Annotated in this window: 52 protein-coding genes, 3 tRNA genes and 3 rRNA genes (1 of these 58 only partly in view); 31 read left to right on the top strand and 27 right to left on the bottom strand. The window is 53.5% G+C overall.

Annotation, left to right across the window (positions count from 1 at the left end; translation table 11 throughout):
* The 13 genes from gabD to ACMYSO_RS18770 form a co-directional block, all read left to right on the top strand.
* On the top strand, positions 1 to 228 hold the end of the coding sequence (gabD, locus tag ACMYSO_RS18830) for an NADP-dependent succinate-semialdehyde dehydrogenase (protein WP_434666722.1). The gene continues 1,221 nt to the left of window position 1, outside the view; only the last 228 of its 1,449 coding nucleotides appear in the window; the start codon falls outside the window, past its left edge; it ends in the stop codon at positions 226 to 228.
* Positions 229 to 757: 529 nt separating this feature from the next.
* Positions 758 to 2,161 carry an undecaprenyl-phosphate glucose phosphotransferase gene (locus tag ACMYSO_RS18825; protein WP_434666720.1) on the top strand — a complete coding sequence of 468 codons (1,404 nt, stop codon included), beginning with the start codon at positions 758 to 760 and terminating at the stop codon, positions 2,159 to 2,161.
* Positions 2,151 to 3,437, top strand: coding sequence for an outer membrane beta-barrel protein (locus ACMYSO_RS18820; RefSeq protein ID WP_434666718.1), 1,287 nt, complete (start codon positions 2,151 to 2,153; stop codon positions 3,435 to 3,437). The genes ACMYSO_RS18825 and ACMYSO_RS18820 overlap by 11 nt, the downstream gene beginning before the upstream one ends.
* Positions 3,434 to 3,988: a polysaccharide biosynthesis/export family protein gene (locus tag ACMYSO_RS18815; protein ID WP_434666716.1), complete on the top strand. Its 555-nt coding sequence runs from the start codon at positions 3,434 to 3,436 to the stop codon at positions 3,986 to 3,988. The genes ACMYSO_RS18820 and ACMYSO_RS18815 overlap by 4 nt, the downstream gene beginning before the upstream one ends.
* A 1-nt stretch (position 3,989) precedes the next feature.
* The gene (locus ACMYSO_RS18810) at positions 3,990 to 6,077 is read left to right on the top strand and encodes a GumC family protein (protein ID WP_434666714.1); all 2,088 of its coding nucleotides are present in this window, start codon (positions 3,990 to 3,992) and stop codon (positions 6,075 to 6,077) included.
* Positions 6,078 to 6,082: 5 nt separating this feature from the next.
* The gene (locus tag ACMYSO_RS18805) at positions 6,083 to 7,300 is read left to right on the top strand and encodes a lipopolysaccharide biosynthesis protein (protein ID WP_434666712.1); all 1,218 of its coding nucleotides are present in this window, start codon (positions 6,083 to 6,085) and stop codon (positions 7,298 to 7,300) included.
* Positions 7,291 to 8,664, top strand: coding sequence for a capsular biosynthesis protein (locus tag ACMYSO_RS18800; RefSeq protein WP_434666709.1), 1,374 nt, complete (start codon positions 7,291 to 7,293; stop codon positions 8,662 to 8,664). The genes ACMYSO_RS18805 and ACMYSO_RS18800 overlap by 10 nt, the downstream gene beginning before the upstream one ends.
* A 1-nt stretch (position 8,665) precedes the next feature.
* Complete coding sequence (locus tag ACMYSO_RS18795) at positions 8,666 to 9,691, top strand: glycosyltransferase (RefSeq protein ID WP_434666706.1); 1,026 nt, start codon at positions 8,666 to 8,668, stop codon at positions 9,689 to 9,691.
* Positions 9,672 to 10,886, top strand: a complete 1,215-nt coding sequence (locus tag ACMYSO_RS18790) for a glycosyltransferase family 4 protein (protein WP_434666703.1) — start codon at positions 9,672 to 9,674, stop codon at positions 10,884 to 10,886. Before ACMYSO_RS18795 ends, ACMYSO_RS18790 begins: the two co-directional genes overlap by 20 nt.
* Positions 10,883 to 11,992: a glycosyltransferase family 4 protein gene (locus ACMYSO_RS18785; protein WP_434666700.1), complete on the top strand. Its 1,110-nt coding sequence runs from the start codon at positions 10,883 to 10,885 to the stop codon at positions 11,990 to 11,992. The genes ACMYSO_RS18790 and ACMYSO_RS18785 overlap by 4 nt, the downstream gene beginning before the upstream one ends.
* A gap of 2 nt (positions 11,993 to 11,994) precedes the next feature.
* A complete protein-coding gene (locus ACMYSO_RS18780; RefSeq protein WP_434666697.1) occupies positions 11,995 to 12,402 on the top strand; it encodes a hypothetical protein in 408 nt (135 codons plus the stop codon).
* A 26-nt stretch (positions 12,403 to 12,428) separates the two neighbouring features.
* Entirely contained in the window at positions 12,429 to 13,823 is a 1,395-nt protein-coding gene (locus ACMYSO_RS18775) for a DUF4832 domain-containing protein (RefSeq protein WP_434670840.1), read from the top strand.
* 2 nt (positions 13,824 to 13,825) lie between these two features.
* Positions 13,826 to 14,332: a serine acetyltransferase gene (locus ACMYSO_RS18770; protein WP_434666694.1), complete on the top strand. Its 507-nt coding sequence runs from the start codon at positions 13,826 to 13,828 to the stop codon at positions 14,330 to 14,332.
* A gap of 80 nt (positions 14,333 to 14,412) precedes the next feature.
* Here the strand turns inward: ACMYSO_RS18770 and crl are convergent, their stop codons facing one another.
* From crl to gpt, 3 genes are all read right to left on the bottom strand, one after another.
* Positions 14,413 to 14,811 carry a sigma factor-binding protein Crl gene (gene crl, locus ACMYSO_RS18765; RefSeq protein ID WP_123755572.1) on the bottom strand — a complete coding sequence of 133 codons (399 nt, stop codon included), beginning with the start codon at positions 14,809 to 14,811 and terminating at the stop codon, positions 14,413 to 14,415.
* 57 nt (positions 14,812 to 14,868) lie between these two features.
* Positions 14,869 to 16,113, bottom strand: coding sequence for an esterase FrsA (gene frsA / locus ACMYSO_RS18760; RefSeq protein ID WP_434666691.1), 1,245 nt, complete (start codon positions 16,111 to 16,113; stop codon positions 14,869 to 14,871).
* 106 nt (positions 16,114 to 16,219) lie between these two features.
* Positions 16,220 to 16,678, bottom strand: a complete 459-nt coding sequence (gpt, locus tag ACMYSO_RS18755) for a xanthine phosphoribosyltransferase (RefSeq protein ID WP_004858267.1) — start codon at positions 16,676 to 16,678, stop codon at positions 16,220 to 16,222.
* Positions 16,679 to 16,935: 257 nt separating this feature from the next.
* Here gpt and pepD point away from each other — a divergent pair, with 257 nt between their 5' ends.
* Positions 16,936 to 18,393, top strand: coding sequence for a cytosol nonspecific dipeptidase (gene pepD, locus ACMYSO_RS18750; protein WP_123755570.1), 1,458 nt, complete (start codon positions 16,936 to 16,938; stop codon positions 18,391 to 18,393).
* A gap of 34 nt (positions 18,394 to 18,427) precedes the next feature.
* On the opposite strand, the gene ACMYSO_RS18745 is transcribed toward pepD, so the two are convergent.
* The 9 genes from ACMYSO_RS18745 to ACMYSO_RS18705 all read right to left on the bottom strand — a co-directional run bounded on the left by ACMYSO_RS18745 (position 18,428) and on the right by ACMYSO_RS18705 (position 26,135).
* Positions 18,428 to 18,883, bottom strand: a complete 456-nt coding sequence (locus ACMYSO_RS18745) for a GNAT family N-acetyltransferase (protein ID WP_434666688.1) — start codon at positions 18,881 to 18,883, stop codon at positions 18,428 to 18,430.
* A 2-nt stretch (positions 18,884 to 18,885) separates the two neighbouring features.
* Positions 18,886 to 19,941, bottom strand: a complete 1,056-nt coding sequence (dinB, locus tag ACMYSO_RS18740; RefSeq protein ID WP_434666685.1) for a DNA polymerase IV — start codon at positions 19,939 to 19,941, stop codon at positions 18,886 to 18,888.
* 134 nt (positions 19,942 to 20,075) lie between these two features.
* Positions 20,076 to 20,291: a (Na+)-NQR maturation NqrM gene (nqrM, locus tag ACMYSO_RS18735; protein WP_434670839.1), complete on the bottom strand. Its 216-nt coding sequence runs from the start codon at positions 20,289 to 20,291 to the stop codon at positions 20,076 to 20,078.
* Between the two features lie 2 nt (positions 20,292 to 20,293).
* Complete coding sequence (gene nqrF / locus ACMYSO_RS18730; RefSeq protein WP_123755566.1) at positions 20,294 to 21,517, bottom strand: NADH:ubiquinone reductase (Na(+)-transporting) subunit F; 1,224 nt, start codon at positions 21,515 to 21,517, stop codon at positions 20,294 to 20,296.
* A gap of 11 nt (positions 21,518 to 21,528) precedes the next feature.
* Positions 21,529 to 22,125, bottom strand: a complete 597-nt coding sequence (gene nqrE / locus ACMYSO_RS18725) for an NADH:ubiquinone reductase (Na(+)-transporting) subunit E (protein ID WP_123755565.1) — start codon at positions 22,123 to 22,125, stop codon at positions 21,529 to 21,531.
* A gap of 6 nt (positions 22,126 to 22,131) precedes the next feature.
* Positions 22,132 to 22,770 (bottom strand): NADH:ubiquinone reductase (Na(+)-transporting) subunit D, encoded by a 639-nt coding sequence (locus ACMYSO_RS18720; RefSeq protein ID WP_123755564.1) that lies wholly within the window; start codon positions 22,768 to 22,770, stop codon positions 22,132 to 22,134.
* Positions 22,763 to 23,557 carry a Na(+)-translocating NADH-quinone reductase subunit C gene (locus ACMYSO_RS18715; protein ID WP_434666682.1) on the bottom strand — a complete coding sequence of 265 codons (795 nt, stop codon included), beginning with the start codon at positions 23,555 to 23,557 and terminating at the stop codon, positions 22,763 to 22,765. The genes ACMYSO_RS18720 and ACMYSO_RS18715 overlap by 8 nt, the downstream gene beginning before the upstream one ends.
* On the bottom strand, positions 23,550 to 24,788 hold the full coding sequence (locus ACMYSO_RS18710; protein ID WP_434670838.1) for an NADH:ubiquinone reductase (Na(+)-transporting) subunit B: 1,239 nt from the start codon (positions 24,786 to 24,788) through the stop codon (positions 23,550 to 23,552). Before ACMYSO_RS18710 ends, ACMYSO_RS18715 begins: the two co-directional genes overlap by 8 nt.
* A gap of 3 nt (positions 24,789 to 24,791) precedes the next feature.
* Complete coding sequence (locus ACMYSO_RS18705) at positions 24,792 to 26,135, bottom strand: Na(+)-translocating NADH-quinone reductase subunit A (protein WP_434666678.1); 1,344 nt, start codon at positions 26,133 to 26,135, stop codon at positions 24,792 to 24,794.
* Between the two features lie 412 nt (positions 26,136 to 26,547).
* Here ACMYSO_RS18705 and dpaA point away from each other — a divergent pair, with 412 nt between their 5' ends.
* Positions 26,548 to 27,288 carry a peptidoglycan meso-diaminopimelic acid protein amidase gene (gene dpaA, locus ACMYSO_RS18700; protein WP_434666676.1) on the top strand — a complete coding sequence of 247 codons (741 nt, stop codon included), beginning with the start codon at positions 26,548 to 26,550 and terminating at the stop codon, positions 27,286 to 27,288.
* Here dpaA and ACMYSO_RS18695 read toward each other — a convergent pair.
* Entirely contained in the window at positions 27,259 to 28,026 is a 768-nt protein-coding gene (locus tag ACMYSO_RS18695; RefSeq protein WP_123755558.1) for a class II glutamine amidotransferase, read from the bottom strand. The genes dpaA and ACMYSO_RS18695 overlap by 30 nt on opposite strands.
* Before the next feature lie 127 nt (positions 28,027 to 28,153).
* Complete coding sequence (gene lpcA / locus ACMYSO_RS18690; protein ID WP_395037547.1) at positions 28,154 to 28,735, bottom strand: D-sedoheptulose 7-phosphate isomerase; 582 nt, start codon at positions 28,733 to 28,735, stop codon at positions 28,154 to 28,156.
* 237 nt (positions 28,736 to 28,972) lie between these two features.
* Between lpcA and fadE the strand changes: the two genes are divergently transcribed.
* The 7 genes from fadE to ACMYSO_RS18655 all read left to right on the top strand — a co-directional run bounded on the left by fadE (position 28,973) and on the right by ACMYSO_RS18655 (position 37,943).
* Entirely contained in the window at positions 28,973 to 31,417 is a 2,445-nt protein-coding gene (gene fadE, locus ACMYSO_RS18685; RefSeq protein ID WP_434666672.1) for an acyl-CoA dehydrogenase FadE, read from the top strand.
* A gap of 152 nt (positions 31,418 to 31,569) precedes the next feature.
* Positions 31,570 to 32,340 (top strand): amidohydrolase, encoded by a 771-nt coding sequence (locus ACMYSO_RS18680; protein WP_434670837.1) that lies wholly within the window; start codon positions 31,570 to 31,572, stop codon positions 32,338 to 32,340.
* Between the two features lie 407 nt (positions 32,341 to 32,747).
* Entirely contained in the window at positions 32,748 to 33,875 is a 1,128-nt protein-coding gene (locus ACMYSO_RS18675; RefSeq protein WP_434666670.1) for an AI-2E family transporter, read from the top strand.
* Positions 33,865 to 35,388, top strand: a complete 1,524-nt coding sequence (locus ACMYSO_RS18670; protein WP_434666667.1) for an efflux transporter outer membrane subunit — start codon at positions 33,865 to 33,867, stop codon at positions 35,386 to 35,388. The genes ACMYSO_RS18675 and ACMYSO_RS18670 overlap by 11 nt, the downstream gene beginning before the upstream one ends.
* Positions 35,385 to 36,479: an HlyD family secretion protein gene (locus ACMYSO_RS18665; protein WP_434666664.1), complete on the top strand. Its 1,095-nt coding sequence runs from the start codon at positions 35,385 to 35,387 to the stop codon at positions 36,477 to 36,479. The genes ACMYSO_RS18670 and ACMYSO_RS18665 overlap by 4 nt, the downstream gene beginning before the upstream one ends.
* A 5-nt stretch (positions 36,480 to 36,484) precedes the next feature.
* Complete coding sequence (locus ACMYSO_RS18660; RefSeq protein WP_434666661.1) at positions 36,485 to 37,516, top strand: DUF2955 domain-containing protein; 1,032 nt, start codon at positions 36,485 to 36,487, stop codon at positions 37,514 to 37,516.
* Position 37,517: 1 nt separating this feature from the next.
* Positions 37,518 to 37,943: an ion channel gene (locus ACMYSO_RS18655; RefSeq protein WP_123755551.1), complete on the top strand. Its 426-nt coding sequence runs from the start codon at positions 37,518 to 37,520 to the stop codon at positions 37,941 to 37,943.
* Positions 37,944 to 38,017: 74 nt separating this feature from the next.
* Here the strand turns inward: ACMYSO_RS18655 and ACMYSO_RS18650 are convergent.
* Positions 38,018 to 38,094, bottom strand: a tRNA-Asp gene (locus tag ACMYSO_RS18650).
* Positions 38,095 to 38,226: 132 nt separating this feature from the next.
* Entirely contained in the window at positions 38,227 to 38,958 is a 732-nt protein-coding gene (gene dnaQ / locus ACMYSO_RS18645; protein ID WP_434586273.1) for a DNA polymerase III subunit epsilon, read from the bottom strand.
* A gap of 64 nt (positions 38,959 to 39,022) precedes the next feature.
* Between dnaQ and rnhA the strand changes: the two genes are divergently transcribed.
* A complete protein-coding gene (gene rnhA, locus ACMYSO_RS18640; protein ID WP_123755549.1) occupies positions 39,023 to 39,490 on the top strand; it encodes a ribonuclease HI in 468 nt (155 codons plus the stop codon).
* On the opposite strand, the gene ACMYSO_RS18635 is transcribed toward rnhA, so the two are convergent.
* The gene (locus tag ACMYSO_RS18635) at positions 39,487 to 40,209 is read right to left on the bottom strand and encodes a class I SAM-dependent methyltransferase (protein ID WP_434666658.1); all 723 of its coding nucleotides are present in this window, start codon (positions 40,207 to 40,209) and stop codon (positions 39,487 to 39,489) included. The genes rnhA and ACMYSO_RS18635 overlap by 4 nt on opposite strands.
* Positions 40,210 to 40,242: 33 nt before the next feature.
* Here ACMYSO_RS18635 and gloB point away from each other — a divergent pair, with 33 nt between their 5' ends.
* Together gloB and mltD are read left to right on the top strand one after the other, a co-directional pair.
* The gene (gloB, locus tag ACMYSO_RS18630) at positions 40,243 to 40,998 is read left to right on the top strand and encodes a hydroxyacylglutathione hydrolase (RefSeq protein WP_434666655.1); all 756 of its coding nucleotides are present in this window, start codon (positions 40,243 to 40,245) and stop codon (positions 40,996 to 40,998) included.
* Between the two features lie 72 nt (positions 40,999 to 41,070).
* Positions 41,071 to 42,435, top strand: coding sequence for a murein transglycosylase D (gene mltD, locus ACMYSO_RS18625; protein ID WP_434666652.1), 1,365 nt, complete (start codon positions 41,071 to 41,073; stop codon positions 42,433 to 42,435).
* A gap of 45 nt (positions 42,436 to 42,480) precedes the next feature.
* Here the strand turns inward: mltD and ACMYSO_RS18620 are convergent, their stop codons facing one another.
* From ACMYSO_RS18620 to ACMYSO_RS18610, 3 genes are all read right to left on the bottom strand, one after another.
* Positions 42,481 to 43,251 (bottom strand): class I SAM-dependent methyltransferase, encoded by a 771-nt coding sequence (locus ACMYSO_RS18620; protein WP_434666650.1) that lies wholly within the window; start codon positions 43,249 to 43,251, stop codon positions 42,481 to 42,483.
* A gap of 86 nt (positions 43,252 to 43,337) precedes the next feature.
* Entirely contained in the window at positions 43,338 to 44,135 is a 798-nt protein-coding gene (locus tag ACMYSO_RS18615; protein ID WP_434670836.1) for an endonuclease/exonuclease/phosphatase family protein, read from the bottom strand.
* A 103-nt stretch (positions 44,136 to 44,238) separates the two neighbouring features.
* Positions 44,239 to 45,426 (bottom strand): MFS transporter, encoded by a 1,188-nt coding sequence (locus ACMYSO_RS18610; RefSeq protein WP_434666648.1) that lies wholly within the window; start codon positions 45,424 to 45,426, stop codon positions 44,239 to 44,241.
* Between the two features lie 104 nt (positions 45,427 to 45,530).
* On the opposite strand from ACMYSO_RS18610, the gene yafC reads away from it, so the two are divergent.
* Positions 45,531 to 46,433 carry a DNA-binding transcriptional regulator YafC gene (yafC, locus tag ACMYSO_RS18605; RefSeq protein WP_434666646.1) on the top strand — a complete coding sequence of 301 codons (903 nt, stop codon included), beginning with the start codon at positions 45,531 to 45,533 and terminating at the stop codon, positions 46,431 to 46,433.
* A gap of 38 nt (positions 46,434 to 46,471) precedes the next feature.
* On the opposite strand, the gene dkgB is transcribed toward yafC, so the two are convergent.
* From dkgB to gmhB, 7 genes are all read right to left on the bottom strand, one after another.
* Positions 46,472 to 47,275: a 2,5-didehydrogluconate reductase DkgB gene (dkgB, locus tag ACMYSO_RS18600; protein ID WP_434666644.1), complete on the bottom strand. Its 804-nt coding sequence runs from the start codon at positions 47,273 to 47,275 to the stop codon at positions 46,472 to 46,474.
* A 227-nt stretch (positions 47,276 to 47,502) separates the two neighbouring features.
* Positions 47,503 to 47,579: transfer RNA gene (locus tag ACMYSO_RS18595), tRNA-Asp, on the bottom strand.
* A 55-nt stretch (positions 47,580 to 47,634) separates the two neighbouring features.
* Positions 47,635 to 47,750, bottom strand: a 5S ribosomal RNA gene (gene rrf, locus ACMYSO_RS18590).
* Positions 47,751 to 47,845: 95 nt separating this feature from the next.
* Positions 47,846 to 50,750: ribosomal RNA gene (locus tag ACMYSO_RS18585) — 23S ribosomal RNA — on the bottom strand.
* 218 nt (positions 50,751 to 50,968) lie between these two features.
* A tRNA-Glu gene (locus ACMYSO_RS18580) sits at positions 50,969 to 51,044 on the bottom strand.
* 85 nt (positions 51,045 to 51,129) lie between these two features.
* Positions 51,130 to 52,670 (bottom strand): 16S ribosomal RNA (locus tag ACMYSO_RS18575).
* The 16S, 23S and 5S rRNA genes sit together here with 2 tRNA genes alongside, the layout of an rRNA operon.
* A 354-nt stretch (positions 52,671 to 53,024) precedes the next feature.
* The gene (gene gmhB / locus ACMYSO_RS18570; protein ID WP_434586281.1) at positions 53,025 to 53,591 is read right to left on the bottom strand and encodes a D-glycero-beta-D-manno-heptose 1,7-bisphosphate 7-phosphatase; all 567 of its coding nucleotides are present in this window, start codon (positions 53,589 to 53,591) and stop codon (positions 53,025 to 53,027) included.
* Positions 53,592 to 53,780: 189 nt separating this feature from the next.
* Here gmhB and metN point away from each other — a divergent pair, with 189 nt between their 5' ends.
* The 5 genes from metN to tsaA all read left to right on the top strand — a co-directional run bounded on the left by metN (position 53,781) and on the right by tsaA (position 57,576).
* Positions 53,781 to 54,812, top strand: coding sequence for a methionine ABC transporter ATP-binding protein MetN (metN, locus tag ACMYSO_RS18565; protein WP_123757390.1), 1,032 nt, complete (start codon positions 53,781 to 53,783; stop codon positions 54,810 to 54,812).
* Positions 54,805 to 55,458, top strand: a complete 654-nt coding sequence (locus tag ACMYSO_RS18560) for a methionine ABC transporter permease MetI (protein WP_041144154.1) — start codon at positions 54,805 to 54,807, stop codon at positions 55,456 to 55,458. The genes metN and ACMYSO_RS18560 overlap by 8 nt, the downstream gene beginning before the upstream one ends.
* An 82-nt stretch (positions 55,459 to 55,540) precedes the next feature.
* Positions 55,541 to 56,356 carry a methionine ABC transporter substrate-binding lipoprotein MetQ gene (gene metQ / locus ACMYSO_RS18555; protein ID WP_123757391.1) on the top strand — a complete coding sequence of 272 codons (816 nt, stop codon included), beginning with the start codon at positions 55,541 to 55,543 and terminating at the stop codon, positions 56,354 to 56,356.
* 108 nt (positions 56,357 to 56,464) lie between these two features.
* On the top strand, positions 56,465 to 56,872 hold the full coding sequence (gene rcsF / locus ACMYSO_RS18550; RefSeq protein WP_434586282.1) for an Rcs stress response system protein RcsF: 408 nt from the start codon (positions 56,465 to 56,467) through the stop codon (positions 56,870 to 56,872).
* Entirely contained in the window at positions 56,869 to 57,576 is a 708-nt protein-coding gene (tsaA, locus tag ACMYSO_RS18545; protein WP_434666641.1) for a tRNA (N6-threonylcarbamoyladenosine(37)-N6)-methyltransferase TrmO, read from the top strand. Before rcsF ends, tsaA begins: the two co-directional genes overlap by 4 nt.
* Positions 57,577 to 57,671: the final 95 nt, after the last annotated feature.

The raw sequence follows: 57,671 nt of genomic DNA, 5'->3' as shown, positions 1-57,671 counted from the left end.
AACGATACCGAATTTGGCCTGGCCGCCTATTTCTATGCCCGTGACCTGAGCCGCGTCTTCCGCGTCGGCGAAGCGCTGGAGTACGGGATCGTCGGCATCAATACCGGCCTTATCTCCAACGAAGTGGCCCCCTTTGGCGGAGTCAAAGCCTCCGGCCTGGGGCGTGAAGGCTCGAAATACGGCATTGAGGATTATTTAGAAATCAAATACATGTGTATTAGCCTGTAAAGCAGGCCTTGTTTAACACTATATCTATGGCCCAAAACGTGTTATTTGCCATCACGCTTTGGGCCTTTTTATGCCGTTGAATCGACGCCACCAGGGAACGTTGCAGCTAATTCGGTTGTAAATAATATTCATTAACCATTAACCATTAACCATTAACCATGCAAACAGAGAGGTTATTTTTTAGCAGAACCATATATGACTGCTTCAGCGGGCTCCATGAAATATTGACGTAATAACCTAAATAATAACCCGTGATTATTAGCAGACGATAACTTTCACCACAAAATGACAGGAGAATATTAGCGCTTATAATTTACAGTCATAGCAACGTTCATTCACATTAAATTTACAGCATTTTATTATTACATCATATTAAATTTAAACCACCATCTATTCGACATGATAAAAACTATACGCTATAATGATAGATGCTCATTGTTCATTAAAAATGCAAATGATTATCGGGCATCATGCACAATTTTAGAGCATACATTATTTTGTTTAATTAACTCTATTAAACGAGAGAAAAATGGCAGATAGTAAGATTAAAATTTATAATGCTCGATATAGCAAGTTGATGAAGCTACTGGATTTTTTTACTGTAAACATTTTGGTGTTCATCTACTTAAAGTATTTTCATGTTGAACAATCAACGGCATCAGTCCTGCTTGGAATTATCTATTCGCTAATATTTATTCGTGGCAATGAATATTTTCATCTTTACACCAATCAGTTTAGAGAGCATTTATTCACCAAGTCACTCTGCCTGTTTTTTAGCTTGTGCATAAGCAGCATCCTGTCTTTTTCTTTTTTCACGCTTGCCGAGAACCTGTTCAATAAACACTCGATACCAAATCTACTTTTGTTGGTTGAAGGCGTGATTCAATGTTCACTCATTATCTTTGTATTCGTTCTGGTTATCAGGTTAATTATCCGGCGTTTTCTTAACAGAAAAAAAATCAAAGTCGCGATCCTCGGCATCACCCCTGCTGGGTTAGCCATCGAGCATGCGCTGTTAAATGAGTTCACCAAAGACGGGATTGAAATCAGCTATTTTGAAGACCGAAATAATCAGCGCGATAGCCGGTTCATCAACATTGAACAGAAAGGCAATTCACGCGATTTACTCGCGCTTGCCAAAGCTGACGAGATTGACGAAATCTACATTGCGCTGCCGATGATCGCACAACAACGTATCCGGGAGTTCCTTAACCAGTTTTCTGACACCACCGTTGATGTGTTTCTGGTCCCTGACCTGTTCTCCTACAGCTCGCATATTTCCCAGCTTCGAATGTTCGGGAATATCCAGACCATCAGTATCTTCACCTCACCATTTGATGGTGAAGGCGCACTGCTAAAACGTATTGAAGATATCATTCTGGGGGCCTTCTTTACCCTGGTCAGTTTGCCTGCCATGTTGCTTGTCGCCATCGGTGTCAAACTCACCTCGCCAGGCCCTGTGTTGTTTAAGCAAAATCGCTACGGCCTAAATGGTAAGCAGATTCAGGTCTGGAAATTCAGAACCATGCGGGTAATGGAAAACAGTGAAGTGGTCAAACAGGCCACCAGAGGCGATCCGCGCATTACCCGTTTTGGAGCATTTTTGCGTCGTACCTCGCTCGATGAACTGCCCCAGTTTATCAATGTGCTGCAGGGACAAATGTCGATTGTAGGGCCTCGTCCCCACGCCGTGGCACACAATGAAGAGTATCGCGGTCTGGTTGATAATTATATGATTCGCCACAAAGTGAAACCTGGCATTACGGGTCTGGCGCAGATACATGGCTTCCGCGGCGAAACCGACACTTTAGATAAGATGGAAAGTCGCATTCACTACGACCTGAAATATATTCAGTCATGGTCGTTATTTCTGGATCTCAAAATTATTTTCCTGACCTTCTTCCGCGGGTTTGTGGGTAAAAATGCGTTTTAGACTCTATCTTCTGGCTGGTCTTTTGTATATACCCTGCGTTTATGCTGACCTGCAGGCAAAACCACATACGGGTGTGGCCGGCATCGATTTCGAAAGCCAGGTGGGCTATGACGTGGGTTACAACGACAACGTGACCTGGCAGCGGGCGAGTGACAATAAAATTGCCTCTGGTTATCAAAACATTAAACCCATCTTTAAAGCGATTGGGCAGCGTTATGAAGATCGCTATCTGCTGATGTACTCCGGTGACTATCGTAACTACACCAGCGATAGCGCAGATAACCGCAGCAACCATTTCTTCATGTTCAATGGCAACTGGCGCTATGGCCGGATGCACGGACTGTCGCTAGACCTGAATGAGACCCTGGGCCACGAAGAACGCGGTCTGGATACGACGCTGGGATTTTTGCCAGAGCAGTTTAAAGAGTTTGGCATTAACAAACCGCTGAGTACGCGCTTTTTCAACAGCGAACTACGCTACAGCTACGGCGCCCCTGAGGGGCGCGGCAAGGCGGAACTGGCGTTACTCTATAAGCAATTGCGCTTTCGCGATCTTTCGAACGTACAGGCTGCCGATGCGGACTTTTATTACTATATGCGCGACCAGGAATGGCATGAGAACAGCCTGGTTGCCGAGATTTTTGATCAGAAAGCAAAGACGCTGCGCTATCGCTACAGCTTCATTACCAACCAACGCCGCTATGAGCTGAATCCGTTAAAAGATACCAATGAATACTATCTGCTGGTCGGGATGAAAAACCGCCTTTCAGGTAAAACCGAGATTAATGGCAACGTAGCCTGGTTGTACAAAGATTTTATCCATAACCCTGATTCTCAGGGATTTAATGGACTAAACTGGGACATTAACGCTGACTGGAAACCTCTTGAGCAGATAAAACTCAATCTACACAGTTCACAGCGCATAAAGGACCCTTCTGACTCAGGCGGCTATATCCTGGTCTCGAATTTCGGTCTGGGTTATGAGCATCACTGGCTGGTGGATCGTTTTTCAACCCTGGTCGATTATTCCTACATTACCGAAGACTATAAACATCAATCAAATGGGCGAAAAGATCAGTCAAACCTTCTGTCGCTAACCTTTAATTATGATTATCGTCCATCCATCAATTTTAAGCTGAAGCTGCAATGGAACACGATGCACTCCAATAAAGATACGGACGTTTTTTATATCGGCCCGGACTACGATCACGCAGTCGAACGCACCCTCGGCTACAACGACTCGGCTATTATTTTTATGACGCAGGTACAGATATGATCCTTACAAGCAGGAAACTGGCAATGATTCCTCTGCTGGCATGGTTGCTGACAGGCTGCTCGACACCGCCACAAACGGTCAGAAACCCGCCTGATGCCGTCTATCATTTGGATCAAGGTGATGAAGTGAACATTACCGTATCAGGTGAACAGGATCTGACCATGCGCGTGAAAATCGATAACAGCGGCAATATCGAATATCCCTACATTGGTTCCCTGACGCTAAAGGGGAAAACCCCCGAACAGGTCAGTAAAGAAATTGCCGACAAACTGCGTGGCAGCTATCTGCAGGCCCCGATGGTGACCGTTAGCATTGCCGAATACCGTAAGATTTACCTGCTCGGCGAAGTCAAAAAACCCGACGGTTACGCCTGGGAGCCCGGCTTAACTGCCGAAAAAGCCATTGCCCTGGCCGGCGGTTTCACCGACCGCGCCGATCGCCATGACATCCGAATTCGCCAGGTACGCAGCGGTAAGCTGCTGGAGAATGTCGCCGCCGACTCCGCCATTCAGGCCGGAGATACCATTATTATTGGAATGAGCTTCTTCTGATATGGCAATTTCATTAGTAGAAAATGGGAAGAAGAAAGAAGGTGTTATCGACTTTGCACCCTATTTCAACAAAATTAAGCACAAGCTTATCTGGTGTATCCTGGTGGTCATTCTCGCGGGAGTCGCAGCATTTATCCTGACGCGCTTTATGTCGTCCAGCTATACGGCAACAGCGACAGTGCTGTTTAAAGCCCAGGCCCAGGATGTGTCGCCGCTGCCGCGACTGGAAAACTACGATTCCACCCGCAGCGATTACTACGAAACAAAGTACGCCTTAATGCAGTCGCGGGTTGTGCTTGAATCCGCCGTCAGAACCCTGAAGCTCGATCAGGACGCCGAGTTTAACGGAGGTAACAACCTTGATGAGGCGACGAGAGTCAACAATGCGATTCGCGCGTTGCAAAAAGAGATCACAATTTCTGGCGTAAGAACCACCCAGTTAGTCGCGGTTTCGATGGAAGCAAAATCGGCAGAGAAAGCGGCGGTCATCGCCAACGGTGTGGCTCAGGCCTTCATCGACTACAGTCTGCAGCTGAAGCAAAAAGCCTTGCTTCAGGCCCAGGGCTGGAACGAAAAAATGATGGATGACCTGAAAAACAAGATGGCGCAGCAAAAAGCGGACATCGATGATTACCTGAAAAAGAACGGGTTGTTAACGTTTCGCAGCATGGATGGTTATGAAACCGAGCAACTCGGCATCACCATTAATCATCTTGCCGATGCCACCCAGCGCCGCCTGAAGGCCCAAACCATCTGGGATAAAGTGCGTCGTCAGCAAGGTAAACCGCCGGAAGAAATCATTTCGCTGCCGGATATCTCCGGTCATCCACAGATTCAGGATTTGCGCATTGCCTTGACGCAAACGCGCCGTAACTTATCGGAAGCAGCTAAGCACTACGGTCCGAATCATCCCAAATATCGCCAGGCGCAGGCACAGCTACAGACCGTCAATAGCCAGATAGGTCAGGTACTGGGAGAGCTGTTAAACGGTTTGCGCCAGCAATACCAGATCGCCCTGGATGATGAGCAGCACTATCAGCAGATGCTTAACGCGCAAAAGGGCAACTTCCAGCAACTGGCGGCTAAACGCGATAAATACAACACCATGACAACGGAGCTGAATAAAACCGAGGAGTTGTATAAGTCGTTGTATCAGCGTGCCAATGAGCAAAAGCTGTCCGAGCAGTTTTCCGTTCCGGACGAGGTTATTTACGATGCGGCCGTACCGCCTGAAGTCCCGTCGAAACCTAATCGTGGATTGTTAATCGTGATGGTCGCCATGATGACGCTGGCCCTGTACGTCATGTACCTGATCATCAGTACCGCCCTCGATAAAAGGGTCAACAACATCAGTGAACTGAAAAGCAAAGCCGCCCTGGATGCCAGCGGTGAATTCCCGCTATTGCCCCATCAGGAGAGCGCAAAAACTACGTTCCAGAACGTGCTGTATGCCGACATGCTCCACAGCCTGCGCCTGGCGTTACTGAACAAAACGGCGCTCCCGAGCAGCATTTTGCTTACCGCTGTGCACTCGCAATCCGGCAATAGCCTGATGGCAGAGCTGCTGGCCTGGTCTGCCAGTAAAGCCGGTAAAACTCTGCTTATCGATCTGGATTATCTCACCGACTCCGGGTTATCCAGCCGCTGGCCTCAACATAAAGCAGGGTTTAGCCAATACCTCAACGGACAGTGTTCTGTCGAACAGGCGGTCATTGGCTTAGGCGATAATCTGGACCTGATGCCGCGCGGCGAGCTTAGTGATTCATCGTTGTTGTTGCTGACGTCAACGCAGTTACCTGCCCTCCTGAAGTCACTGCAGCAGACGTATTCGATGATCATCATCGATACGCCATCCCTCAGCCAGGCACAGGACAGCCTACTGCTGGCTCCGCATGTTGATATCGCGTTGCTGGTGGTTAAAGCCGCAGAACAGGCCGGACAGATTCGTGATGCTGATAGCCGACTCCGTGCGGCTGGCGATCTTCGCGTGACCAGCATTCTCAACCAGGTGACGGAAGATAATCTGAAGACTCAGGAAGGCCAACGTCTGACTGAACGTGATATGCGCGAACTCATTTCACCGAAATAGAGCTTATGAATTTAATTAAAAGCATCTCATCAATCGCCAGCTCTTCGGTCCTGTCCCAACTGATCGGCGCCTTTTCCGTGTGGCTGATTTCCCATCGCTACGGTATGGCGGAGGTAGGTCACTACGCGATGATTTATAGCAATGTACTGATCGGCGCACAGGTCTGTACCTTTGCATCACAGCTGTTGATCCCCCGTCAGGAAGATCATGAACTGGGTCAAAACGTGGTGTTTTGCCTGCTGCAAAGCCTGGTGATGGCGGTGCCGTGGGCGGTGGTTACCGGGTTGATTTTTGACCTGAATATTGCCTTTCTCTATCTGATGACACTGGGTTATGCGCTGGTATTAATAGCCGAGAACCTCTCGCTGCGTGGCGGAAACTATCAGTTTCTGACCTTTCAGCGTATCGCGGTTTCGCTAGTGGTGGCGATTGCCCTGCTGGTCATGCCCAATACCACGCTGTTCTATCTGGCATGGATGATCGGCATTCTGCTGCTGCTCGGCGCCTGTCTGCTGCGTTTATTTAACTTCAAAACGCTGACGCTGGCGCATTTCTCCCCGGCGATGAATTGTCGTTTTCTTCGTGAGCACTGGCAGCATATCAGCCGGGTGGGGAGCGCAGAAGTTCTGGCAATGGCCAGCAATAACCTGCCCACCATGCTGATCAACGTCTGGTTTTCACCGCTGGTTGCCGGCTATTTTTCGGTGGTCAGTCGCTTCTGTCTGTCACCGGTGATGATCATTGGCAATGCGGTACGCAACTCCATTTTCTCAAAGTGGTCAATGGACTTCCGCAATAATACCTTTAACTATCAAGAGTATAAAAAGGTACGTTTACTGTTAATTGCCGCGGCCATGGTTTGTATCATCGGGATCTGGATTTTCTACCCACTGGTTATGCGCCTGGGCTTCAGCCAGGAATGGCTCAACTCCATTCCAACCTCACGCTATATGCTGCCCTATCTGTTTGCGGCGCTGGCAGTCAGCCCCTTGACCGTCATCGAGCTGATTTTTGGTTCAAAGCGCTACTTCCTGCGGATCCAGCTGGAGCAGTTGCTGATTATCGGCATTGCCTTTGTGGCCATGCCCAAAATGGGCGTGAGCTATGAAATTTCGCTGCTGACCTTTTCGGTGCTCACCAGCTTACGGTACCTGTTTATCCTGCTGAAAATGAATGCCAGGGCGAAAAAACTCTCCCTGCAGGAGCAGAACGCATGCAACTAAATACCGGCCGCTATCTGGAAGCGTTTGCCCTGACGACTATCGTCTTCTGCGGCACGGTTCAGTATTTCACCGGTATCGCGGCCGTGCTGTGGCTACCCTTTTTTATGGTGCTGATCATGGTGGTGCTGCTGCTGATGCAGAGCCATCCGCAGCCCCTGATGTTAAGTACACGTGAAAAGGTAGTACTCGCACTCTATCTGACGTTTATTTTCCTGAGCCTTGCGTCAACCGTGCTGCAGTCCGGTATCGTGACCACTATCGTGGGCTTTAAGAACGAGCTCGCCCTGTCGCTAGTAATGTTCTGCATGTTGCTCGGCATGTTCCGCGAATCGCAGCTGCACCGGTTAACCCAGCTATTCTACTGGCTGTTTTACGTTCAGTTCCCAATAGCTATCTATCAGGTGCTGTTTGTGGTGCCAAAACGCGTCGCCATACGCGGCGAAGATGAAAAGTGGGATTCGGTTGTGGGCACTTTCGGAGGCGATCCGATGGGGGGAGGGAATACCGCCGCCATGGGGATGTTCTGCCTGCTGATCATGCTGTTAAAGGTGTCAGAATTTAAACACGGCATCTGCTCGTTTAAATCCATGGTCATTCATATCGTGCTCGCTTTTGTGCTCTGCGTGATTGGTGAAGTTAAATTCGTCATTCTACTCTCGCCTTTCCTGCTGGCTCTCCTGTGGATCATGCCAGGTTATGTCAGCGGCGTCAGTAAAGTCAGCCTGCGCTCGCTGTTGATTATCGCCGTGGGAATGGTGGTACTGATTTTTGCCGCGATCACGATTCTGGCTGCCAACTATTCTTCAGCATTTGGCGGCGACCCGACAAAAAGTGCGTTGTCGGTGTTTATCGACTCCCTTGGCTATATTTTTGACACTAACTACATTATGGATACCGGCGAGCTTGGGCGCTTTACCACCCTGTTTTTCTGGATGCAGCACAATGAGCTGTTTGGTCCCGGTGGAATGCTGTTCGGTTATGGTCTGAATGCCACCAACAGCGGCAGTACCGTCTCTCCTGGCTATATCGGTGCCTGGTTCCATTTAATTCTCGATTCCACCGCATTAAGCATGCTGCTTTGGGAAGTCGGGATCATTGGCGTCGTACTATTTATTGCCATGATATCGTCGATTCTTATCTCAATGAGGCCAAAAGAGACATTTTCTCGCAGTGAGCTGAAACGAGAAGATATACAACTGCTTAGTTCAGCACCGGCATTTTATGTCTTTGTCATCGGGTGTTTGCTCAGTCTCCCCTATAGCCAGATCCTGATGATTATTCCCATGCTACAGTTTTTATTATGGCTGGCCCTTGGGGCGCTGATTGTCATCCACCGCTCTGTCCGTTTGAATTCCGGTACCTAATATGAATAAAACTCCTTCGATTACCGTTAGCATTAAGACCCTGAATGAAGCACAGGGAATTGAAAAAACGATCGACAGTGTGCGTAAGCAATTACAGCCCTATCCTCACCAGATTATCGTGGCGGATAGCCTCTCCAGCGATAACACACGCGAACTGGCAGTCGCCAAAGACGCGATGGTCGTGTGCCTGGATAACGCCAAAGACCGCTGCTGCGGGATAGGCCACCAACTGGGCTGGCTCTATAGCGAAGGGGATTATCTGCTGCTGCTGGATGGTGATATGGAGCTGGAGCCGGGTTTCCTCGATACGGCTGTCGCTTTTCTTGAAGCCCATCCGGAATATGCCGGGGTGGCGGGCAGCGTAGAAATGGATGATGCTTCTAACTACGAATTTAAATCCCGTAAACAACGTCTGCATCTTATCTATCCGCAGGGTGACACCGACCATCTGGGCGGTGGCGGACTTTATCGTCGCGCGGCGATAGAAAAAATTGGTTATCTGACAAACCTCAATCTTCACGGCTATGAAGAGGCGGAATTAGGCATTCGCTTACAGGCTGCTGGTTATAAACTGCACCGTCTTGCGGCCCCCTATTTCAGCCATGCCTCTTACACCATGCCAACCTTCAAAATGCTCACCTATCGTTGGAAAAATGGCTTTTTATGGGCGCCGGGTGAGCTCCTGCGCAATTGCTGGGGCAAGGCACATTTCCCGGCGGCCTTCCGGATTGTCAGAAACGAACTGATATTTACCCTGTATCTCCTGTTTTTATTTGTCTGCCTTCTGTCATTGAATCTCAAACTGATCGCTATCGCGATCTTGCCCCTACTGGCATTTATTGCCCTGAAAGCGATTAAAAATAAATCATTGCGAGATGGCGTACAGAGCGTCATCAACTTATCGCTCTTTTCCGCAGGCCTGCTGCGTGGCGTGATTAATTCGGTCAAAGACCCGATGAAACGACCCGCGGTGACCGTGACTAATCCAAAGCATATCAAGACAGAAAATGAAAATATTATTCGTTAATAAGTTCTTCTTTATTAAAGGAGGAGCGGAAACCGTTTACTTTCAGGAGCGGGACGCCATGCTGCAATCTGGTTTTCAGGTTGTGGATTTCAGCATGCAGCACCCCGAGAACAAGCCCTCGCCCTGGGAGCCGTTTTTCGTACATAACGTAGATTATCATGGCAGTCACGGTCTGCTGGGTAAGATAAAAGCCGGCGTCGACTTTATTTATAATTCTGAAGCATGTGAAAAGCTCAATACCTTGTTGCTGCAGGAGCAACCGGACATTGTCCACTTCCACAATATCTATCATCAGCTCACGCCAGCGCTGATTGGCGTCGCCAAGCGTTTTGGCTGTAAAACCGTACTCACCGCACATGACTACAAAATCGTCTGTCCGTCCTACACCATGCTACGTGACGGACACGTATGCGATGATTGTATTACCGGTTCGGTGATGAATGCCTTCCGTCATCGCTGCCAGCAGGGTGACACTGGCAAAAGCCTGCTGCTCTCTCTGGAGGCCTACTGGCAGAAATTTGCCAAAAATTACGCCATGCTCGATTCCATCATCGCGCCCAGTGAATTTATGCGCCAGACCCTACTGCGTAAGTTACCCCACGCACGAATTGACGTCATCGTGAATGGCATTGATGCCAGCACGACAACGCCGGGCGAAACCGCAGGGGATTACTTTCTCTATATCGGCCGTTTGAGTCGTGAAAAAGGAGTCGCTACTCTGGCGCAAGCGCAACTGAAAATGCAGCAAACCATGCCGCTTAAAATTATCGGAGATGGCCCGTTAAATGATGATCTGCGCTCGCGTTTCAGCGGCCCGGAATTCCTCGGCTATATGCGCCATGGTGAGGCCCTCAACGATCTAATTCGAGGCGCCCGGGCGGTGATTGTCCCGTCGGAATATTATGAAAACTGTTCGATGTCGGTGCTGGAAGCCATGGCGTTTGGCCGCCCTGTCGTCGGCGGGAACATTGGCGGCATTCCAGAGCAGATCCGCGATGGCGTTGACGGCTACCTCTTTGAACCCGGAAATGCCGATGCGCTGGCGCAGATCATGGACACGCTGGCAGCAAACCCCCAGCAGGCCCGCGAAATGGGGATCAACTCCCGCCAGCGTTTACAGGATAAGTACGATCTTGCCCACCATATGCAGGTACTACAGGAACTCTATCAGCAGCTCGCGGGAGAACAACAATGAAGACCAACGTCACGGTTCTTGGCACGCGCGGTATTCCTGATGTTCAGGGGGGAGTAGAAACACATTGCCAGAATTTGTACCCGGAAATCTATCAGCAGAATCATGCAAACATCTGTGTCATCGCACGCTCGCCCTACGTTAGCTATCGTCAAAGCGAGTACAAAGGCGTCCGCCTGAAAAGCCTGTGGGCGCCAAAGAGCCGTAAATTCGAAGCAATTGTTCACTCTACACTGGCTGCTTTCAGCACCCTGTTTGACGGCTCAAACGTGGTCCATGTTCATGCCGTTGGACCAGGATTAGTAGTTCCGCTACTGCGTTTGCTGGGCAAACGCGTCGTCTTTACCCATCATGGCCCGGATTACGATCGCCAGAAATGGGGAAAAATGGCGAAAGAGATGCTGCGCCTTGGCGAAAAGTGGGCCGTCAAATATGCCAACGAAGTCATCGTTATTTCAGAAGTGATCAACAATCTGATCAAGACCAAATATGGTCGCGCCAACGCTAACGTCATTTATAACGGCGTACGTCAGTTGCCACTTCCGCCGCAAGAGGCAATGGCGGCGACGCTGGATAAGTACGGCCTGAAAGCGGGTCAGTACATTGTCACGGTAGCACGTTTTGTTGAAGAGAAAGGTCTTCATGATCTGATCGCCGCCTATGCAGCCGCGCAATGTCAGGTTCCGCTGGTGCTCATTGGTGATGCTGACCACCCCGATGAGTACAGCCAACGATTAAAGCAGCAGGCGGCCAACCAGCCCAATGTCATCATGACCGGTTTTATCAGCGGTGAGCCGCTTCAGACATTATTTTCACAAGCCGGGCTGTTCGTTCTGCCTTCATACCATGAAGGTCTGCCGATTGCCCTGCTGGAAGCCATGTCGTGGTCCCTGCCGGTGGTGGTCAGCGACATTCCTGCCAATATGGAGATTGCCCTGCCGTCCGATGTCTATTTCCCGGTAGGAAACGTTGCCGCCCTTGCGCAAAAACTGCAGGCCTGGCATGGCCCGGAAACCGTTGATTACAGCCAACTGATGCCAAAGTATCGCTGGCCAGAAATTGCCGCTGAAACCGCAAAAGTGTATCAGCGCCTAACCGATAAGGCTTGATAGTGCCGAAACCTACATCAGAACTGGTCGTCGATCGCTTCTATGCCTCGCTCGATGCGGAGGTAGAAGCCTCACTCACACCGGAACAAAAACGAGGCATAGAGCAAGCGCTGGTCCGGGCGACACTCGCCTCCCGACATCGGATTGATTTTCGGCGGAGCTTTCCTTTTTTTCATCGCCGCTACTTTGTGGTTTTCTTGTTTGGGCGGGATCTGCGCAAGCATTCTCGGGACGGAGCGCTCGGCCGCTTCTTCTCGACACTGGCGATTATGGCCGCCCTGCTGTTATGCATTTTATCCGTACTGCTTGCACTTTACATGCTCAAGTCCGCGCTTGGCATTGACGTCTTCAAGAACTTCCATGTCGGTATCTGGACATGGTTTGTTAACCTTCATGACAAAGTGAACTAATGATGGCTGCTGCTTATTTCCGCGCGATGCCTGTCCTGGCGACGTTCCTTGTCTCCAGTTTAGTGTCCTCATTTTCCGCATGGGCAGAACGAATCGTCATCACCCCGCCCGTCTTCAATGGGATCTTAACCAACCCGGGTATGGGCGTAGCCAGTTTTCACGACGGCTACGGGCAGAAACCAACGCCGGAGGAATACCCTGACACCGGCATTGAGTACGATCGTTTCTACTGGAGTGACCTGGAACCTCAGGAAGGTGTTTATCAGTTTGACGCTATCGAACATGCGTTCTCCACCGCGCAGCACCATCAGCCGGAAATGAACGTTGGCCTGCGCGTGATGGTGCTTGATGAACCGCAATCGGGTTCGAAAATACCGGACTGGCTGATAGCAAAAGGCATAAAAGGCCAGTGGGTCGAAAACGGTAAAACCTTTGTGCCGGATCTGAGCGATCCCGTTTTTATCGCCTACGCCCAAAAGCTGCTAAACGCCATGGGCACTCGCTATGATGGTAATCCGGAGCTGGCGTTTATCGATATCGGTATCGTGGGTTCCTGGGGGGAATGGCATAACTCCAATTTTGGCGAGCTGCAGCCGTTGATGGAGAAATACACCCCGGCGCAGCTCAATCGCTATGTCGATATGCACTTCACCAGCTTTCCCAAAACGCCCAAAATTATGCTTATCAGCGGCGGGGAATCCCTGGCCTACGCCAGCCGAAAAGGCGCAGGATGGCGTGCCGACTGCTGGGGTGACTGGCATAACTTTACTCCAGACTGGAGCCACATGCGCGACGATTACCCTGCGCGTCTTGCTGACGCTCAGGCTGCCTTCCCTGGATTTAACACCCGCTGGCACCATGCCCCGGTCAGCCTTGAGATTTGTGGCTATCTGAACGAATGGCAAAGTGTGCAGCACTACACCCGTGAACAGGTTCAGGCAACATTTGACTGGGCTATAGCGCAGCATGCCAGTACGTTAAACCTGAAATCGCGCCCGGTTCCCGCTGAATACCGAGATATTCTCGACCGCGCCTTATTGCATATTGGCTATCGCTATCGCGTCAGCCAACTTCAATTTGAAAATTCCGTGCGATCAGGCCAGCCGATTATCGTGGATGCCACCTGGCAGAATGATGGGGTGGCACCGGTTTATCTGCCCTGGCTGATACAATGGCGGCTCGTTAATGCCCATGGCGATGTCGTTGCCCGGAAAGGCACCCAGGATGATGTTCGTCAGTGGCTGCCCGGCAGCCATCAGAGCCATTTCTCTTTTGACATGCCCGCCGCCCTTCCCGCGGGGAAATATCAGTTGGAGGTCGCCTTAACCGACCATCAGGGCACGCCACGCATTCGCCTCGCGAATGAAGGCCGAAAAGCGGATGGTTGGTATCCAATGGCTTCATTTAACATTAAGGAATAACTATGTTTGAATCCATCCGGCAGGTACGTCAGGAAATCAAGCACACCGGCGGAATGAAAGCCAAAATTGCCATTCTGCTTTATCGTCTGGCTACGCTCTATCGCAGCCGTAATCCACTCTACAAGCTGTGCGCCATCCCCTTTGTCATCCTGAACAAAACCATCAACGAATGTCTGTTTTGTGTCGAAATCCCCTGGCAAACGCGTATCGGCTATGGATTAAAGCTTTTTCATCCCCACTGCATCGTCATTAACCGGGGCACGGTAATCGGCAACAACTGCATTCTGCGTCAGGGGGTCACTATCGGGAGCGTTACCGATAGCCATGGCCAGGAAGGCGCCAGCCCGCAAATTGGCGATAATGTGGAATTTGGTGCACATGCCATCGTGATCGGTGCTGTCACGCTTGGCAATAATGTGAAAGTGGGGGCCGGCACGGTTGTCACCAAAGATCTGACGGACTGCATGATTGCCGTTGGTCAGCCACCCCGCATCATTAACATGAGCTAAACATCACCTGCCAGGTAGGGTGAGCGAATAAAAAAATCCACGCTACATAGCGTGGATTTTTTCATGGAACCGTTAGCGCGTCAGGCACGGAGTCTGAGAGGTTCGCTCACGTCGTCGGCGGCTTCCAGCTTCAGGCTGAATGTCACCAGTAATGCTTTAGCCCGGTCGTGGAAATCAAGCAGCGTCTTCTCAAGCTTCTCTTTAACTTCAGGATCGTCGATCGCCTCCGGCCGCCAGACCCCTTCTTTATCGAACAAGCCAAACTGATAGCTGTAGGTGAAGCGCGATGCCTGTGCTTCCATCTCCATCCACCATCCCCAGAACTCGCGTTTCTCCGGCGCCGGTTTTACATTGACGCAGACTGCCAGGCAATCGAAAAAGAAGCGGTTGTCTTCACACTGCTCTTCGCGAATATAAGGGCCAAGAGCCGTGAATTTCTTAATCAGCTTACTCTTCAGGTGTCCACTTGGTAACGTCATTGCGATCTCCTTTAGTGATGCAACTGTTTTACCAAATCAATAAAATTTAGCAATATATTAACTAAATCTATCGCTGATCCACCGGGAGATCTGCTGAAGAGCGCGATCGAAATTGTGATAAACGGGCTTGAATGGAATCTCAAGCAGTTTGCCATCAACCGAAGACGACGTAATTAAACGCGATTCCTCTTCCGGGCTGAACGGATCGTTTTTCCAGAAGCCGGACAGCATCGGGGTTGGGCAGCGGCGCCCAAGCAGTCCCTGAGTTTTTAGCGAATAGCGGTTCAGCTCTACGCGCAAGGCCTCATCAGACGCATCGTGCATTCCCAGTCGCGATGCCAGGACGTCCAGATACATTTCCGGCACCCGCCCCTGACGTAGCGGATCCACCAGCAAGCTGTGTACCACCGGGCCAAGGCAAGCCACCGCCTTCAAACGCTGAGGCTCCAGATAGCCCAGGCGGACGGCGACGTTGGCGCCAAAACGAAAACCAAACGCCGCCACCCGGGTATGATCGACCCATGGCACGTTCGGTAGATATTTCAGCACATGCTGATGTAACAGGCTGGTGTCCTGGGTCAGTTTCCATTTTGACGAGAAGCCAATTGAAGGCATATCCAACGTCAGCATGGCGATCCCCAGCGGCGCAAAATACTTCTCATACAGGCTGTAGTAGTCGGTCTGAAGCGCATCCAGCCCACCGCACATCAGAACCACCGGATACGGCCCCTCACCTTTCGGCATATGCAGGAAGCCGGTCACCGGCGCACCGCCGGGCACAGGAAACTCCAGCTCACGCATCTCGCCCGGCAGGCGAAGCACCGCCTCTTCATAAGCGCGATTGGCCAGTGCCTGGGCCTGCTCGGCCAGCTCATCACCTTTAATATGCGGGTAGGCAGCAATACTGTAGAGGTTCGACGCATGAAGCCAGTGGCGCCCGCTGAGGAGCGGATCGGCCTCCTGACTGGCGGCCTGCTGCCAAATCATCGCCTGCTTCGCCCACTCGAAGATCCAGTTCCCGCCGCGATAGCCGACGACGGTATCGTAAAGGTCGGGATCGGTACGCTCTGCATCGCTCATCACAATGCGCGCCTGCACATCGAGGATCTCCTGAGGAGTAACGCCGCGCCAGATCCACATCAGGCGGTTGATCAGACGATACCAGTGATCAACATTGGCGCCATCAAGTGCGGACTGGATCGGCTGCTGCGAGCCCGAGGCAAACCGGCGCACCAGCGTAGAAGTTTCTGGATGTTTGAATCGTGGTTTAAACAGCGTTTCACTAAGGTTAGCTTGTGACATGTGCAGTCTCCATCGTGTTGCCACTCTGGTCATTGTAACCTGCATACGGCGAAAAAAAACCACGCCCGGCATAACCGGGCGTGGTAATTAGCATTTCGTTTGGAAATTAACGACCAGAAATCGGCGGTACGAACACCACGCCCATATCCCACGGTTGTTCAATCCAGGTATCCTGCGGAATATCAACAACATAATCATCAACCAGCGGGCGGCCAGCCGGTTTAGCGAAAATGGTGACAAAGTGAGCTTTTGGATACATTTCGCGAATGGCAACAGCGGTACCACCGGTGTCAACCAGGTCATCAATAACGATGAAGCCTTCACCATCACCTTCAGCGCGTTTCAGAACGGTCAGTTCGCGCTGGTTGTCGTGGTCGTAGCTGGAGATGCAAACGGTATCAACATGACGAATACCCAGTTCACGCGCCAGTAATGCGCCTGGTACCAGACCACCACGGCTGACGGCAATAATCCCTTTCCATTGTTCAGAAGGCATCAGACGATTGGCCAGTTTGCGGGCGTGAATCTGTAACATGTCCCAGGTGACGACGTATTTTTCGCTCATGTGAAGTGTCCCAGCCTGTGTAATACGGCTTAAATGATGTTCGAGGGGGAAAATGGTTGCGCGAGATTATAGAGATCTGACGCGCTAAAAACCAGTGTTAAGCGGCATTCGCGACGCTTTTTGCGCGGTTTACACTACCAGTCGCCGTGGAAAGTGGTATTCTCAACCCCACTGCGCAAGCCTGCGCTTGTTGTGCTTTTTATTGCTAACCCTCGACCTGTAAAAGATTTTTGCAGGCGATCGTAAGGAGACTCATCGTGTCTGAATTGTCTCAATTATCCCCGCAACCGCTATGGGATATTTTTGCCAAAATCTGCTCCATTCCCCATCCGTCCTATCACGAAGAACAACTCGCTGAACACATCATGGGCTGGGCAAAAGAAAAAGGCTTACACGCAGAACGCGACCAGGTTGGCAACATTCTGATTCGTAAGGCCGCCACTGCCGGGATGGAAAACCGTAAACCGGTGGTCCTGCAGGCGCACCTCGATATGGTGCCGCAGAAAAACAACGATACCGTTCACGACTTCACCAAAGATCCTATCCAGCCGTACATCGACGGCGAGTGGGTCAAAGCGCGCGGCACCACTCTGGGCGCGGATAACGGCATCGGTATGGCATCCGCGTTAGCGGTACTGGCTGATGACAGTGTGGTCCACGGCCCGCTGGAAGTGCTGCTGACCATGACCGAAGAAGCCGGCATGGATGGCGCGTTTGGTCTGCAGGCTAACTGGCTGCAGGCAGACATCCTGATCAATACCGACTCTGAAGAAGAGGGCGAAATCTATATGGGTTGCGCCGGCGGTATCGACTTTACGTCGAACCTGGCCCTGACCCGTGAAGCAATTCCTGCAGGTTTCCAGAGCTTCAAGCTGACCTTAAAAGGGCTGAAAGGCGGCCACTCCGGTGGTGAAATTCACGTCGGCCTGGGCAATGCCAACAAGCTGCTGGCCCGCTTCCTGGCCGGTCATGCGCAAGAGCTGGACCTGCGCCTGGTGGATTTCAACGGCGGTACGCTGCGTAACGCCATTCCGCGTGAAGCTTTCGCCACCCTCGCCGTGGCGGCTGACCAGGTGCAGCACCTGACCGCGCTGGTGAATACCTACCAGGATATCCTGAAAAATGAGCTGGCAGCGAAAGAGAAGAACCTGGTGCTGCTGCTGGATGCGGTCACCAACGATAAAGCCGCGCTGACGGCGGCGTCCCGCGATGGCTTTGTCCGTCTGCTGAACGCCACGCCAAACGGCGTTATCCGTAATTCCGACGTGGCCAAAGGGGTGGTAGAAACCTCTCTGAACGTCGGCGTCGTAACCATGACCGATGACAATGTCGAGATCCACTGCCTGATCCGCTCGCTGATCGACAGCGGCAAAGACTATGTCGTCAGCATGCTGGATTCACTGGGTAAACTGGCCGGTGCCAAAACCCAGGCGAAAGGCGCCTACCCTGGCTGGCAGCCGGATGCTAACTCACCGGTGATGCATCTGGTGCGTGAAACCTACCAGCGCCTGTTTAACAAAACCCCGAACATCCAGATTATCCACGCGGGGCTGGAATGCGGTCTGTTCAAAAAACCGTACCCGGAAATGGACATGGTCTCTATCGGGCCAACCATTACCGGTCCGCACTCCCCGGATGAGCAGGTGCATATCGAAAGCGTGGGCCAGTACTGGACGCTGCTGACGGAACTGCTGAAAGCGATTCCGGCAAAATAAGTTTTACCTGCATCAACCTCGCCCGGATGAAGGCTTATCCGGGCGACCTCACCTTCTCCATTCGATAGTTAATCAACGTCTCGCCGCGCACGCTCACCTGCTGCTGTTGCACTACCCTGAATCCATGTCGCTCAAAAAACGGTTTGGCCGTGATGCTCGCCTCCACCGTCAGCGTACCGGACGGGATCTGCGCAGAGAGTGTCTCGAGTAACCGGCTGGCAATGCCCTGACGGCTATGGTCCGGGGAAACGAACAGTAAATCGATATAGTGGCCCACGGCGGTAATAAACCCTACCGGCTGCTGGTCAAGCAGCGCCACCCATATCTGAGACTGCGCCATTTTTTGCCGCCAGCGCGCCTCATCCACCTGCGCCCAGGCGGCAATCTGCGGTGGGGAATAATCCTGGCTGGCGGTCTGTTGAATTGCCCGTAGAAACAGGGCGCACAGCGCCGCAAAGTCGTTTTCCTGATACAGCCCGATCGTCAGCATCGTTATAACCCTAATACCAGCTGTCGCTCGAGCTGCGGGTCAAGCAACGTGACGTGTAATCCCACCAGCCTGACCCCGCGGCCGCCCCGCCGCTCATGCCAGGCTTTATGGGCCGTTAAAATCAGATCGTCCTTGTTCAGCCGCGGCCAGACATGCTCCTGAGTGGTCAGCTGAAAATCATTAAATTTCAGCTTCACCCCCTGACGGGCAATCAGCAGGTCTGGTTTAACCTTCACCAGCCGCCGCTCCAGCTCCTGGTAGAGGTTTTCGATGATCGCTTCGCAGTCGGTCCACTCATGAATGTCCTCCATCAGGGTGCGCTCAACACCAATCGATTTACGCTGCCGGGAATTGTTGATCTCGCGCTCGTCGATCCCCTGACTGCGCTCCCACAGGATACGGCCAAGTTTGCCAAAGCGCTGGAGCAACATGGCCAGGTCGCTTTTCTGGACGTCTTCGCAGGTACGTAGCCCCATGCCTTCCAGCTTCGCGGCCGAGACCTTGCCCACCCCGGGGATCTTCGCCAGCGGCAGCGTGCGCACAAATTCCGCGACCTGATGTGGCGCAATCACAAACTGGCCGTTGGGCTTATTCATGTCGGAGGCAATCTTGGCTAAAAATTTGACCGGGGCAATCCCGGCGGAGGCGGTCAGTTGAAGTTCGTCGAAAATGGTCTGGCGGATCTCTTCAGCCATCAACGTGGCCGATCCCTGACAGCGAGGGCTGTCACTGACGTCGAGATAGGCTTCATCCAGCGACAACGGTTCAATCAGCGAAGTGTAGCGTGAGAATATTTCACGAATATGCGATGACGCGGCCTTGTAGGCATCAAAGCGGCCGGGCAGCAGAGTCAGATGCGGGCACAGTTTGAGAGCCATAGCGGTAGGCATGGCGCTACGCACGCCAAATTTACGCGCCGGATAGTTGGCCGTACTGATAACGCCGCGCTGTACCCGACTGCCGCCGATGGCGATCGGGATATCCCGTAGCGCCGGGTTGTCACGCATCTCGACCGCCGCAAAGAAGCAGTCCATATCGACATGAATGATTTTACGCATAGTGAGCCCCCACTTACCACTGGACAAGTATACAGCATAAATAAGGTCTATGAGAAGTGTACGGGGATCGCGCTGACAGAAAGAAAATGCCCGGCATCGCCATGCGCTACCGGGCATCAGGAAGAAAGAGACGCTTAGAGAATACGGTTTTGCTGGTGTTGCGCCTCGCGGGCCAGGCGTTTTTTACGCGCATCGCACGGCTCAGGGCAATCACACACCTTTTCGATTCCCAACGCAGTGATACCGCCACAGCTGCCCTGGATGCTTTTACGCTTGATCAGATACCCCAGAGACATCCCGAGGACCACCAGCGCGAAAATCACAAAGGTCGCCACAAACGCCGTCAACATCATCAACCTCCAAAATCATCCAGCATGATGTTTTCATCTTCAACGCCAAGATCTTTCAGCATCTTGATCACCGCGGCATTCATCACCGGCGGCCCGCACATATAAAACTCACAGTCTTCCGGGGCCGGGTGATCGCGCAGGTAGTTTTCATACAATACATTGTGAATAAAGCCGGTATGGCCGTTCCAGTTGTCTTCCGGCAGCGGGTCGGACAAGGCCACGTGGAAGGTGAAGTTCGGATTCTCACGGGCCAGCTGTTCAAACTCGTCGTCGTAGAACATTTCACGCAGCGAACGCGCACCGTACCAGAAGCTGATTTTACGCTTACTGTGCAGCCGTTTCAGTTGGTCGAAAATATGCGAACGCATCGGCGCCATACCCGCACCACCGCCGATAAAGACCATTTCAGCGTCGGTGTCTTTGGCAAAGAATTCGCCAAACGGCCCGGAAATCGTCACCTTATCACCGGCTTTCAGCGACCAGATATACGAAGACATAATCCCCGGCGGGGCGTCCGGCACCTTCGGCGGCGGCGTGGCAATACGCACGTTAAGCATAATAATGCCTTTCTCATCCGGGTAGTTCGCCATGGAGTAGGCGCGCAGCGTCGGCTCTTTGACGTCGGAAACGTAGCGGAACAGGTTGAATTTATCCCAGTCAGAACGGTACTCGTCCGGCACATCGAAGTCCGCGTAGGCCACTTTGTGCGACGGGCACTCAATCTGGATATAGCCACCGGCACGGAACGGAACGGCTTCGCCATCCGGCACCCGCAACTTGAGCTCCTTAATGAAAGTTGCTTTGTTATCATTCGAGATAACTTCACACTCCCATTTTTTCACCCCGAAGATCTCTTCCGGCAGCTCGATCTTCATGTTTTGTTTTACCGCGACCTGGCAGGCCAGACGGCAGCCCTCTTTCGCCTCACGCTTGGTAATGTGGGACAGCTCGGTGGGCAGGATATCGCCGCCGCCCTCTTTTATCGTGACCCGACACTGGCCACAGGAACCGCCGCCGCCGCAGGCCGAAGAGACGAAGATGCCGTTGCTGGACAGCGTGTTCAGCAGCTTATCGCCCGCCGGGGTGCGGATCTGTTTATCCGCTTCATTGTTGATTTCAATGACCACATCACCGGCGTTGACCAGCTTCGATCGCGCCACCAGGATCAGCCCCGACAACACCAGCACGATCAGCGTGAACATCACGACGCCAAGAATAATTTCCATACTTTCCGCCCTTATAGCTGCACACCGGAGAATGACATAAAGCCCAGCGCCATCAGACCCGTGGTAATAAAGGTGATCCCTAACCCGCGCAGACCGGCGGGCACATTTGCGTACTTCATTTTTTCACGAATGCCCGCCATCGCGACAATGGCCAGCATCCAGCCGATGCCGGAACCGAAGCCGTAGACGATGGATTCAGGGAAGTTGTAGTCACGCTGTACCATAAAGGAGACGCCGCCGAAGATGGCGCAGTTTACGGCGATCAGCGGCAAGAAGATCCCCAGCGCGTTGTACAACGCCGGGAAATACTTATCGAGGATCATCTCCAGAATCTGCACCAGCGCGGCGATAACGCCGATGAAGGTGATAAAGTTCAGGAAGCTGAGATCAACACCGTCCGCCAGCGCGCCGTCGCGCAGCACCAGGTTGTAGACCAGATTGTTGATCGGTACCGCCAGCCCCAGCACCACCGTGACGGCAACGCCCAGGCCAAACGCCGTAGAGACCTTTTTCGACACCGCAAGGAAGGTACACATCCCGAGGAAGAAGGCCAACGCCATATTCTCAACAAACACGGCGCGAACAAACAGGCTAATGTAATGAGCCATAATCGGTTACTCCTTTTCCTGCTGTTCAGGCTTCCAGCTACGCAGCGCCCAGATCAGCAGACCGATAATGAAAAACGCGCTCGGCGCCAGCAAAAACAGCCCGTTTGGCTGATACCAGCCCCCGTTCTGTACCGTTTCCAGCACGGTGATACCAAACAACTTGCCGCTGCCGATAAGCTCACGCAGGAAGCCAACAATCATCAGGATCGCGCCATAGCCCAGGCCGTTGCCGATACCGTCCATAAAGCTGGCCATCGGCGGCGACTTCATGGCATAGGCTTCCGCACGCCCCATCACGATACAGTTGGTGATGATCAGCCCAACAAATACCGACAGCTGTTTGGAGATCTCGTAGGCAAAAGCGCGCAGCAGCTGATCGACCACAATAACCAGCGAGGCAATAATGGCCATCTGTACAATGATGCGCACGCTGTTGGGAATATGGTGGCGGATCATGGAGATAAACATGCTGGAGAACGCCGTTACCAGCGTCACCGCGATGGTCATTACAAATGCGGTCTCAAGTTTAGTGGTCACCGCCAGTGCGGAACAGACGCCCAGCACCTGCAATGCAATCGGGTTATTCGCGACGAGCGGCCCAACCAGCACCCGCTTCATCTCTTTCATTTCGCCCTGTTCAGCCATTATTCAGCCCCCCCTCACGAACCTTTTTCAGGAACGGGCCAAAACCCATTTCGCCCATCCAGAAATCAAAGCTATGCTGCACGCCATTTGAGGTCAGCGTCGCACCGGACAACCCGTCAACGGCGTGAATATCACCCGCTCGAGCTCCGCCCTTCACCACTTTCAGCGCAGGGTGACCATTGTCATCCAGCACCTGCTTGCCGACAAACTGCTGGCGCCAGTTCGGGTTTTCGACTTCCCCCCCGAGACCCGGCGTTTCGCCCTGATCGTAATAGGTGATGCCTTTTACCGTGCGGCCATCGGTGTCCATCGCCACAAAAGCGTACATCATCGACCACAGACCGTTACCGTAGACAGGGAGCACCACTTCCTGAACCTGCTGCTTTTCATCACGCACCAGGTAAATTTCCGCCAGATTGCTGCGGCGCTTAATCCCTGCCGGATCCTGGCTGGCATCAAGCGCGATACTCTGTTCCGGGTCTTTCAGCGCCTGCGACTGATTAAATTTACCTGGGTCCTGATCCAGCAGGTCGCCGGTGGTTAAATTCACCAACCGCGGGGAGATTCGGGCGGCAAAAACGGCAGCCACCTCATCCGGGGTCATGTCCGGTTTCATCAGCCCGGAGACCGCCAGAATGTTGCGTTGTTTATCCAGCGCGCGCTGCTCCTGCTGACGCGACTTCAGGCCAACCGCAGATCCGGCAACCACAATAGAGCAGACCAGGCAAAGCACCAGCACCACCAGCAGCGTTTTGCCGATGCTATCGTTACTTTTTTTCTCAGCCACGCGATTTCCTCCGCTTAATATTGGCCTGCACCACCAGGTAATCAAACAGCGGCGCAAAGAGGTTGGCGAAGAGGATCGCCAGCATCATCCCTTCTGGATAGGCCGGGTTGACCACGCGGATCAGCACGCACATCACGCCGATCAGCAGGCCATAACTCCATTTCCCTTTATCAGTAAATGACGCGGACACCGGGTCCGTCGCCATAAACATCATGCCGAAGGCGAAACCGCCCAGCACCAGGTGCCAGTACCACGGCATGGAAAACATCGGGTTCGTGGACGAGCCAATGAAATTAAACAGCGTCGCCGTGGCGATCATGCCAATCATGACCCCGGCGACGATGCGCCAGGAGGCGATGCGCCCGAAAATGATAATCGCCCCGCCGATCAGGATCATCAGCGTCGAGACTTCACCGATAGAGCCGGGAATATTGCCCAGGAAAGCATCCATCCAGCTTACAGGTTGGCCGCTGGTGACATTCACTAACGCCTCGCCGCCGCCGCTCGCCCACTGGGACAGCGGTGTCGCACCGGAGAAGCCATCCGCCGCGGTCCACACCAGGTCACCAGATATTTGCGCCGGATAGGCGAAGAACAGGAACGCACGCCCCGCCAGCGCCGGGTTGAGGAAGTTACGCCCGGTACCGCCGAAAATTTCCTTAGCGATGACCACACCGAAGGTTATCCCCAGCGCCGCCTGCCACAGCGGCAAGGTTGGTGGAACAATCAGGGCGAACAGAATCGAAGTGACGAAGAAGCCTTCGTTGATCTCGTGCTTGCGCACGATAGCAAACAGCACCTCCCAGAACCCACCGACCAGGAACACCGTGATATAGACCGGGAGGAAGAACACCGCGCCCAGCGTCATCATGCTGAGCCAGCCCGCGTCTGCGCTGAAGCTTACCCCCAGCCACTGGGCCACGCTGTAGTGCCAGTTGCCGGCGATAACCTGCTGCAGCTGTTCTGCCCCATACAGTTTGTCCAGCGCCGGAATGGTTTGCAGACCGACGTTGTACATTCCCCAGAACATGGCCGGGAACACCGCAAACCAGACCAGAATCATCATGCGTTTGAGGTCGATGGCATCGCGGACGTGCGCCGCGCCCCGGGTCACCTGACCTGGGGTATAGAACAGCGTCGCCGTCGCTTCGAACAGCGGGTAGTATTTTTCCAGCTTACCGCCATGTGTAAAGTGCGGCTCAATTTTGTCGAACAGTTGCTTCAAGCCCATCACTTATCCTTCCTGCTCAATCTGGGTTAACACGCTACGCAGCGCCGGGCCATACTCATACTTGCCGGGACAGACGTAAGTGCACAGTGCCAGATCTTCTTCATCCAGCTCCAGGCAGCCCAACGCCTGCGCGCTGTCGGTATCACCCGCCAGCAGGTCACGCAGCAATATGGTGGGCAGAATATCCAGCGGCATGACTCGCTCATAGTTGCCAATCGGCACCATGGAGCGCTCGCCACCGTTGGTATCGGTCGAGAAGTTGAACAGCTTATGCTTGAGGAAATGGCCAAGCGTGGTGCGGGTAATCGAGAATTTGTCTTTGCCTGGCATCACCCAGCCAAACAGCTCTTTTTCTCGGCCCTCTTTGACCACGCTCACCTGCAGGTGGAAGCGTCCAAGGAACGCATGCGGCCCCTGTGCGCGGGTCCCGCTCAGAACAGAGCCTGAAATAACACGGTTCTCGCCGTCGAGCAGCTCACCGGCCAGCAGTTCATCCAGGCTCACGCCGCAGCAGGTTTTTATCAGCCGCGGCTCTTTGACCTGTGGGCCGCCAAGCGCAATCACCCGCTCGCTGGAGAGCTCTCCTTCGAGGAACAGCCGGCCAATGGCGATCGTATCCTGATAATTCAGGTGCCAGACCTGCTTTGTCAGGCTGACTGGCTCAAGGAAATGGATATGGGTGCCAGCCAGCCCCGCAGGATGCGGCCCAGCGAACTGGTTAAAGGTCACCTGCCCCGAGCGGTGGCCGCCAAGCTTGCCGCCGCTAGCCTGGCAAACATGCACTTTGCCGTCCGTCAGACTCGCCAGCAGGGTGAGGCCGGCGTCGAAGGCTTCGCGCTGGGCGAAAATGATCGGCTGAGGATCGGCGGCCAGCGGGTTGGTATCGATGGCGGTAACGAATATCGCCGCCGGAACGCTGTCCGGTGCCGGGGTTTTACTGAACGGACGCGTCCGCAATGCGGTCCACATCCCTGAGGTCAGTAGTTGATGCTGCACCGTTTCCCGCGACAGTCCGGCAAGATCTTCAGGCGCATAACGAGGGAACTGAACGGCATCGTCGCCGTCAACATCAATCACAATGGATTGCAGAACCCGGCGTTCGCCGCGATGGATGGCGCTAATGACGCCAGCCGCTGGCGCGGTAAAGCAGACTCCGGGATTCTTTTTGTCCTCGAACAGCGTCTGCCCTTTTTGCACCCGGTCACCTTCACGGACGGCTAATGAGGGGCGCATGCCGACGTACTCTTCGCCCAACAGCGCGACGCGTTTAACCGCAACCTGAGAAGTTATCTGCTGTGATGGCATGCCAGCTATGGGCAAAGTCAGCCCTTTCGTGATTTTAATCATATCGTTAGCAGGTATCCGTAACCTAAACCCCGGTATCAGACCGAGGCCAGCAACATTGATGGGAAATCAGAGAAATAAGGAGAAGCGTGGTCCTGGAGATTCACCAGACGGGAGAGAAGCATCCTTTCTTACCCTGATCGTTAAGCAGGGCAAGTGTAACATTTCATACGTACCCGCTGTAGATAAACTGTGACAGCGTAGCGACAAAATGAGACCTGTTGCGCAAAGTTCTGACTGCGCTTTCATCAGGGATTGGTTATAAAGGAGAACTAAATTGTAAAAGCAGCAACGCTGCGCTTGCGAAAAACTGCCGTGATGCTAATGTGAGCGCTCTAAATCCAGACAAGTCTGATTTCGGGTCTCTCTTGCCGTCCTGGCAATATTGTTTTTGGTTTATCAAGGAACATGCAGTATGCGCAAAATCGCATTGTTTATTGCGATGCTTCTGTTGCCGTGCGTTTCATTTGCTGGGTTACTCAGCAATGGTGGCTCGACGACGCCGGTTAGCAAAGAATATAAGCAACAATTGATAGGTTCCCCGGTTTACATCGAAATCTTCAAAGAAGAGCGCATGCTCGATCTTTACGTCAAAATGGGCGAAACCTACCAGCTCCTCGACAGCTACCGAATCTGCAACTATTCCGGTGGTCTTGGGCCGAAGCAGCGTCAGGGTGACTTCAAAAGTCCTGAGGGGTTTTACAACATCACACGTGGCCAGCTCAAACCGGATAGCCGGTTCTATAAAGCGATTAATATCGGCTTCCCGAATGCTTACGATCGCGCGCATGGTTATGAAGGCAAGTACCTGATGATTCACGGTGCCTGTGTATCAGTGGGTTGCTATGCCATGACCGATGACGGTATTGATGAGATTTTCCAGTTTGTCACCGGCGCTTTAGTGTTTGGCCAGTCAAACGTCCAGGTCAGCATTTATCCTTTCCGCATGACCAACGCCAATATGGAACGCCATAAATACTCTTACTTTGCAGATTTCTGGAAACAGCTGAAGCCAGGCTACGACTATTTCCAGCAAACCCGCAAACCACCGGTTATCTCGGTGATGGATGGCCGTTACGTGGTGAGCAAACCGCTTAGCCATGAAGTTATCCAGCCGCAGCTGGCATCAAACTACACGGTCCCCCAGGCAAAATAACGCCCACTCGCCTGGCATGATCTTATTCCAGGTCTCATTGCCGGTCAGCGGCTGAGTCGCGATAACAGAGACCACATCGTTCGGTGTGGTCTCTCGCTGAAAATCGATTTCGACATCCTGATCCAGCAGCGTTGCCACGCCAAACGGCGCGCGTCGCGTAATCCAGTACAGGTTCGTTGAGCAGAACGCCATCACGTAACGCCCATCCGACAGCAGCATATTGAATACGCCTTTTTCCCGCAGCGTTCCCGCCAGCGTGGCGATATAACTGAATGCCTCAACCATGTCATCCGGCGTCCCCGAATAACGCTCAGTCAGGCAGTGCAGTAACCAGCAAAACGCTTTTTCGCTATCGGTTTCCCCCACGGGTTGAAGGTTGCCCGTTTCCAGGGATTCATAACCTTCTAACTGGCCGTTATGCGCATAGGTCCAGTTGCGGCCCCACAGTTCACGGGTAAAGGGATGGGTATTTTCCAGCGCGACAATCCCGCGGTTTGCCTGACGAATATGGGCAATCACCGAGCATGATTTGATGGGATAGTCTTGCACCAGTTTCGCGATGGGTGACTGGAAGCTTGGCTGAGGATCTTTGAATGTACGACAGCCTTTACCTTCATAGAAGGTGATACCCCAGCCATCTTTATGCGGGCCGGTGCCGCCACCGCGCTGGACCAGCCCGGTAAAGCTAAAACAAATATCTGTGGGCACATTCGCGCTCATCCCGAGCAATTCGCACATACATCACCTCATACCACGCAGCTTACACACAAAAGGGCGGGTTCTCTCCATCTGAATGCGGCCAGGCTTGTTGCCCGTTAGCTGCCAACAGCGCTGCCCGCAAGAGCATGGCGAACCCACTCGCCTTTTAAGCTTTAACCATCTCTTTTTCGATCAGCATGATCAGAATATGGATCACTTTGATGTGAATTTCCTGAATGCGATCGGCATAACCAAAATGCGGTACGCGGATTTCAACATCGGCGGACCCTGCCATTTTGCCACCGTCTTTACCCGTTAGGGTAATGACTTTCATCCCCTGCGCACGGGCGGCTTCAATGGCCTTAATCACGTTGCCGGAGTTACCAGAAGTAGAGATCCCCAGCAGCACGTCGCCGGTGCGACCCACGGACTCGACGTAGCGGGAGAAAACGTACTCATAGCCAAAATCGTTACTGACACAGGACAGGTGGCTTACGTCTGAAATCGCAATCGCTGGGTAGCCAGGGCGATTCTCACGATAGCGCCCGGTCAGTTCTTCCGCAAAGTGCATCGCATCGCAGTGGGAACCGCCGTTACCGCAAGAAAGGACTTTACCGCCGGCCTTAAAGCTATCTGCCAGCAGTACCGCAGCACGCTGAATCGCGTGGATATTAGCGTCATCCTGCAGAAAGTTAGCCAGCGTTTCCGCAGCTTCGTTCAGTTCGTTACGAATAAGATCCTGGTACATGAGGATAATCCTTCAGTATGAGTGGAATAACCCTGGCAGTGTACCGGATAGCCGGCGAGGCGAGAAGCAGCAGGCAGCGTTATCCACCGCGCTTTTGATTTTACGTGCCGCTTTTACGAACAACAATGTGAGCGAGGTTGTAATTATTTTGTAAACACATTGCTAAAGAGAATCACATCCACTACAACCATATCATCACAAGTGGTCAGACCTCCTACAAGACAGGGGCATTTCTCTATGATGATTTTGAGTATTGTTGCAACCGTTGTTCTGCTCGGTGCGCTGTTCTACCACCGGGTCAATCTCCTGCTGAGCAGTGCGATTTTGCTTGCCTGGACCGCGGCGCTCAGCGTTGCCGGCCTGTGGAATATCTGGCTGCTGTTGCCGCTGGCGATTATTCTGCTGCCGTTTAACTTTGCGCCAATGCGCAAATCACTGTTCTCGGCGCCGGCATTCCGGGCGTTCCGCAAGGTCATGCCGCCGATGTCACGGACCGAAAAAGAAGCCATCGATGCCGGGACCACCTGGTGGGAAGGCGACCTGTTCCGCGGCACGCCGGACTGGCAGAAGCTACACAACTATCCGCAGCCGCGTCTGACCGCTGAAGAGCAAGCGTTCATTGATGGCCCGGTCGAAGAAGCCTGCCGCATGGCGAACGACTTCGAAATCACCCACGAGCTGGCCGACTTACCGCCGGAACTGTGGGCCTATCTGAAAGAGCATCGTTTCTTTGCGATGATCATTAAAAAAGAGTACGGCGGCCTGGAATTCTCGGCTTACGCGCAGTCTCGCGTGCTGCAAAAGCTCTCCGGTGTTTCCGGCATTCTGGCGATTACCGTCGGCGTACCGAACTCCTTAGGCCCGGGCGAACTGCTGCAACATTATGGTACCGACGAGCAGAAAAACCATTATCTGCCGCGTCTGGCACGTGGTCAGGAAATTCCGTGCTTTGCTCTCACCAGCCCGGAAGCGGGTTCTGATGCCGGCGCCATCCCGGATACCGGTGTGGTCTGCATGGGTGAATGGCAAGGCGAGCAGGTGCTGGGTATGCGCCTGAGCTGGAACAAACGCTATATCACCCTCGCCCCTATTGCCACCGTGCTCGGGCTGGCGTTTAAACTTTCTGACCCGGACCGTCTGCTTGGCGGTGAAGAGGAGCTGGGCATCACCTGCGCCCTGATCCCAACCACCACCCCAGGTGTTGAAATTGGCCGTCGCCACTTCCCGCTGAACGTCCCGTTCCAGAACGGTCCTACGCAGGGTAAAGACATTTTCGTCCCTATCGATTACATCATCGGCGGTCCAACCATGGCCGGTCAGGGCTGGCGGATGCTGGTCGAATGCCTGTCCGTAGGACGCGGCATCACCCTGCCGTCCAACGCCACCGGCGGGCTGAAATCCGTCGCGATGGCGACCGGGGCCTATGCCCACATTCGTCGCCAGTTCAAAATTTCCATCGGCAAAATGGAAGGCATTGAAGAGCCTCTGGCACGTATTGCCGGTAACGCCTACGTCATGGATGCCGCTGCATCTCTGATTACTTACGGCATTATGCTTGGCGAAAAACCAGCAGTCCTGTCGGCTATCGTGAAATATCACTGTACCCACCGTGGACAGCGCTCGATCATCGACGCGATGGATATCACCGGCGGGAAAGGCATTATGCTCGGCGAAGGTAACTTCCTGGCGCGTGCCTATCAGGGGGCGCCGATCGCCATCACCGTGGAAGGGGCCAACATTCTGACCCGCAGCATGATGATCTTCGGCCAGGGGGCGATTCGTTGCCATCCGTACGTGCTGGATGAAATGGCCGCCGCGCAGAACAATGATGTGACGGCTTTCGACAAGCTGCTGTTTAAGCACATCGGCCATGTTGGTAGCAATAAAGTCCGTAGTTTCTGGCTGGGGCTGACCCGCGGGCGCACCAGCAGTACCCCGACTCGCGACACCACACGCCGTTACTACCAGCACATGAACCGTCTGAGCGCGAACCTGGCGCTGCTGTCCGACGTCTCCATGGCGGTTCTTGGCGGCAGTCTGAAACGTCGTGAACGTATTTCTGCCCGCCTGGGCGACGTTCTGAGCCAGCTCTATCTCGCCTCGGCAGTGCTGAAACGCTATGACGATGAAGGACGCAATGAAGCCGACCTCCCGCTGGTCCATTGGGGCGTTCAGGATGCACTGTATCAGGCAGAACAGGCCATTGATGAACTGCTGAAGAACTTCCCGAATCGTCTGGTGGCTGGCGCCCTGCGCCTCGCAATCTTCCCGACCGGTCGTCACTATCAGGCGCCGTCCGATAAGCTGGACCATAAGGTAGCAAAAATTCTGCAGGAGCCGAGCGCCACGCGTTCTCGCATCGGTCGTGGTCAGTACCTGACGCCGGACGAGCACAACCCGGTTGGTCTGCTGGAAGCCGCGCTGCTGGATGTGATGGCTGCCGATCCAATTCATCAGCGCATCTGCAAAGAGCTGGGTAAAAACCTGCCGTTTACCCGTCTCGATGAGCTGGCCCGCAACGCGCTGGCCAAAGGGTTAATCGATCAGGACGAAGCCAATACCCTGACTCGTGCGGAAACCAGCCGTCTGCGCAGCATTAACGTTGACGATTTCGCCCCTGAGGAGTTAGCCACCAGGCCGGTAAAGCGGCCAGAGAAGTTCCGTAAGATTGAAGCAGCATAAAATAAGACGCTAACCACATCACGAGCACCACCAGGGCGGGGGAATTTCCCCGCCTTTTTTCATTTTTTTAACAAAAAATTCCGCAAGATATCGAGAGACTGATATGGTGTTAAAATTACCTTGATGTCCTAATGATGATGGAGTTCACCACTGTGCCTGGCCTGAAAATTACGTTGTTGCAACAACCGCTGGTGTGGATGGATGGTCCAGCCAATCTGCGCCATTTCGACCGTCAACTGGAAGGGATTACCGGACGCGACATCATTGTTTTACCGGAAATGTTCACCACCGGATTTGCCATGGAGGCGGCAAAGCAGTCAATGCCGCAACACGAGGTGATTGACTGGATGCAGGCCAAAGCGGTACAAACCAACGCCCTGATTGCCGGCAGCGCCGCCCTGCAAACCGAACGTGGCCCGGTAAACCGCTTCCTGCTGGTAACCCCTGATGGCACCCTCCACTTCTATGATAAACGTCACCTGTTCCGCATGGCCGAAGAGCATCATCATTACGAGGCGGGTAACGAGCGGGTGGTGTTTGAATGGCGCGGCTGGCGGATTCTGCCACTGGTCTGTTATGACCTGCGTTTCCCGGTATGGTCGCGTAATCATAACGACTATGATTTAGCGCTCTACGTTGCCAACTGGCCTGCCCCGCGATCGCTACACTGGCAGTCTCTGCTGGTGGCTCGCGCCATCGAAAACCAGGCCTACGTTGCCGGCTGCAACCGTGTCGGTACGGATGGTAATGGCCATCACTACCGGGGTGATAGCCGTATTATCAGCCCGCAGGGTGAAATTCTGGCTACCGCGGATCCCCACCAGGCCACCCGCCTGGACGCCGAACTGTCGCTGACGGCGTTGAAAGAGTATCGCGAGAAATTTCCCGCCTGGCAGGACGCGGATCCGTTTACCCTGAACTGATCCCCCGCATCCCCCCGCTGGCCGGGGGGAAACCACCATATCACCACTCCCCTGCCCGGCATTTTTCTTCCCCGGCGACAACAATAATAACTGTCATATACCCTAAATAATTCAAGTTGCATAAAGGCGGCAAGGCCGTGCATCCCCAGGATGCTTACACCGGTAAGTGACTGGGGTGTGCGGGTGCAGCCAACACCTATGCAGCTTGAAGTATGGCGGGTATAAATAATATTTTTCTGGGCGGATTATTTCTGTTCTACACTCATTAAGTGGATAAAATTCAACAAGAACTCGTCCTGTTTTTTCATGGCTTTCAGTATTTTTTAAAATGATTCCATCTCAGTCCTGGTCCGGCTTTCCCCTGGCCGGCTCGGTTGTGCGCGTATGCTCAGCGAGAAAAAACCATTATGGAAAATAATAATCTGCTTATTGTTGAAAAAAGACTGGTTGCCCGTTTTATGGATATGTTCATTCGCTTTGGACTTATCCTGGCATTAGCCTCCTTCTGCTATACCGTATTTTCACCGTTTATTAATATGATGCTGTGGGCGGTGATCCTCGCGGTCACCCTCTATCCGTTACACCAGTATTTTGCCGCCAAACTGGGCGGAAAACAGGGCTGGGCCTCAACATTAATTGTCCTGCTTGGTATTGTGCTGATCGTCGCGCCAACGGTGCTGATGATTAGCTCCCTTGCCGAGAGTGCCAGCGCGATGATTGATAAACTCAGCGGTCAATCCTTTGCCGTTCCGCCACCGCCGGAAAAAGTCGCCGCCATACCTATCGTCGGAGAAAAAATAAGTACCCTCTGGTTGAAAGCCTCCAGCGATCTGCCGGGGCTGATTAGCAGCTACCGCACGCAAATAGGCGATGTCGCCAAAGGTATTCTCAGCGTGCTTGCCAGCATGGGGGGAGGTATCCTGGGCTTTATTCTCTCGTTTATCGTGGCCGGTATCATCATGGCGTGGGGAGCTTCCGGCGCGAACAGCGCCAGACGTATTGCCATCCGCCTGACAGATGAGAGAAAGGGCCAGTCACTCGTGAAATTGTGCACCAGCACGATTCGTGCGGTGGCCCAGGGCGTCATCGGTGTCGCGCTGATCCAGGCGCTGCTGGTGGGCATCATCATGATCGTGGCAGGCATTCCAGCAGTGGGGATTTTCTTTGTTCTGGCACTGATCCTCGGGATCGCGCAGATTCCGGTGATTCTGGTGACGGCTCCGGCCATTGCCCTGATGTGGAGCTTTGGCGATCACGGCACCGTCATGGATATCGTCTATACCATTTTGCTGATCATTGCCGGGATGGCCGATAACGTGCTTAAGCCCTTGTTGCTCGGTCGCGGCGTGGATGCTCCGATGCCGGTGGTGCTGCTCGGCGCCTTAGGCGGGATGGCCGCCAGCGGTATTCTCGGCATGTTTATTGGCGCGACTTTGCTCTCTCTTGGCTACCGTATTTTTATGTCCTGGGTCGATGACGGGCAGATTGCCAATGGCCAGAACGTCGTCATACCGGACGACAAAGATGCTCCATGACAGCCATGCCAGGCGCCTCCTGTTCACCGGAGGCGCCTGCCTTGTCATCAGCGCATGCACGACGCTGGGACCTGACTATCATCCGCCGAAAACGCCGGAGCTGACGCAGTGGCAACCGGCGACGCAGCGGATCACGTCCCGCTCAACCTACGCCGATTACACCCAGTGGTGGACTCAGCTCAACGACCCAACCCTGACGACGCTGATCAACGAAGCCCTGCACAAGAACCCGGATGTAAAAATTGCTGGTTTGCGCCTGCTGGAATCCCGGGCGCAACTGGGTATCGCGGAGAGTTTGCTGGGGCCACAGGCGACTATCGCCAGCGGCGATCTGTTCCGTACCGGGCAACAGCGTTCGGGTGATTACCGTTCGGGGAGTCGCTACAGCGCTGGCGTTAACCTCGGGTGGGAAATTGACTTCTGGGGCAAGTTTCAGCGTGGCGTCGAGTCCGCAGACGCCAGCTATTTTGCTACCCTGGCACAATATGACGATATTCAGGTGCTGATGGCCGCCCAGGTGGCACAGTGGTACGTCAACATCCGCATGCTGGAAGCCCGGCTGCACATTACCCGCAGCAATGCGAAGATCCAGCAGCGTAGCCTGCAGATCACCGAACGGTTATTCCTCAGCGGCAACAGCGCTGAACTGGACGTCCAGCAGGCAAAAACGCAATACCTCTCGACGCTCTCCACCCTTCCCCAATTGGAAACCGCTCTGGCACAAAGCCAGAATGCCCTGGGCGCCCTGCTGGCGCGGAAACCTGGCCCGCTGCCTGAGATGGCAACCCGGACCGGCGAGATCCCACAGGGAGAACTCGCTTTAGTCGCCGAAATTCCGGCCGACCTGCTGCGTCGGCGCCCCGATGTCAGAGCTGCAGAACGGCAACTGGCCGCCCAGTCAGCGTTGATCGGCGTCGCAGAGAGCGAACTCTATCCGTCAATTTCACTGATCGGCAGCGTCGGGATCAGCGGACAAACCCAAACCAGTAGCACACTGAGCTGGGCGGTCGGGCCGACCTTCAGCTGGAATCTGCTCGATCGCGGCAGACTGGGTAATCAGGTACTGGTGCAGGATGCCCGCTTTCTTCAACTTCACGAACGCTATCGCGATACCGTCTTTCAGGCCGCGCGCGAGGTCGATGATGCGGCCATTGCCTACGCCAATGATAAAGACGAGATCGCCTTGCTGATCCAGACGGGGAGCGCGGCCAGCCGCTCCCTGGCGATTGCCAACACGCAGTATCGTGAGGGGATGGCCGACTTTCAGCGCGTGCTCGATTCACAACGTGCGCTGTTTAACCAACAAGAACGCCTGGTCAGCAGCCGCGGCGCGGCGATGCGCGACCTGATCGCCCTGTATAAAGCGCTGGGCGGCGGATGGGAAAAGGGGCGAGAGCGCTCGCTCGTCGATGCCGAAACCGAATCGCACCTGCGCCAGCGTGATAACTGGCTGCCGCTGCTGAATACCCCGCTTCCTTCCGCCACCGCCCCTACAGAAGGTTTTTCGCCATGAACGCGCCATCCTCTTCAGCAGGCCAGGCCAGCCGTCGCACGACTATCGGCCTGGTTATCCTGATCGTGTTGCTCTTGTGCGGATATTTAGTCACCGACAGGCTAACGCCCTATACCTCCCAGGCCAGGGTCCAGGCCTTCGTGATCCCGGTGGCGGCAGAAGTCACCGGGCAGATAAAGAAAGTCTATGTTCGTGACAATCAGCGGGTTGCCGCAGGTGAACCGTTATTTGAAATCGATCCTGAACCCTATGATATCGCCCTGGCGCGTGCACGTTCGGACTACACCACGGTGCTCAGTTCGGTAAAAGCCGGCAACCAAAGCGTCGTGGCGGCACAGGCCGGCCTGCAGGCCGCCACCACCGCTTACCAGAATGCCGCCAAAGATGCCGAGCGTCAGGAACGGCTCTACCGTGAAGACCCCGGCACTATTTCCGTGCGCCGCCTCGAAATTGCCCAGGCTACCCGGGAGACGGCGCGCAGTCAGATGGCTGCCGCAGCCGCCGACGTGCGCCGGGCCATCGAAGCGGCTGGCGCTACCGGAGACGATAATTCGCAGCTGTTAAGCGCCGCCGCGACGGTACGTAAAGCCGAGCTGGACCGCAATAAAAGCACCGTGCTCGCGGGCAGCGGCGGGCTGATTACCGATCTACGCAGCGAAGTCGGTCAGTTTGTGGGGGCTGGAGCCCCGGTCATGACGCTGATCGCCATCAATGATGTCTGGATCAACGCTGACATGACCGAAAATAATCTCGGACACATCCGGCCCGGCAACGAGGTGGAGATTCTGCTCGACAGCATGCCGGGGCGGCTTTTCAAAGGGGAGATAGTCAGCATCGGCTATGGCATCAATGCCTCGCAAGCCCAGCCGGCTGGAGTGCTCCCCACGGTGGAGAACAACCGCGACTGGCTCCGCCAGGCGCAACGTTTTCCAGTCAAGATAGCTTTCGTCAGCAATGATATGCCCCCATCCACCAGCCTGCGGGTCGGCGGGCAGGCAGATATTGTGGTGTACACCAGCACCAGTTGGCTACTCAACGCCCTGGGCTCGCTCTATATCCGCGTAATGAGCCTGTTTTCCTGGCTCTATTAAGGTGAATGATGCATAACGCAGACCGTGCGGTACTGAGGATCGGCGCAGGCACCGCCGTGGCGACGCTGGTCTGCTTCGCCAGCGCGCTGCCCATGCCGCACCTCGGCTGTATCATGGCCTGGATCGTGCTGTGCCAGGGGAAACCATTGCCGCTGAAGAAGGGCATCGTGATCGGCTGTGTGCTGAGCGTCACCATGGTGGGCGGCGTTCTGATGGTGCCACTGCTCACCTATTATGCCTTACCTGCCGTCCTGCTCACGGCACTGCTGCTGTATCAGCTTATGGTCATGGGATTGAGCGGCAAGGCCACGCTGTCGATGCTGCTGGTGGTCGCGGTCGCCATCATTCCTGTCGCCGGGCTGGTCGATCAGGCGCTGGCAATCGGTCTGGCGCAGATGCTGGGGATCGGCTTTATCACCGGGACGTTGGTTAATGGCCTGGCGGTGGCGTTGTTCCCTCCACTGCCACAACCTGGTTCGGCTCCGTCCGTCCCTCCGCCCCCGGCGGTCAGCGCAGTGCACGCCAGAGCAGTACGCGCGGTGATTATTGTGCTGCCGGTGTGGCTGCTGGCATTGAGTCACCCGACGTTTTATATCCCGGCGGTGATGAAAACCGTCATGCTGGCGCAGCAGGCAACGACGCTTGAGAGCAAAACGTCGGGAAGAGAACTGGTGCTGTCAACGCTACTGGGGGCGCTATTGGCGCTGGGGTTATGGTTCGGCCTTAGCCTCTGGCCATCGCTGCTGATGCTGGTCCTCTGGCTGGGGCTGGCAAGCCTGTGGGTCGCCCGCCGTCTGGTTCGCCTGAGCACGAGCCACTTTCCCCCCTCTTTCTGGAGTAACGTCTGGATAACCGCGCTGATCCTCTTCGGCCCGGCGATCCAGGATAGCGCCTCCGGCAAGGATGTCTGGACCGCCGCCGCCATGCGTTGTGCGCTGTATATCATCATCGCACTGTATGGCTGGGCCTGTATCGCCATCCTGGAGCGCTGGCGTCCTCTGCCCTCCCCTTCAACAGCACCGCATCCTGGAGAGTAAAATGTTGCTTCCGCTGCTGACGGGCATGCCCGTCATTCTGTGTAATATGCTTCTGCAATCGCTGGTTTCCGTGTGGTGTATCCGCTTTTATCTCAAGCGGTTTCAGCGCAAAGAAGGGTTATTTGCCGGGGTACTGGCGCTTTTTGGGACGATCATCATTATTTTGATGGGCAATCTACTGCAAATTTTGCTGTGGGGAGTCTTGTTTGTCTGGCTGGGCGAGTTTCCGACGCTGCTGGAGGCGGTGTATCACTCCGGCGTTAATTTCGCGACGCTGGGGTATGGCGATGTGGTCATGAGCGTCAGATGGAAACTGCTGGGCCCGCTGGAGGCGGTTAACGGTGCGTTGATGATCGGTCTGTCCGGCGCCTGTATGCTGGCGGTGATGCAGCATCACATTCGTAAACAGTTGAAATACATGAAATGAGGTTGATGAACCCGGATGCTCGTTCCTTAAACGACGAAAGCCTGAATCATTGCTGATTCAGGCTTTCTGAATAGTGGCGGAACGGACGGGACTCGAACCCGCGACCCCCTGCGTGACAGGCAGGTATTCTAACCGACTGAACTACCGCTCCACTTACTGTTCCCTTGGGAACGAGGCGAATATTACGGATTCCCCGTAATCTCGTCAACGCTTTTTCTACACTTTTGAATCGGTTGCTGCAAAAATCGCCCGACAGATGATTTTTACAGCATTTTCCAGCGCATCAGGCACGCCACAGGCAGCTTCCGCCTTTCTTTTGCACCAGATCGAGTCGGGATTCGTGGTCCACAATCTCGTCATCGGTGGCATAAACGACGCGCAATTTACTGGCCGCACGGACAACCCGCTGTATTCCCATTTCACCAGCCTGCTGCTGCCCCTCACCTTCCATTGAAAATGCCATGGTCGTCTGACCACCGGTCATCATCAGATAGACGTCGGCCAGGATCTGGGCATCGAGTAATGCCCCGTGCAACGTTCGCTTGCTGTTGTCTATTTCATAGCGGGAGCATAACGCATCAAGGCTGTTGCGCTTGCCGGGGAACATTTTCCGCGCCAGCGCGAGGCTATCGGTGACTTTGCAGAAGGTGTTTGTTTTCGCAATACCGCGATTCAGCTTGCTGAATTCATAATCCATAAAGCCGATATCAAACGATGCGTTATGGATGACCAGCTCCGCACCACGGATATAGTCCATAAACTCGTCGGCGACATCCGCAAACAGCGGTTTATCCATCAGGAATTCGTCGGCGATCCCGTGGACGCCGAAGGCTTCCGGATCCACCAGCCGGTCCGGCTTCAGATAAACATGGAAATTGTTCCCGGTGAGGCGGCGGTTAATCACCTCCACCGCACCGATCTCAATGATCTTGTGTCCCTCGTAGTGCGCACCGATCTGGTTCATACCAGTGGTTTCAGTATCGAGAACAATCTGTCGTGTAATTGCAGTGCTCATATCGGTCATTTATGTCAGACTTGCCGTTTATCTATCGATATCAATTACAGGAAGTCTACCAGAGATGCTTAAACAGGTAGAAATTTTCACCGATGGTTCATGCCTGGGAAATCCAGGACCTGGCGGCTACGGTGCGATTTTACGCTATCGCGGCAAGGAAAAAATTTTTAGTCAGGGCTATCACCTCACCACCAATAACCGGATGGAGATGATGGCGGCGATCGTCGCGCTTGAAGCGCTGAAAGAACAGTGCGAAGTCATCCTCAGTACCGACAGCCAGTACGTGCGCCAGGGAATTACTCAGTGGATCCATAACTGGAAAAAACGCGGCTGGAAAACCGCCGACAAAAAACCGGTCAAGAATGTCGATCTGTGGAAACGCCTGGATACCGCGCTCGGCCAGCATCAAATCCGCTGGGAATGGGTCAAGGGCCACGCCGGACACCCGGAAAACGAGCGCTGTGATGAGCTGGCGCGGGCAGCCGCCTCCAGCCCAACGCAAAGCGATGTTGGCTACCAGCCGGAAAGCTAATTCTGCCCGTTACGCCACTGCCGCGTGGCGCCGACCGTCTGGCGCAGCTGGGTTTTTGCTTTCCCGGATTTCATTGGGTTTAAGGTCAATGGAATAGTACGTTTGCGGGCAATGATGAGCTGCAGACAGCCAAGCGCCGGCAGGTGCGCGCTGAGCAGCTTGCCGCCGTGCCGGGACCAGGGCAGAACCTGATAGCGACCATAGTGCAACACTTCAAAATTCAGCAACGCCAGCCAGTCCAGCTGGCGGGTTAGCGTAAACATCCTGCTGTTATAAGGCGTGGCTTTGCGTAATATCGGCATCACCTTGCGCAACCCCATCAGGCTCACGGGGTTAAAACCGGTCAAAATCATCCAGCCATCATCAATCAGCACCCGGTCAGCTTCGCGCAACAGTCGGTGCGGATCGTTGCACCACGGCAACGTGTGCGCCAGCAGGCAGGCATCCACCGACTTTTCGGCAAAGGGAAGATGTAGCGGATCGGCCTGCACCTGCATCGGGTTACCCTGTAGGGAGACATTAACCTGATGGGAGATAGCGCAAGCTTCGGTGTTGATTTCAGCGCTCAGATTGCCAATCTTAAGCAAATGAAAGCCATATAATTTAGCCAGCCACGGTTTGATCTCCCGTTCCAGCGATTCGCGATAGTATTCGCCCCAGGGCATACTCGACCAATGCTCTGGCGCTGTGACAGTCTGAGGTATCCTTGCCGGCTTCATCGCAACCTTCCGCTTCGCTTTGAGAGGTAATTAATGAATCTTATCAGCATTCCCGCATTTCAGGACAACTACATCTGGGTTCTTAGTGAGGATAGCGGCCGTTGTCTGATCGTCGACCCGGGCGACGCGGCACCGGTGCTGGCCGCTATTGCGGAAAACCACTGGCAGCCGGAAGCCATTTTGCTGACCCACCACCATCACGATCATGTTGGCGGCGTCAAACAACTGTGTGATGCCTTCCCAGAGATAGTGGTTTACGGACCGGCTGAAACCCAGGATAAAGGTGCAACCCAGTTGGTAAATGATGGCGATCGGCTGACTATCCTGGGCCACGAATTCTCTATTTTTTCCACGCCAGGTCACACTTTAGGACACGTCTGTTTCTACAGCAAACCTTATCTTTTTTGTGGCGACACTTTGTTTTCAGGCGGTTGCGGCAGGCTCTTTGAAGGAACACCAGAGCAAATGTATCAATCACTTACAAGAATAAACGAACTTCCAGGCGAGACACTGATTTGTTGCGCGCATGAGTATACTTTAGCAAACATGAAGTTTGCGTTGAGTATCCTGCCACATGATGTGGACATAAATGATTACTATCATAAAGTTAATGAGTTACGTGCAAAAAAACAAAAAACACTCCCCGTTACTCTGAAAAATGAGCGACGTATAAATGTATTTTTACGTACAGATGATGATGATTTAATTAAAGAAATTTCAAAAGAAACAAATTTGCAACACTCTGTACAGAGATTTGCATGGTTAAGGTCAAAGAAAGATAACTTCTGATATTTAACGCTTGTCATTCGTAGCCTTCGCCGTTATTCTTGCTCGTCTTTTAAGCAACTATTGACCACACACATGAAGGCACGAGCGATATTACTCGCCTCTGTCCTGCTTGTAGGTTGCCAGGCCAATCGGGATGGTAACGTACAACAGCATGCACAGAGCCTTTCTGCGGCTAGTCAAGGGGAAGCAGGTAAGTTCACAAGTCAAGCGCGCTGGTTAGATGATGGAACCTTCTACGCGCAAGACCAGGATCTGTGGGCTTCGATAGGCGACGAGCTAAAGATGGGAATTCCGGAAAATCCCCGGATTCGCGAACAAAAACAGAAGTATTTACGTAATAAGAGCTATCTCCACGATGTAACTTTACGGGCAGAGCCGTATATGTACTGGATAGCCGGGCAAGTTAAGAAACGTAACATGCCAATGGAACTGGTATTACTACCCATAGTGGAGAGCGCTTTTGACCCGCACGCAACGTCTGGCGCCAATGCCGCAGGCATCTGGCAGATCATTCCGAGCACCGGGCGCAATTATGGTTTGAAACAGACCCGCAGCTATGATGCGCGTCGTGATGTCGTCGCTTCTACTACGGCGGCCTTAAACATGATGCAGCGTCTGAACAAGATGTTCGATGGCGACTGGTTATTAACCGTCGCGGCGTACAACAGCGGCGAAGGTCGGGTTCTGAAAGCAATGAAGTCGAACCGTTCACGTGGTAAACCCACTGATTTCTGGTCGCTTCCGTTGCCGCAAGAAACCAAGGTGTACGTTCCAAAAATGCTGGCCTTGAGCGACATTCTCAAAAACAGCAAGCGTTATGGCGTGAAGCTGCCGACGGCAGACGAAAGCCGCGCGTTGGCACGTGTTAGCCTCGATAGTCCGGTTGATATTAGCCAGCTGGCAGACATGGCGGGTATGCCTGTCGGCAAGCTGAAAACGTTCAATGCAGGCGTCAAAGGCTCAACGCTTGGTGCAAGCGGGCCAAAGTATGTCATGGTGCCACAGAAGCACGCTGCTCAGCTGCGTGAATCTCTGGCATCTGGTGACATTGCCGCCGTGCAGCCCACGGAGCTTGCGGACAACACGCCGTTGACCAGTCGGAGCTACAAAGTCCGTTCAGGCGATACCATGTCCGGGATTGCATCTCGTCTTGGTGTTTCGACGAAAGATCTGCAGCAGTGGAACAAGCTGCGCGGGTCAGGACTGAAAGTAGGGCAGAATCTGGTAATTGGCGCGGGCAGCAGTGCTGAACGTCTTGCCAGCAACAGCGATAGCATCACCTATCGCGTGCGTAAAGGCGATTCGTTGTCGAGCATTGCAAAACGTCACGGCGTGAATACACGCGATTTGATGCGCTGGAATAACGGCACTGACGATCTGAAGCCAGGCGATCAGCTGACACTGTTTGTGAAAAACAGCAACCGGCCTGATTCCTGATACGGCTGAATGAAAAAAAGGCACCGGATCCCGGTGCCTTTTTGTTTATACCGCTTTATGCGCCTCAAACATGATCGTATCGCTGGTAAATGAGCCATCTTCCTGCAATGCGAAATAGGCTTTTACCTCTGCGGACGCGCTCTCCTGATATAAACGAATGGCTTCCACCAGCGGCGCTGGCGTGCGCATACGCGCCACCCATGAGGTGAACTCCAGCGGCAAACGGTCGGTCAGCAGATGATTGGTCACCAGACCGGCCTCATTGGTCAGCGCCAGCCACTCACCGCTGGAATAATTACGTACGTGGGAGGTATCGCGCAGTGCTTCAACGGTTTGCAGCCATACGTCACGTACCGGGTGCCCGGGAGACATGACGTCCATCATAATCACCACCCCGCCAGGCTTCAGAACGCGTTTTACCTCGCGCAGCGCCTGACCAACGTCATGCCAGTGGTGCGCAGAATAACGGCTTATCACCACCTCAAAGCTAGCATCCGCAAACGGCAGCGCTTCGGCATAGCCTTGCTGCGTCACGACATTCGACAACCCTTTATCCTGAGCGGCCTGGGTGACCACCTCCAGCATCTGGCTGGATAAATCATACGCCGTGACGTTTGCTACCTGCCCGGCGGCGGCAAAGCTGGCGTGTCCGGCACCACATCCCATATCCAGAACATGGGCGTGGGGGAAATCAGCCAGCCGTTCAGCCAGGCGTTGCAGATCGCGTCCGGATGCATGGACGGCGCTGGTCAGGTAAGCACTGGCCTGTGAACCAAACTGCTGTTCGACGTTGTCATGATGAGAGCGTGTTGTCATGGTGTTGTTGTCCTTCGGTTGTTTGAATAATAAAGGCGGATCCTGGTTGTGCAGGCCCGCCCCATGGCAGACCTGACGTACCTCTATTAATCAGGTTTGCCGGGACTGAATTCGACTAGTAGTGGGTTGTGGTCTGAAGCTCGGGTCACCAGCACGGAAGCATCGTGCACGCTTAACCCGCGGTAGAACACAAAATCGAGCGGACGACCAAACGCACGGCGGCGCTGATCGTCAGGGAAACGGACTTCACGCAGCGACATTTCACGCGCAAAGCGATAGAGCGCGTTCATTCGCGGACGGCTCCAGGCATTAAAATCACCGGCCATAATCACCGGTCCACTGTGGTGGGCAATCTGATCGCCAATGGGCAACAGCTGCTTGCTGTAGACATCGACGCCCAGGCTGAAGTTAACCGCATGAATATTAACGACCATCAGCAAACGCATGTCAGGCAGCGGATAAACGGTGACTAACGCAGACTTTGCCAGACGCAGAATCGGCTCGCGCTCACGCAGGGGGCAGCAATAGACCGGATGAGCCGAAGCCAGCGTCATCACGCCGGAGGGATGCTGCGGCAGGACCAAAGCAGGCACCTGATCGGCCGCCAGATAATTCGTCGTGGCGAACCTCACCATTTCAGGGGTGGTTTGCGCTTCCTGTAACAGCACCAGATGCGCGTCTTTGCCGAAGTTATTGAGAACGGACTTCCACTCAGCACGCTGCTGCTTAAAGATATTCCACACCAGTACGCGGATTTTTTCATCGGTGCTTAACGGCGCACCGCTAGAGAATGCCGGAGTCACGCCAGCAAACGACCCCGGAGGCAAAATTCTCTCCGCGGGCTGTCCGGCGACGTAGCGCATGGCATAAGTATTCTTTCGCAATTTAGGCATCAAACCTCAATAACAGGGAACCAGCCTGACTGCGGCTGGCTCTTCTGTTATAGGGACTTTCGCAGGCACTTTCAATGCAATTCGCGAGAAACCTTTACCCTTCTACCGTCGCTACCGTTGCTGGCTGGGACTTATCCAGGCGCCCGCTCAGGGCAACCAGCAGCAGCGCCGCAAGTACTATCACCGCGCCAATCCATGGCGTCTCGGCCAGCCCATAACGTTCGACAGTTTGTCCACCAATGAGTGAACCTAAGGCGATACCGATGTTAAACGCCGCAATATTCAGGCCGGAGGCAACGTCAACGGCCGCCGGGGTATATTGCTCCGCTTTCTGTACCACATACACCTGCAGGCCCGGCACATTGCCGAAAGCAAAAATGCCCATCACCAGCACCGTTGCCAGCGCCGCGTACTGAATGCTGGCGGTAAATTGGAATACCAGCAGCAGAACCACCAACGCTGCAAAGATAAGCTTCAGCGCTGCCACGGCCCCATGCTTATCGGCCAGTTTGCCGCCCCAGACGTTACCAATCGCAACTGAGATACCGTAGCCGAGCAGAATCCAGCTTACCGTGGAGGGGCTAAACCCGGCCAGTTCCTGCATCATCGGGGCGAGGAAAGTAAACGCGGTGAAGACGCCACCATATCCCAATGCCGTAATGGCATAAATCATCAGCAAGCGCGGTTGAGTCAGGACTTTAAGCTGATCGCGCAGGCTCGCACTGGCGCGGGCAGGAATCGTATTTGGCACCAGAATAAAGCTACTCACCAGGGCAATAACGCCAAGGATCGATACCGCCAGGAAGGTTTCACGCCAGCCAAAATGCTGACCGATAAAGGTCCCGACCGGCACCCCGGTAACCAGCGCTACGGTTAAGCCGCCAAACATAATGGCAATGGCCGAAGCGGCTTTCTCTTTCGGCACCAGGCTGGTGGCGATCGTAGAACCGATGGAGAAGAACACGCCATGCGCCAGGCCGGTCAACAGGCGGGCAAAGACCAGGGTTTCATAACCAGGAGCCTGCCAGGCCAGCAGATTACCGGCGGTAAACAGCACCATCAACGCCAGCAGCAGTTGTTTACGCGGCATACGCCCGGTCAGTGCGGTCAGCACCGGGGCACCAATCGCCACACCCAGGGCATAAATAGAAACCAGCAGACCGGCAGAAGGCAACGAGATAGCCAGTTGTTGTGCAATGGTCGGAACCAGTCCCACAATCACAAATTCTGTGGTGCCAATAGCAAAGGCACCGATAGTTAAAGCAAGTAGCGCCAGTGGCATAATTCACTCCGTATCATCAGGATTAAGATGACACGCAGTATGCGGTGATGTTTAAATAACAAAAACCATCAAAATCTCAATAGAATTTTGCTACAGGTGCAACAATGCGAGCCACGTCAGAAGAGATTGCCATCTTTATCGCCGTCGTTGAAAGCGGCAGCTTTAGCCGGGCGGCAGAGCAGTTGGGTCACGCCAATTCTGCCGTCAGTCGGGCGGTAAAAAAACTGGAATCAAAACTTGGCGTCAGTCTGTTAAACCGGACGACTCGTCAACTTAGTCTGACCGAGGAAGGAGAACGCTATTTCCGCCGCATGCAGGTGGTTCTGCAGGAAATGGCGGCAGCAGAGAACGAACTGCTGGAGACCAGGACGACGCCGAGGGGTTTGTTGCGTGTGGATGCCGCCACGCCAGTGATGCTGCATTTCCTGATGCCCCTCATTAAACCTTTTCGTGAGCGCTATCCGGAGATGACGCTGGCTCTGGTGTCATCGGAAACCTTCATTAACCTGATTGAGCGTAAAGTTGATGTGGCGATCCGCGCCGGTACCTTGACGGACTCCAGCCTTCGAGCGCGTCCGCTTTTTAGCAGCTACCGGAAAATTATCGCCTCGCCGAGCTATCTCGCGCGTCACGGCATGCCACAGCAGGTTGCTGACCTGAAGGATCATCAATGTCTGGGCTTTACCGAACCTGTCTCGCTGAATACGTGGCCCGTATCCTGCTGCGACGGTCAGTTGCTGGAAGTAAACTGTGAAATCGCGTCAAACAGCGGAGAGACCGTTAAGCAGCTATGCCTGGCGGGAAATGGCATTGCCTGCCTGTCGGACTATATGGTGAATGAGGAAATTGCGAGCGGGGACTTTGTTGAACTGCTGGCGGAGCACCGGTTACCGGTAGAGATGCCCTTCAGCGCGGTCTATTACAGTGACAGAGCCGTCAGCACACGCATCAGAGCTTTTATCGACTTCCTGAGTGAGCATGCAAAACAGCTCCCGCAGGAGCTGTAATCACGTTTTATTGAGAAGGTTGCGTGCGGTCTTAACGATCAATCCCACGCGGGCGCAAGGCCTTCCGGGCTTACCAGCCGATCGTTACACTCCAGCCCGGCGATCGCCTGACGATCGTCTTCATCCAGCTGCAGATCCTGCGCGATCAAATTACTGGCCAGGTTTTCACGCTTTGTCGATGAAGGTATAACGGCATAGCCCTCCCCCATTGCCCAGGAGAGAATGACCTGTGCCGGTGTCGCGTTGTGTTTGGCTGCAATCGCGTTAATCACCTCATCTTTCAGCGCATGACCATATGCCAGCGTCATGTACGACGTGATATGAATACCGTGCGCTGTTGCCCACTCCACCACTTTGCGGTTTTGCAGATACGGGGAGAGCTCTATCTGATTGGTTGCGATATGTTCCGCGCCAACGGCCGCTATTGCGCGCTCCATCAGCGGGATCGTAAAGTTGGAGACACCGATCTGGCGAGTCAGGCCCAGCGCTTTCGCTTCCAGCAGGGCTGGCATAAACTCTTCGACGGCCACCGCATCATTGGGGGATGGCCAGTGGATTAGGGTCAGATCGACATAATCGGTCCGCAGCTTTTGCAGACTCTCTTTAAGGCTGGCGATAAGCTGGTCTTTGCCCAGGTTTTCAATCCAGATTTTGGTGGTGATAAACAGCTCATCACGGGCAACGCCACTTTCTTCAATGGCCTGACCGACAGCCGCTTCATTTCCATAAATCTGAGCCGTATCAATTGCACGATATCCCAGTTCCAGAGCCGTTTTAACCGACGCGATAACAACCTCATCTTTAAGACGGAAGGTTCCAAGACCAAATGCAGGGATTGTCATAAATGTCCTCGTTTTTCTTTATGCAGGCGAATTGAGGCCATTATGTTCACGATACAGCGATAGAAAAAGATCGATAAAAGCAGAAGATTTTTGCTAATACAGCAAAAGTTAAGGGATAGTTCAGTTGTAAACGGAGGACGAATTTCAGACGAAAAAAAGCCGTATCGCTTTACAGCGATACGGCTTCTTAATAAGACAGGATGTATAAAAACAACCTGAATAATAAGTGGCGGAACGGACGGGACTCGAACCCGCGACCCCCTGCGTGACAGGCAGGTATTCTAACCGACTGAACTACCGCTCCACCGAATTTCTTTACAACAACCGGTTTATTGCCCCGGTTTCACTGCTAATTTGATGCCTGGCAGTTCCCTACTCTCACATGGGGAGACCCCACACTACCATCGGCGCTACGGCGTTTCACTTCTGAGTTCGGCATGGGGTCAGGTGGGACCACCGCGCTATCGCCGCCAGGCAAATTCTGTTATCAACACGTCTTAAAGACACATCGACTAATCTGTATCAGGCTGAAAATCTTCTCTTTGTCCACCAAAACAGCTTTGGCGTTGTAAGGTTAAGCCTCACGGTTCATTAGTATCGGTTAGCTCAACGTATCGCTACGCTTACACACCCGACCTATCAACGTCGTCGTCTTCAACGTTCCTTCAGGACTCTCAAGGAGTCAGGGAGAACTCATCTCGGGGCAAGTTTCGTGCTTAGATGCTTTCAGCACTTATCTTTTCCGCATTTAGCTACCGGGCAATGCCATTGGCATGACAACCCGAACACCAGTGATGCGTCCACTCCGGTCCTCTCGTACTAGGAGCAGCCCCCCTCAATTCTCCAGCGCCCACGGCAGATAGGGACCGAACTGTCTCACGACGTTCTAAACCCAGCTCGCGTACCACTTTAAACGGCGAACAGCCGTACCCTTGGGACCTACTTCAGCCCCAGGATGTGATGAGCCGACATCGAGGTGCCAAACACCGCCGTCGATATGAACTCTTGGGCGGTATCAGCCTGTTATCCCCGGAGTACCTTTTATCCGTTGAGCGATGGCCCTTCCATTCAGAACCACCGGATCACTATGACCTGCTTTCGCACCTGCTCGCGCCGTCACGCTCGCAGTCAAGCTAGCTTATGCCATTGCACTAACCTCCTGATGTCCGACCAGGATTAGCTAACCTTCGTGCTCCTCCGTTACTCTTTGGGAGGAGACCGCCCCAGTCAAACTACCCACCAGACACTGTCCGCAACCCGGATCACGGGTCTACGTTAGAACATCAAACATTAAAGGGTGGTATTTCAAGGTTGGCTCCACGCAGACTGGCGTCCACGCTTCAAAGCCTCCCACCTATCCTACACATCAAGGCTCAATGTTCAGTGTCAAGCTATAGTAAAGGTTCACGGGGTCTTTCCGTCTTGCCGCGGGTACACTGCATCTTCACAGCGAGTTCAATTTCACTGAGTCTCGGGTGGAGACAGCCTGGCCATCATTACGCCATTCGTGCAGGTCGGAACTTACCCGACAAGGAATTTCGCTACCTTAGGACCGTTATAGTTACGGCCGCCGTTTACCGGGGCTTCGATCAAGAGCTTCTCCTTACGGATAACCCCATCAATTAACCTTCCGGCACCGGGCAGGCGTCACACCGTATACGTCCACTTTCGTGTTTGCACAGTGCTGTGTTTTTAATAAACAGTTGCAGCCAGCTGGTATCTTCGACTGATTTCAGCTCCACGAGCAAGTCGCTTCACCTACCATCAGCGTGCCTTCTCCCGAAGTTACGGCACCATTTTGCCTAGTTCCTTCACCCGAGTTCTCTCAAGCGCCTTGGTATTCTCTACCTGACCACCTGTGTCGGTTTGGGGTACGATTTGATGTTACCTGATGCTTAGAGGCTTTTCCTGGAAGCAGGGCATTTGTTACTTCAGCACCGTAGTGCCTCGTCATCACACCTCAGCGTTAACAGAAGTCCGGATTTACCTAAACTTCCCGCCTACATGCTTAAACCGGGACAACCGTCGCCCGGCTAACATAGCCTTCTCCGTCCCCCCTTCGCAGTAACACCGAGTACAGGAATATTAACCTGTTTCCCATCGACTACGCCTTTCGGCCTCGCCTTAGGGGTCGACTCACCCTGCCCCGATTAACGTTGGACAGGAACCCTTGGTCTTCCGGCGAGCGGGCTTTTCACCCGCTTTATCGTTACTTATGTCAGCATTCGCACTTCTGATACCTCCAGCAACCCTCACAGGCCACCTTCAACGGCTTACAGAACGCTCCCCTACCCAACAACACATAGTGTCGCTGCCGCAGCTTCGGTGCATGGTTTAGCCCCGTTACATCTTCCGCGCAGGCCGACTCGACCAGTGAGCTATTACGCTTTCTTTAAATGATGGCTGCTTCTAAGCCAACATCCTGGCTGTCTGTGCCTTCCCACATCGTTTCCCACTTAACCATGACTTTGGGACCTTAGCTGGCGGTCTGGGTTGTTTCCCTCTTCACGACGGACGTTAGCACCCGCCGTGTGTCTCCCGTGATAACATTCTTCGGTATTCGTAGTTTGCATCGGGTTGGTAAGTCGGGATGACCCCCTAGCCGAAACAGTGCTCTACCCCCGAAGATGAGTTCACGAGGCGCTACCTAAATAGCTTTCGGGGAGAACCAGCTATCTCCCGGTTTGATTGGCCTTTCACCCCCAGCCACAAGTCATCCGCTAATTTTTCAACATTAGTCGGTTCGGTCCTCCAGTTAGTGTTACCCAACCTTCAACCTGCCCATGGCTAGATCACCGGGTTTCGGGTCTATACCCTGCAACTTAACGCCCAGTTAAGACTCGGTTTCCCTGCGGCTCCCCTATACGGTTAACCTTGCTACAGAATATAAGTCGCTGACCCATTATACAAAAGGTACGCAGTCACCTAACAAGTAGGCTCCCACTGCTTGTACGTACACGGTTTCAGGTTCTTTTTCACTCCCCTCGCCGGGGTTCTTTTCGCCTTTCCCTCACGGTACTGGTTCACTATCGGTCAGTCAGGAGTATTTAGCCTTGGAGGATGGTCCCCCATATTCAGACAGGATACCACGTGTCCCGCCCTACTCTTCGAGTTCACAACGTGTGCATTTTAGTGTACGGGGCTATCACCCTGTACCGCCGGACTTTCCAGACCGTTCCACTAACACACGCGCTGATTCAGACTCTGGGCTCCTCCCCGTTCGCTCGCCGCTACTGGGGGAATCTCGGTTGATTTCTTTTCCTCGGGGTACTTAGATGTTTCAGTTCCCCCGGTTCGCTTCGTTAAGCTATGTATTCACTTAACGATAGTGTGTCGAAACACACTGGGTTTCCCCATTCGGAAATCGCCGGTTATAACGGTTCATATCACCTTACCGACGCTTATCGCAGATTAGCACGTCCTTCATCGCCTCTGACTGCCAGGGCATCCACCGTGTACGCTTAGTCGCTTAACCTCACAACCCGAAGCTGTTTCGTAAAACAGTCCGCATTGCGAAAATTTGAGAGACTCGAACACACCATTTTTCCTTTCTTATTACGGAGAAAGGAAACAGTGTGTCGTTTCAATTTTCAGCTTGATCCAGATTTTTAAAGAGCAAATATCTCAAACGTGATTCCGGAGAACCAGTTTTGAGATATTGAGGTCGGCGACTTTCACTCACAAACCAGCAAGTGGCGTCCCCTAGGGGATTCGAACCCCTGTTACCGCCGTGAAAGGGCGGTGTCCTGGGCCTCTAGACGAAGGGGACACTGAAGTCTCAATCGCAAGACGCCTTGCTATTTACTTTTCATCAGACAATCTGTGTGGACACTACAAAGGCAGGTTCTTTCAGGTAAGGAGGTGATCCAACCGCAGGTTCCCCTACGGTTACCTTGTTACGACTTCACCCCAGTCATGAATCACAAAGTGGTAAGCGCCCTCCCGAAGGTTAAGCTACCTACTTCTTTTGCAACCCACTCCCATGGTGTGACGGGCGGTGTGTACAAGGCCCGGGAACGTATTCACCGTAGCATTCTGATCTACGATTACTAGCGATTCCGACTTCATGGAGTCGAGTTGCAGACTCCAATCCGGACTACGACATACTTTATGAGGTCCGCTTGCTCTCGCGAGGTCGCTTCTCTTTGTATATGCCATTGTAGCACGTGTGTAGCCCTACTCGTAAGGGCCATGATGACTTGACGTCATCCCCACCTTCCTCCAGTTTATCACTGGCAGTCTCCTTTGAGTTCCCGGCCGGACCGCTGGCAACAAAGGATAAGGGTTGCGCTCGTTGCGGGACTTAACCCAACATTTCACAACACGAGCTGACGACAGCCATGCAGCACCTGTCTCAGAGTTCCCGAAGGCACCAAAGCATCTCTGCTAAGTTCTCTGGATGTCAAGAGTAGGTAAGGTTCTTCGCGTTGCATCGAATTAAACCACATGCTCCACCGCTTGTGCGGGCCCCCGTCAATTCATTTGAGTTTTAACCTTGCGGCCGTACTCCCCAGGCGGTCGACTTAACGCGTTAGCTCCGGAAGCCACTCCTCAAGGGAACAACCTCCAAGTCGACATCGTTTACAGCGTGGACTACCAGGGTATCTAATCCTGTTTGCTCCCCACGCTTTCGCACCTGAGCGTCAGTCTTTGTCCAGGGGGCCGCCTTCGCCACCGGTATTCCTCCAGATCTCTACGCATTTCACCGCTACACCTGGAATTCTACCCCCTCTACAAGACTCAAGCTTGCCAGTTTCAAATGCAGTTCCCAGGTTGAGCCCGGGGATTTCACATCTGACTTAACAAACCGCCTGCGTGCGCTTTACGCCCAGTAATTCCGATTAACGCTTGCACCCTCCGTATTACCGCGGCTGCTGGCACGGAGTTAGCCGGTGCTTCTTCTGCGAGTAACGTCAATCACTAAGGTTATTAACCTTAATGCCTTCCTCCTCGCTGAAAGTACTTTACAACCCGAAGGCCTTCTTCATACACGCGGCATGGCTGCATCAGGCTTGCGCCCATTGTGCAATATTCCCCACTGCTGCCTCCCGTAGGAGTCTGGACCGTGTCTCAGTTCCAGTGTGGCTGGTCATCCTCTCAGACCAGCTAGGGATCGTCGCCTAGGTGAGCCATTACCCCACCTACTAGCTAATCCCATCTGGGCACATCTGATGGCATGAGGCCCGAAGGTCCCCCACTTTGGTCTTGCGACGTTATGCGGTATTAGCTACCGTTTCCAGTAGTTATCCCCCTCCATCAGGCAGTTTCCCAGACATTACTCACCCGTCCGCCGCTCGTCACCCGGAGAGCAAGCTCTCCTGTGCTACCGCCCGACTTGCATGTGTTAGGCCTGCCGCCAGCGTTCAATCTGAGCCATGATCAAACTCTTCAATTTAAGTTTGATGCTCGTGAATTAAACTTCGTAATGAATTACGTGTTCACTCAGAGACTTGGTATTCATTTTTCGTCCGAGGACGTTAAGAATCCATGTCACTTTGAGTGCCCACACAGATTGTCTGATAAATTGTTAAAGAGCAGTGCGACGGCGCTTAGCGCTCTGTCGCGAGGTGGCGTATATTACGCTTTCCTCTTTCAGAGTCAACCTCATTTTCAGAAGTTTTCTCTTTCAACCCGGCGGCTTGTTTGCCGTTGTTCCGTGTCGATGGAGGCGCATTATAGGGAGCCAGCCGGGAATGACAAGCGGAAAAATGCATTTTTATTTCAACCGCTCATCTTTTATACGTAACGCTTATATTTGCTGCTTTTTGATAGCTTCAGGCAGGTCTGCAAGGCTATTCAATACCCAATCAGCGGCATTTTCCGCTTCTGGCGTGACAGGCTTGCCGGTGCGTACCAGTACTTTAGTCCCTATAGAAGCAGCCGCTGCAGCCTGCATGTCTTCAATTTTATCGCCAACCATATAAGAAGAGGCCATATCGATATGAAGGTAGTCACGCGCCGAGATAAACATCCCCGGGTGCGGCTTACGGCAATCACAGGTCTGACGATACTCTTCCACCGTCCCCTGCGGGTGATGCGGGCAATAATAGATACCGTCCAGGTCAACACCGCGATCGGCCAGTGACCAGTCCATCCATTCCGTCAGCGTTTCAAACTGCGCTTCCGTAAACTTTCCGCGCGCGATGCCGGATTGATTGGTAACCACCACCAGGGCGAAACCCATCTCCTTTAATTGACGCATCGCATCAATAACACCATCGATAAATTCAAAGTTGTCGATTTCGTGGACATAGCCATGATCGACATTAATTGTGCCGTCACGGTCGAGAAAAATTGCGGGTACTGACTTTGCCACCGTAATGCTCCTGATAAAGGCTAGTCTGATTAGTATCGCATGTTTCGCTATGCAAGAAAGTGCTCATTATTCAGCAGCTGGATTGATTTAGACGTCTGGATGCCTTAACATCCATTTCATTGACAGGCATCGCCTGGACACGGCAGAAGAAAATGCCACGGCACACGGCTAAACGATAATAAATAACTGATGATTAAACTTTCGAATATCACCAAAGTGTTCCAGCAAGGGAATCGCACCATACAGGCGCTGAACGATGTCAGCCTGCATGTCCCTGCCGGACAAATTTATGGCGTTATCGGCGCATCTGGTGCTGGTAAAAGTACGCTTATTCGCTGCGTTAACCTGCTTGAACGCCCAACAGAAGGTAGCGTTCAGGTTGGCGGCCAGGAACTGACTGCGCTTTCTGAAAAAGAACTGACCCGCGCACGTCGCCAGATTGGCATGATTTTCCAGCACTTTAATCTGCTGGCTTCCCGTACCGTTTTTGGCAACGTCGCACTGCCGCTAGAACTGGACAACACTCCACAAGCAGAGATTAAACGTCGCGTGACCGAACTGTTGGATCTTGTTGGTCTAGCCGATAAACATGACAGCTACCCGGCCAACCTTTCCGGCGGGCAGAAACAACGTGTCGCGATTGCCCGCGCCCTGGCAAGCAACCCGAAGGTGCTGCTGTGTGATGAAGCCACCAGCGCCCTGGATCCGGCAACCACACGCTCCATCCTTGAGCTGTTGAAAGATATCAACCGTCGCCTTGGCCTGACGATTCTCCTGATCACCCACGAGATGGACGTCGTCAAACGCATCTGCGATTGCGTCGCGGTCATCAGCAACGGTCAGTTGATCGAGCAGGATACGGTGAGTGAAGTCTTCTCTCATCCGAAGACCCCGCTGGCACAGCAGTTTATTCAGTCCACGTTGCATCTGGATATTCCAGACGATTATCAGGCTCGCCTGAAACCGACCGCGCAACCGGATAGCGTGCCAATGCTGCGCATGGAGTTTACCGGCCACTCTGTTGATGCCCCGTTGCTCTCTGAAACCGCCCGTCGCTTTAATGTGAATAACAACATTATTAGCGCGCAGATGGATTACGCTGGCGGCGTGAAGTTCGGCATTATGCTGACCGAGATGCACGGCACGCAGGAAGATACCCAGGCCGCTATCGCCTGGTTGCAGGAACACCATGTAAAAGTAGAGGTACTGGGTTATGTCTGAGGCAATGATTTGGCTGCTGTTGCGCGGCGTATGGGAAACGCTGGCCATGACGTTTGTCTCCGGCTTTTTCGGTTTTGTCCTCGGCCTGCCTGTCGGTGTGCTGCTGTACGTGACCCGTCCAGGACAGATTGCCGCCAACGCGAAGCTTTACCGGACGCTCTCCGCGCTGGTTAACATCTTCCGTTCTATTCCTTTCATTATCTTGCTGGTATGGATGATTCCATTCACCCGCGTGATTGTTGGTACCTCCATCGGCCTGCAGGCGGCGATTGTGCCGCTGACGGTTGGCGCCGCGCCGTTTATCGCCCGTATGGTGGAAAACGCGCTGCTGGAAATTCCGACCGGGTTGATTGAAGCCTCCCGTGCAATGGGCGCAACACCGATGCAGATCGTCCGCAAGGTGCTGCTGCCAGAAGCGCTGCCGGGACTGGTGAACGCCGCCACCATCACCCTGATTACCCTGGTAGGTTATTCCGCCATGGGCGGGGCGGTGGGTGCCGGCGGTCTTGGGCAGATTGGCTATCAGTACGGCTACATCGGCTACAACGCAACGGTAATGAATACGGTGCTGGTATTACTGGTTATTCTGGTTTATTTAATCCAATTCTCTGGCGATCGTATCGTCCGGGCTGTGACTCACAAATAACACACAACACACCATCATTTGGGCCGTCTCTGGGCGGTCTGATGACTCGTGTACACAAAGACTCTTACAGAAAGGAAATAACATGGCCTTTAATTTTAAAACCTTTGCGGCGGTCGGCGCGTTAATCGGTTCTCTGGCTCTGGTGGGTTGTGGTCAGGATGAGAAAGACCCGAACCATATCAAAGTCGGCGTCATCGTAGGTGCAGAACAGCAGGTTGCTGAAGTTGCTCAGAAAGTGGCGAAAGAGAAATACGGTCTCGACGTAGAGCTGGTGACCTTCAACGATTACGTTCTGCCGAACGAAGCGCTGAGCAAAGGCGACATCGACGTCAACGCCTTCCAGCATAAACCGTACCTCGACCAGCAAATTAAAGACCGTGGCTACAAGCTGGTTGCCGTCGGTAACTCCTTCGTTTACCCGATTGCCGGTTACTCCAAGAAAATCAAATCTCTGGACGAGCTGCAGCCGGGCTCCCAGATTGCTATTCCTAACGACCCGACTAACCTCGGCCGTTCCCTGCTGCTGCTGCAGCAAGTGGGCCTGATCAAACTGAAAGAAGGCGTTGGCTTGCTGCCGACCTCTCTGGATATCGTTGAAAACCCGAAAAACCTGAAGATTGTTGAGCTGGAAGCACCGCAGCTGCCACGTTCTCTGGATGACGCGCAGATCTCTCTGGCAGTAATCAACACCACCTACGCCAGCCAGATCGGCCTGACTCCGGCGAAAGATGGTATCTTCGTTGAAGATAAAGACTCCCCGTACGTGAACCTGATTGTTGCTCGCGAAGACAACAAAGATGCCGAAAATGTGAAGAAATTTGTTCAGGCATACCAGAGCGATGAAGTTTACGAAGCGGCGAACAAAATCTTTAACGGTGGTGCAGTGAAAGGCTGGTAATCTTTTTTCACCGTAATATCATTCAGGACGGGCTTAATGCCCGTCTTGTCATTTATGCAAGCGCCTGATTCAATAGCGCCCTGTTTGATTATTTTTTGAGGAATTCCTATGCGTGCTTTACCGGTCTGTTTGTTAGCGCTCATGTTAAGCGGCTGTTCTATGCTAAGCAGATCTCCCGTCGAACCTGTACAAAGCACCGCAACTGCCCCTGCTAAAACGGAAACGGCAAAACCGAAAGCATCGCGTCCGGCGCCGGTAAGAATTTACACCGATGCATCCGCACTGGTCGGCAAGCCTTTCCGCGATCTGGGTGAAGTGACTGGCGAATCTTGCCAGGCCAGCAATCAGGACTCACCGCCAAATATCCCGACCGCCCGCAAACGTCTGCAAATTAATGCGGCCAAAATGAAAGCTAACGCGGTCCTTCTGCACAGCTGTGAAGTCACCAGCGGTACACCGGGATGCTATCGTCAGGCCGTTTGTCTGGGTTCCGCGCTTAACGTTTCGGCGCAATGAGTGCTTTCCAGTTCGCGCAGATAGGTGTGATTCGTTCGCCCTATAAAGAAAAGTTTGCCGTGCCGCGCCAGCCAGGTCTGGTCAAAAATGGTGGTGGCGAACTACATTTGCTGCCGCCCTATAATCAAGCGGACGCCGTACGCGGTCTGGAAGACTTTAGCCATCTGTGGGTGCTGTTTGTCTTCCATCAAACAATGGAAGGTGGGTGGCGCCCTACCGTACGCCCTCCCCGCCTCGGCGGGAATGCGCGTATGGGCGTGTTCGCCACGCGTTCAACGTTTCGCCCTAATCCCATCGGGATGTCGCTGGTCGAACTCAAAGGTATCCGCTGCCAGAAAGAGCAGGTCATCCTGCAGCTCGGGAGTCTGGACCTGGTGGACGGCACCCCGGTGGTGGATATCAAACCTTATCTGCCGTTTGCCGAAGCGCTGCCGGATGCCACCGCCAGCTATGCCCAGCAGGCACCGCTGGCGGAGATGACGGTGAGCTTTACGCCTGAACTGGACACGCAGCTTTTCACACTGGAAAAGCGCTATCCGCACCTTAGAGCTTTTATCCGGGAAGTGCTGGCGCAGGATCCGCGTCCTGCCTATCGTAAAGAGGAAGAAGCGGGAAAAACCTATGCCGTCTGGCTGCTTGATTTCAACGTCCGCTGGCGTGTTATCCCGTCGGGTTTTGAAGTCTTTGCCCTTGAACCACGGTAATTTTATTTTCCTCTCTTTTGGCATCTTTGCCACACTGGTAAACTAAACCACTTTTTTTGTTTCAGGCTGGTCCCCAGCCTGTTCCGATCGTCCAA

Source organism: Klebsiella sp. B345 (genome assembly GCF_051131735.1).
Taxonomy (GTDB): Bacteria; Pseudomonadota; Gammaproteobacteria; order Enterobacterales; family Enterobacteriaceae; genus Klebsiella.
Note: the sequence above shows the minus strand (reverse complement) of the source record. Positions and strands in the feature narration are given on the sequence as shown.

Coding starts and splice junctions, on each gene's coding strand:
- ACMYSO_RS18660 (WP_434666661.1), top strand. CDS start 36,485: ATGATGCATAACGCAGACCGTGCGGTACTGAGGATCGGCGCAGGCACC.
- ACMYSO_RS18665 (WP_434666664.1), top strand. CDS start 35,385: ATGAACGCGCCATCCTCTTCAGCAGGCCAGGCCAGCCGTCGCACGACT.
- ACMYSO_RS18785 (WP_434666700.1), top strand. CDS start 10,883: ATGAAGACCAACGTCACGGTTCTTGGCACGCGCGGTATTCCTGATGTT.
- ACMYSO_RS18815 (WP_434666716.1), top strand. CDS start 3,434: ATGATCCTTACAAGCAGGAAACTGGCAATGATTCCTCTGCTGGCATGG.
- nqrM (WP_434670839.1), bottom strand. CDS start 20,291: ATGTTGACGGCGTTTGTGGCGACCTTTGTGATTTTCGCGCTGGTGGTC.
- ACMYSO_RS18775 (WP_434670840.1), top strand. CDS start 12,429: ATGCCTGTCCTGGCGACGTTCCTTGTCTCCAGTTTAGTGTCCTCATTT.
- lpcA (WP_395037547.1), bottom strand. CDS start 28,735: ATGTACCAGGATCTTATTCGTAACGAACTGAACGAAGCTGCGGAAACG.
- dnaQ (WP_434586273.1), bottom strand. CDS start 38,958: ATGAGCACTGCAATTACACGACAGATTGTTCTCGATACTGAAACCACT.
- ACMYSO_RS18790 (WP_434666703.1), top strand. CDS start 9,672: ATGAAAATATTATTCGTTAATAAGTTCTTCTTTATTAAAGGAGGAGCG.
- ACMYSO_RS18795 (WP_434666706.1), top strand. CDS start 8,666: ATGAATAAAACTCCTTCGATTACCGTTAGCATTAAGACCCTGAATGAA.
- ACMYSO_RS18695 (WP_123755558.1), bottom strand. CDS start 28,026: ATGTGCGAATTGCTCGGGATGAGCGCGAATGTGCCCACAGATATTTGT.
- ACMYSO_RS18620 (WP_434666650.1), bottom strand. CDS start 43,251: ATGACAACACGCTCTCATCATGACAACGTCGAACAGCAGTTTGGTTCA.
- ACMYSO_RS18770 (WP_434666694.1), top strand. CDS start 13,826: ATGTTTGAATCCATCCGGCAGGTACGTCAGGAAATCAAGCACACCGGC.
- ACMYSO_RS18655 (WP_123755551.1), top strand. CDS start 37,518: ATGTTGCTTCCGCTGCTGACGGGCATGCCCGTCATTCTGTGTAATATG.
- ACMYSO_RS18635 (WP_434666658.1), bottom strand. CDS start 40,209: ATGAAGCCGGCAAGGATACCTCAGACTGTCACAGCGCCAGAGCATTGG.
- ACMYSO_RS18825 (WP_434666720.1), top strand. CDS start 758: ATGGCAGATAGTAAGATTAAAATTTATAATGCTCGATATAGCAAGTTG.
- nqrE (WP_123755565.1), bottom strand. CDS start 22,125: ATGGCTCATTACATTAGCCTGTTTGTTCGCGCCGTGTTTGTTGAGAAT.
- dinB (WP_434666685.1), bottom strand. CDS start 19,941: ATGCGTAAAATCATTCATGTCGATATGGACTGCTTCTTTGCGGCGGTC.
- yafC (WP_434666646.1), top strand. CDS start 45,531: ATGCGAGCCACGTCAGAAGAGATTGCCATCTTTATCGCCGTCGTTGAA.
- ACMYSO_RS18670 (WP_434666667.1), top strand. CDS start 33,865: ATGCTCCATGACAGCCATGCCAGGCGCCTCCTGTTCACCGGAGGCGCC.
- ACMYSO_RS18720 (WP_123755564.1), bottom strand. CDS start 22,770: ATGGCTGAACAGGGCGAAATGAAAGAGATGAAGCGGGTGCTGGTTGGG.
- ACMYSO_RS18710 (WP_434670838.1), bottom strand. CDS start 24,788: ATGGGCTTGAAGCAACTGTTCGACAAAATTGAGCCGCACTTTACACAT.
- dkgB (WP_434666644.1), bottom strand. CDS start 47,275: ATGACAATCCCTGCATTTGGTCTTGGAACCTTCCGTCTTAAAGATGAG.
- rcsF (WP_434586282.1), top strand. CDS start 56,465: ATGCGTGCTTTACCGGTCTGTTTGTTAGCGCTCATGTTAAGCGGCTGT.
- ACMYSO_RS18800 (WP_434666709.1), top strand. CDS start 7,291: ATGCAACTAAATACCGGCCGCTATCTGGAAGCGTTTGCCCTGACGACT.
- ACMYSO_RS18705 (WP_434666678.1), bottom strand. CDS start 26,135: ATGATTAAAATCACGAAAGGGCTGACTTTGCCCATAGCTGGCATGCCA.
- ACMYSO_RS18560 (WP_041144154.1), top strand. CDS start 54,805: ATGTCTGAGGCAATGATTTGGCTGCTGTTGCGCGGCGTATGGGAAACG.
- nqrF (WP_123755566.1), bottom strand. CDS start 21,517: ATGGAAATTATTCTTGGCGTCGTGATGTTCACGCTGATCGTGCTGGTG.
- rnhA (WP_123755549.1), top strand. CDS start 39,023: ATGCTTAAACAGGTAGAAATTTTCACCGATGGTTCATGCCTGGGAAAT.
- ACMYSO_RS18810 (WP_434666714.1), top strand. CDS start 3,990: ATGGCAATTTCATTAGTAGAAAATGGGAAGAAGAAAGAAGGTGTTATC.
- ACMYSO_RS18610 (WP_434666648.1), bottom strand. CDS start 45,426: ATGCCACTGGCGCTACTTGCTTTAACTATCGGTGCCTTTGCTATTGGC.
- metQ (WP_123757391.1), top strand. CDS start 55,541: ATGGCCTTTAATTTTAAAACCTTTGCGGCGGTCGGCGCGTTAATCGGT.
- gpt (WP_004858267.1), bottom strand. CDS start 16,678: ATGAGCGAAAAATACGTCGTCACCTGGGACATGTTACAGATTCACGCC.
- metN (WP_123757390.1), top strand. CDS start 53,781: ATGATTAAACTTTCGAATATCACCAAAGTGTTCCAGCAAGGGAATCGC.
- mltD (WP_434666652.1), top strand. CDS start 41,071: ATGAAGGCACGAGCGATATTACTCGCCTCTGTCCTGCTTGTAGGTTGC.
- frsA (WP_434666691.1), bottom strand. CDS start 16,113: ATGTCACAAGCTAACCTTAGTGAAACGCTGTTTAAACCACGATTCAAA.
- ACMYSO_RS18805 (WP_434666712.1), top strand. CDS start 6,083: ATGAATTTAATTAAAAGCATCTCATCAATCGCCAGCTCTTCGGTCCTG.
- dpaA (WP_434666676.1), top strand. CDS start 26,548: ATGCGCAAAATCGCATTGTTTATTGCGATGCTTCTGTTGCCGTGCGTT.
- crl (WP_123755572.1), bottom strand. CDS start 14,811: ATGACGTTACCAAGTGGACACCTGAAGAGTAAGCTGATTAAGAAATTC.
- gloB (WP_434666655.1), top strand. CDS start 40,243: ATGAATCTTATCAGCATTCCCGCATTTCAGGACAACTACATCTGGGTT.
- ACMYSO_RS18675 (WP_434666670.1), top strand. CDS start 32,748: ATGGAAAATAATAATCTGCTTATTGTTGAAAAAAGACTGGTTGCCCGT.
- tsaA (WP_434666641.1), top strand. CDS start 56,869: ATGAGTGCTTTCCAGTTCGCGCAGATAGGTGTGATTCGTTCGCCCTAT.
- ACMYSO_RS18745 (WP_434666688.1), bottom strand. CDS start 18,883: ATGCTGACGATCGGGCTGTATCAGGAAAACGACTTTGCGGCGCTGTGC.
- fadE (WP_434666672.1), top strand. CDS start 28,973: ATGATGATTTTGAGTATTGTTGCAACCGTTGTTCTGCTCGGTGCGCTG.
- ACMYSO_RS18820 (WP_434666718.1), top strand. CDS start 2,151: ATGCGTTTTAGACTCTATCTTCTGGCTGGTCTTTTGTATATACCCTGC.